This window comes from Thioalkalivibrio sp. XN8, assembly GCF_011058255.1.
GTDB lineage: Bacteria > Pseudomonadota > Gammaproteobacteria > Steroidobacterales > XN24 > XN24.
Map to the genome: position 1 here is coordinate 55,930 of NZ_JAALFH010000033.1, position 55,433 is coordinate 111,362.

Here is a 55,433-nt window from a genome sequence, read left to right on the forward strand (position 1 = left end):
CGCCGCGGTGTCGCCGGGCCGGGTGAAGGCGCAGATCTCGCGGCCCTGCCAGCGCGCGACCTGCGCGACGATGTGGGCCGCGGCGCCGAACCCGTAGATGCCGAGGCGCCGCGCCGCGCCGGCCTTGGCCAGGGTGCGGTAGCCGATCAGGCCGGCGCACAGCAGCGGCGCCGCGTGCAGGTCGTCGTAGGCCGCCGGCAGGGGGAACACGAAGCGCGCGTCCGCGATCGCCTCTTCGGCATAGCCGCCGTCGAGCTGGTAGCCGGTGAAGCGCGCCTCGGGGCATAGGTTCTCCTGGCCTGCGCGGCAGTAGTCGCAGTCGCCGCAGCTCCAGCCCAGCCAGGGGATGCCGACCCGAAGGCCGGGCTCCAGCGGTACGTCCGCTGCCGCCTCGATCACGGTGCCGACGATCTCGTGGCCGGGGACGACGGGCAGGCAAGGGTCCGGCAGCTCGCCGTCGACCAGGTGCAGGTCGGTGCGGCACACGCCGCAGGCGGCGACCTGCACCCTGACCTCGCCGGCCTGGAGCCGGCGGCGACGCCGGCGCCGCTCGACCAGCGGCCGTCCCGGCGCGTCGAGGACCATGGCTTTCATGCGCTCGTCTCCGGCCCCGTGTAGGCTGGCCCCTGCATCCCGTTCAGGGAAGGTTAACGAACCTCATGGCAGCTTGCGAGACAGGTTGGAGTGATGCACGAGACGAAAGAGTTGTCGCCATGTCACCGGATTGGCCGCTGCCTGCTGGCGGGCGTCGCGCTGCTTGCGCTCGCGGGCTGCAGCACCTCGTATGTCTACGAGCGGGCCGACCGTTTCGCGGGGCGCTGGCTCAACGGGTACGTGGAGCTGCAGCCGGCCCAGCAGGCGGTGCTCGAAGCCGAGCTGGACGCGCTGCACGACTGGCACCGGCGCGAACACCTGCCCCGTTACTCGGCCTGGCTCCGCTCGCTGGCGGGGGAGCTGGCGGTCCCGGGCGAGCTCGGCCCGGCGGAACTCAGGGCCCGGGGCGAAGAGCTGGGCGAGTTCTGGCGCGAGCTCGCGGACCGGGCGTTGCCGCCGCTGCTGGAGCTCGGGGCCGGCATGGAGGACCCGCAGGTGGAAGAGTTCCTGGCGCGACTGCGGGAGGAGCATGCGGAGGAGCTCGAGGAAAGCGCCGAGCGCGCGCCGGAGGGCCACGCGGCGCGGCGCGCCCGCTCTATGGAGCGTTTCCTGAAGCGCTGGACCGGTTCCTTGTCGGCGGCCCAGCGAGCCGAGGTCCGGGCCTGGTCGCGCCAGCTCGAGCCCTCCCGCGAAGCCTGGCTGGAGAGCCGCCTGGGCTGGATCGACGCCATGGAACGCGCGCTGGGCAACCGGCGGGACGAGGAGGCCCTGGAAATCGCCGCGCAGCGACTGATCGTCCGGCCGGAGGACCGGTGGACGCCGACCTACGCGGCGCTGGTCGAACGCAACAGCGTCCGGACCACGGACTTTCTCGCCCGCTTCCTGGCGGAGCTGGAGAGCGGCCAGCGCGCCCGCGCCGTGGGCCGGCTGGAGGAGCTGGCCGCCGAGTTCGAGGCACTGGCGGCGAACGATGGCTGAGTCGATTTGCTGCACTGCGTATAGCTGCGGCGCAGGACTGCTGATTTAATCCTCGGTCGGCCTGTTCACCGGAGAAAGGATCGTGGAGAAGCCCTGGCTCAACAGTTACCTGCCCGGCACGCCGGCCGAGATCGATCTCGGCGACGGCGCCACGCTGGTCAGCATTTTCGAGGAGAGCGCGCGGCGTTTCGCCGATCGCCCGGCCTTTTCGTGCATGGACCACGCCATCAGCTATGGCGAACTGGATCGCATGTCGGCCGCGTTCGCGGGGTGGCTGGCCAGCGCCGGGCTGCAGCCCGGTGCGCGCGTCGCCATCATGCTGCCCAACGTGCTGCAGTACCCGGTGGCGCTGTTCGGCATCCTGCGCGCCGGCATGACGGTGGTGAACGTCAACCCGCTGTACACGCCGCGCGAGCTGAAACACCAGCTGGTCGATTCGGGCGCGGAGGCGATCCTCATCCTGGAGAACTTCGCCGCGACTCTCGAGAAAGTGGTGGCGGAGACCGGCGTGAAGCACGTGGCGGTCACGGGGCTCGGCGACCTGCTCGCCTTTCCCAAGCGGCACATCGTGAATTTCGTCGTGCGCCGGGTGAAGAAGCTGGTGCCGGAGTACCAGCTGCCGGGCCATGTGGCCCTGGCCGATGCGCTGGCGCGCGGCCGGGCGCAGGGCTTCGAGCCGGTAGCGGTCAGCCAGGACGACCTGGCTTTTCTGCAGTACACGGGCGGCACTACCGGCGTGTCGAAGGGCGCCATGCTCACCCACCGGAACATGGTGGCCAACCTGCGCCAGATGCACGCCTGGATCGGCGACCTGATCGACGAAGGACGCGAGGTGGTGATCACTGCGCTGCCGCTCTACCACGTGTTCAGCCTGGTGTGTAACTGCCTGCTGTTCATGTCGGTCGGCGGCCTCAACGTGCTGATCACCAATCCGCGCGATGTCCCGGCCTTCGTCAAGGAACTGTCGAAGCTGAAGTTCTCGATCATCACCGGCGTCAACACGCTCTACAATGCGCTGCTGCAGGACCCGGGTTTCGCCAAGCTCGATTTCAGCCACCTCAAGTGGGCGGGTGCCGGCGGCATGGCGCTGCAGGCGGCGACGGCCCAGCAGTGGCACGACGTCACCGGCAAGTACGTGCAGGAAGGCTACGGCCTGACCGAGACCTCGCCGGTGGTGAGCATGCAGCCGACCACGGTGGATGCGGTCTTTACCGGCACCATCGGCCTGCCGCTGCCCTCGACCGAGGTGGTGATCCGCGACGAGGACGGCCGCGACCTCGCGCCCGGCGAGCCCGGCGAGCTGTGCGTGCGCGGTCCGCAGGTGATGAAGGGCTACTGGCAGCGGCCGGAGGCCACCGAGCAGGTGATGTATCCCGACGGCTTCCTGCGCACCGGCGACATCGCCACCATGGATGAGCAGGGCTTCTTCCGCATCGTCGACCGCAAGAAGGACATGATCCTGGTGTCGGGCTTCAACGTATTCCCCAACGAGGTGGAGAACGTGGTCACCCTGCACCCGGACGTCATCGAGGCGGCCTGCATCGGCGTGGCCGACCCGAAATCCACGGAGGCGGTAAAGATCTTCGTGGTGAAGCGCGAGGGCGCCACGCTGGATGCGAACGGCGTCATTTCCTGGTGCCGCGAGAGCCTGACGGCGTACAAGGTGCCGCGGCACGTGGAGTTTCGCGCCGAACTGCCCAAGACGAATGTCGGCAAGATTCTTCGCCGGGCGCTGCGCGACGAGGCGCAGGGAGGCTGACATCGGCATCCTGAACCAGCTGTCCCGGGTTCTCGTCCTGCTCCTGCCGGTCCTGCTGGCGGGACCGGCGGCGGCGAGCGATCCGGGTCTCGCGGTCCCCCCGCACCAGGCGCTCTACCATGCCTCGGTGCGGGGGATCCCGGTGCGGGTCGGCCTGCGCCTCGAAGCCAGGGACAACGGTTTCTACCAGTACCGCTCCTGGGCCGAGCCACGCGGGCTGCTGGGATTCATTAACCGGGAGCTGACCGAAACCAGCCTGTTCACGGTGGCCGACGGGCGCGTAATGCCCATTTCTTACCGCAAGCGCGACGAGTTCGGCGACCGGCACAGCGACATGCGCTTCGACCCGGTCGCCGGCACGGTCCAGATCAAGTACCGCGGCAGGGAGTCCACGGTCGACTGGGAGCCCGGGATCTACGACCTGCTCAGTCTGCGGGTGGCGCTGGCCCATGACCTTGCGCGCGGCGAGCTGGGCGAGGTGTACCGGGTGGTCGATGATCGCGGCCGCGTGGATGCGGTCGACGTCACCGTCGCGGCGCAGGAGCCGATCGATACGCCCCTGGGCCGCCTCGAAACCGTGCGGCTGGAGTACTACAGCGAGCGCCGCGACCGGCTTTTCCGGCTCTGGATCGCGCCGGAGATGGACACCGCGCTCGTCGCCCTCGAGCAATACGAGGGCGGCGACCTGCGGGGCCGGCTGGAGATCGTGGAGTACCAGCGGCTGGAGGCCGCCGGGGACTGATCAGCGCAGCCGGGAGCGGATGTTGCGATAGGCCTGGGCGAGCTCGTCGGTGAGCACGCCGAAGGCGGCGCCGACATCTTCCGAGGATTCCTTCGCTTCCTTCGCTGCCCCGGAGAGGCGGCTCTCGAGGCGCTCCCATTTCTTCTCGAGTTCGGACCACTCGTCCCGGAACTCGGCCTTGCCCAGCTCCATCTGCACGCGCAGTTCGTCGCGCTCACGGCGCAGCCGCTCGAGGACCTGTTCGCGTTTCGATGCTTCGGTCATGACATGCACCTCGCTTCTCCGCTGCCTGCCCAAAGCATAGATCAACGCTCAGCTTCCTCCAGTCGCCGACCGCCACCGCCGCGCCCGGCCGCCCAGCCACTGGCCGAGAAAATAGGCCCCGACGAACAGCGGCAGCGTCGCCAGCCGCCAGTCGAGCCCGAGCACGTCGCGGATCAGCCACACCAGCGGGATGGGTGCGTGAATAGCTACGACCCAGCGCCAGGAGCCCTTGGCCTCGCCGGCTCGCCAGTAGCCGAACGGCAGGTTGGCGAGCCACACCAGGGCCAGGGCGAGGGACAGGGCCAATTAGAAGCGCTCCAGATGCTGCCCGCGGCCTCAGGCCAGGAAGCCGCCGTCCACCGGCAGGCAGGCGCCGGTGATGTAGGAGGAGGCGTCCGAGGCCAGGAACAGGATGGCCGGCGCGATCTCCTCCGGTTCGGCCACGCGGTTCATGGGGATCAGCGGCAGGATCATGTTGAGGATGCGCTCGTTGCCGATCAGCGCCGAGGCGAACTTGGTGTCGGTGAGGCCCGGCAGCACCGCGTTGACCCGCACTTGCCAGGGCGCGCACTCCTTGGCGAAGGCCTGCGTCATCGAGATCACCGCGGCCTTGGTGACCGAGTAGATGCCCTGGCCGGGTCCCGGCCGCTCGCCGTTGATCGAGGAGGTGTTGACGATGGCGCCGCCACCCCCCTGCTTCATCAGCAGGGCGGCCTTCTGCGACATCACGAAATAGCCGCGCACGTTGACCGCCACGGTCTTTTCGATCATCGAGACCGGGGTCTCCGTGATATGGCCGAAGTGGGGATTGGTGGCCGCGTTGTTCACCAGGACGTCGAGCCGGCCGTGCGCGCCCTCGATCTGGGCGAAGGCAGCCTCGATCGAATCGATCTCGCCCACGTGGCAGGCCAGCGCCTCGGCCTGGCCGCCCTCGGCCCGGATCGATTCCGCCACCGCCTCGACGCTCTCGTGCTTGCGCGAGCTCACGATGACGTGCGCGCCGTGGCGCGCCAGCAGGCGGGCGGTGGCCTCGCCGATGCCCCGCGAGGCGCCGGTGACCAGGGCCACGCGGCCGTCGAGGTTGAACAGGGAATCGCTCATCAGGGTCTCCTTCAAAAAGCCGTCTTGCCCCCGGCCACCGCCTCCGCGGTGCGCGACAGCACCGTGCAGAACTGGCCGAAGGGCGCGAAACGCGGGTTCTTCGTCTGGCCCAGCACGAAGCGGTAGTAGATCTGCTGCACGATCACCGCCAGACGGAACAGGCCGTAGACATAGTAGAAATCGAAGCGGGCGGGGGCGAGGCCCGCGCGCTCGCAATAATACTCGACCACCTGCGCCCGGCTGAGCATGCCCGGCAGGTGGGTGGGCAGCATCCGGATCTGCTGCAGCGGAGCGGGATCGTCGGCCTGCACCCAGTAGGCCAGCGAGGCGCCCAGGTCCATGAAGGGATCGCCCAGGGTGGCCATCTCCCAGTCGAGCACGCCCCGGATGCGCCAGCCCACCTTGGTCGGCTGCAGCACCACGTTGTCGAACTTGTAGTCGTTGTGGATCAGGGCGGCGCGGCCGGAGTCCTTCGGCTGGTGCGCCTCGAGCCACTGCATCAGCGCCTCGTTGTCCGGCACGTCGTCGGTCCGGGCCGCGCGGTAGCGCTGCGACCAGCCGCTCACCTGGCGCGCCACGTAGCCCTCCGGATGCCCCATCTCGCCGAGCCCCGCCGCCTCGTAGTCGACGGCGTGCAGCTCCGCCTGCACATCGACCAGGTTGCGGCACAGCGCCGCGGCGTCGTCGGGCGCGAGCAGCATGTCGTCCGGCAGCTCGCGCCGCAGGATGCGGCCCTGCAGGCGCTCCATCAGGTAGAACTCGTCCCCGATCACGTCGCGGTCGGCGCAGAACAGCAGCGTGCGCGGGGCATAGGGGAAGACCGCCTGGATCCGCGACAGGATGCGGTACTCCCGGCCCATGTCATGCGCGCTGCGCGCCTTGGTGCCGAACGGCGGGCGGCGCAGCACCCACTCGCGGCCGCCCGTCCTGAGCAGGTAGGTCAGGTTGGAGGCGCCGCCAGGAAACTGGCTGATCTCTACCGGACCGCTGAAGCCCGGCAGGGCGCCGGCCAGGAAGGCCGCCACCGCGCCGGCGTCGAGCTCTTCGCCGGCCCGCGGCGGCCGGGCCTCCTCGGGCAGCTGCGCGTCGCTCATCGTTCGGCCGCGGCCTTCAGCAGCCGCCGGGCCACCGCCATCCGATGCACCTCGTCCGGGCCGTCATAGATGCGCGCGGCGCGTTCCTCGCGATAGAAAAAGGCGAGAATGCGATCGTCGGTCACGCCGAGGCCGCCATGTGCCTGCAGCGCGCGGTCGACCACCCGCTGCATCACGTTCGCCGTGTAGTACTTGATCATGGAGACACGCTCGCGGGCGGCGCGGAAACCTTCCTGCTCGATGGTCCAGGCGGTCGCCAGCACCAGCGCGCGCGCCGCCTCGATCTCGGCCGCCGATTCGGCGATCCAGTCCTGCACCGTGCCCATCTTCGCCAGCGGCAGGCCGGGCTTGATCTCGCGGCGCAGGGAATGGGCGATGAGCTCGTCCAGCGCCCGCCGGCAGATGCCCAGCCAGCGCATGCAGTGATGAATGCGTCCCGGCCCGAGACGCTCCTGCGCCATGGCGAAGCCCGCGCCGGCCTGGCCCAGCAGGTTCTCGACCGGCACCCGCACGTTCTCCAGCCGGACCTCGCCGTGGCTGAAAAAGCCGCTGCCGGGATGCCCCATGACCGGGATGTTCCGCACCAGTTCCACGCCCGGGCGGTCCATCTCCACCAGGATCATGCTGGCGCGCTGGTACTTGTCGGCGCCGGCGTCGGTCACTGCCATGCAGATGCCGAAGCGGGCGCCGTCGGCGGCGGTGGCGAACCACTTGTGGCCGTTGATGACGAACTCGTCGCCCTCGGGCGTCGCGGTGGTGCCCATCTCGGTCGGGTTCGAACCGGCGAACTCCGGTTCGGTCATCAGGAAGCAGCTCCGAATCTCGCCCGCGGCCAGCGGCTCGAGGAAACGTTCCCGCTGCGCCGGCGTGCCGTGCGCCGCCAGCAGCTCCGCGTTGCCGGCGTCCGGCGCCTGGCAACCGAAGACGAGGTGCCCCAGCGGACTGCGGCCGAGCATCTCGGACAGCAGGCCGAGCGTCACCAGGCCCTCGCCGCTGCCGCCCTCCGCCGGGGGCAGGTTGGGGGCCCACCAGCCGCGGGCCTTGACCTCCTCCCGGCAGTCCGCCACCGCCCGGTACAGGCCCTCCCAGTCGCTCGCCAGCAGCAGGCGCTCGAGCGGCTGGATGCGTTCGATGACGAAGGCGCGCACCTCGGCGAGGCGGGCGGAGAGTTCCGGCGAGATGCTGAAGTCCATGGCGGTTACCTGAAAGTGACCAGTTCGCGGCCGCCCGCGAGCTCGAGATGCGACACGTTGTTGAAGCCGAGCAGCAGCGCTTCGTCGTGGCGCTGGGAGCGCCCGTAGTAGAGCTGCGTGATGGAGGCATTGTAAATGCTCCAGTTCATCGTCAGCGTCCGCTTGTTGGAGAGGCCGAGCACGGCGCGGAGCATGGCCGAGATGGCGCCGCCGGAGGTGACGATGGCGACCTGCGCCTTGGGTCCGTGGGCCGTGATGACGTCGTTCAGGCCCTGGCTGACGCGGTGGCAGAAGTCGCGCCAGTCCTCCAGGCTCTCGTGCTCGTGCGGCTGGTTGTCCATCCACGCCTTCAGCATGAAGCGGAAGGCGAACTCGAACAGCTTGGGGTCGGTCACCACGTCGGCGCGGGTCAGGCCCCGCGGCTCGCCGACCCGCTCCATGAACAGCGGCAGGTAGGCCTGGATCACGGCCACGTGGTCGTACTCGTTGAAGGCCACGTGCTCGTCGCTGCGCGGCGCGCGCTTGCCGAGGGCGGCGAGAATCGCCGCGCTGGTGTCGCGCTGGCGTTGCAGGCTCCCGCTCAGCACCGCGTCGAGCCGCAACCGGCTGCGGTTGAGGTGCTCGCCGACCACGCCGGCCTGGCGCCGGCCCAGCTCGGAAAGCACGTCGTATTCCCTCTTGCCGAAGGAGGCCTGGCCGTGACGAATCAGGTGAATTATCGCCATAGAGAGGCTTGGAGCTCCGCGCGGATTCAACAAGGCTCGCGCTCTGGTGCATTATGTGCCATTTGGCGGGCAGCGACACGGGCCGGACGCACATGAAACGAGAACGAATCGTCATTACGGGGGGCGGCAGCGGCCTGGGACGCGCCCTGGCACTGGAATATGCGCGAGCCGGCTGGCGGGTTGCGGTCCTGGATCGCAACCGCGACGCCGCCGAGCGGGTGGCGACGGAGGTGGAGGCCGCCGGCGGGAAGTCCCTCGCGCTGGCCTGCGACGTCACCGAACCGGATTCGGTGAGCCAGGCCGCCACGGCGATCGGGCGGGGCTGGCACGGCCTCGACGTGCTGGTGAATAACGCGGGCATTGCCGGCGCCGGCATCGTCGCGGACACGCCGGAGGAGGACTGGCGCCGCATCATGGAGGTCAATTTCTTCGGCGTGGTGACCACTACCCGGGCTTTCCTGCCGGCCATGCTCCGCGCCCGTGCCGGCCACGTGGTGAACATCGCCTCGGCCGCCGGCTTCGTCTCGGCGCCGGGCATGGCGGCCTACAACGCCTCGAAGGCCGCCGTGATCTCGCTCTCGGAGTCCATGCGGGTCGAGCTTTCGCCGCACCGGATCGGGGTGACCGTGGCCTGTCCGTCCTTCTTCCGCACCAACCTGCTGGACGAGTTCAGCGGCAGCGAGGGCGCGCGCCAGTTCGCGCTGAAGCTCATGGAGAAGTCCCCGCTGACTGCCGAGGACGTGGCGCGCTTCATCCGCCGCGGCGTCAAGAAGAAGGAATTCATGCTGGTGCCCCACGCCGAGGCGCGCCGGCTCCTGCTGCTCAAGCGTTTCGCCCCCGACCTGTTCTTCACCGCGGTGAAGACCGGGGCGAAGAAGTTTCTCGAGGCCCAGCCCGGACAGGGGAAGACGTCATGAACAAGCCCTGGATGATCTATGGCGCCAACGGGTACACCGGCGAGCTCATGGCGCGCGAAGCCGTGCGCCGCGGCCATGCCCCGGTGCTGGCCGGGCGCAGCGAGGCGAAGATCGCGCCGCTGGCGCGCGAGCTCGGGCTGGACCACCGCTGTTTCAGCCTGGACGCGCCGGCGGCGGTGGACGCGGGGCTGGCCGGGATCGCGCTGGTGATCCACTGCGCGGGCCCGTTTTCCGCCACCGCGCGCCCGATGATGGAGGCCTGCATTCGCAACGGCACGCACTACCTCGACATCACCGGCGAGATCCAGGTGTTCGAGCTGGCGCACCAGCTCGACGAGCGCGCCAGGATGGCCGGCGTGCTGCTGTGCCCCGGCGTCGGCTTCGACGTCGTGCCCACGGACTGCCTGGCCGCCGCGCTGAAGGAGGCGCTGCCGGAGGCGCGCCGGCTCGCGCTCGGCTTCGACTCGCGGGGCGGGATGAGCCCGGGCACGGCGCGCACCTCGGTGGAGGGCCTCGCCAAGGGGGGCCGCATCCGGCGCGAGGGCCGGCTGGTGCCGGTGCCGCTGGCCTGGCGCACGCGGCGGGTCGATTTCGGGGACGGCGAGAAGCTCGCCATGACCATCCCCTGGGGCGACGTGGCCACCGCCTGGTATTCCACCGGCATTCCCGACATCGAGGTCTACCTGCCGGCGTCGCCGAAGCTGGTGAAGCGGCTGCGCCGGCTGAACTGGTTCCGGCTGCTGCTGGGCCTGGGCCCGGTGCAGTCCTGGCTCAAGGGCAAGGTCGACAAGAGTGTCCATGGGCCGGGCGCCGAGGAGCGCGCCCGCACGCCCACCTTCGTCTGGGGCGAGGCCAGCGACGGCCGGGGGCAGACGGTGACCGGGCGCGTGCGGGTGGCCAACGGCTACGAGGTCACCATCCATGCCGCGCTCGGCATCGCGGAGCGGGTCCTGGAGATGCGCCGGGCCGTCGGCCATCTCACCCCGTCCCAGCTGGTGGGGCGGGATTTCGTCGAGCTGTTGCCCGGCTCCTCGTCGATCCGGATCGAGGAGCAGGGTGCCGACTGACCGCGAGCCCGCCTTCTCACCGACCGGGCTGATCGCCAACCCGCACGTCCAGTCCATCCTGGTGAGCTCACCGTTGCGGCGCGTGCTGCTGCGCCGCCGTGCCGCGCCGCTGCTCGCCGCCAGCCGGACCCTGTTGCTGGACTGCGGCGAGGGCGTCCGGCTGCACGCCTGGCATGCCCCCGCTGCCGGCGCGCCCCGTGGCCTGGCGGTCCTGATCCACGGCTGGGAAGGCACGGGCGACTCGTCCTACCTGCTGTCGTCATCCATGCGACTGTACGCTGCCGGCTGGACGGTCATCCGCCTGCATCTCCGGGACCACGGTCCGAGCCATCACCTCAACGAGGAACTGTTCCACTCCAATCGCATCCGCGAGGTGGTGGCCGCAGTGGCGCGGCTCGCCGAGCTGTTCCCGGAGACGGCCATGTGCCTCGGCGGCTTCTCGCTGGGCGGCAACTTCGCGCTGCGGGTGGCGGCGCGCGCCGACGCCAACGGCATCCCGCTGGCGCGGGTGATGGCGGTCTGCCCGGTGCTGGATCCCGTCAGCACGCTCGACGCCATGGAGCGCGGCCCGCGTGTGTATGAACGCTATTTCATGATGAAGTGGCGGCGTTCGCTGCAGCTCAAGGCCCGGCTGTTCCCCGGGCGCTTCCACTTCGGCAACCTGCGGCGCTTTCGCGGCCTGCGCGACATGACCGACTTCTTCGTGCAGGACTACAGCGAGTTTCCCGACCTGGCCACCTACCTCAGCGGCTACGCCATCGTCGGCGAGGCCCTTGCCACGGTCACCGCGCCGACACTGCTGGTCGCCTCGGGGGACGACCCCGTCATTCCGGCCCGGGACCTGCCGCGCCTTGCCCGCCCCGAGCCCTTGCGCGTGCTGGCCACGGCGCGGGGCGGCCACTGCGGTTTCCTGCCCTCCGCCTTTGGCGACAGCTGGATCGACGAGTTGATGCTGGACTGGTTCGAGAACGGGGGGCGGGCATGAAACGCCTGCCGCTGCTGCAGCTCACGATCATCCTGGCAGCCTCGATCTTTGCCGCGCGCGCTGTGCTCCGCCTGGCCAGGTTCGAGTTCCATGTGTTGCATTTCGCCGTCCTCGGCTGGCCGGCGTGGGCGGTGTGGGCGATCTCGGCAGCCGAGCTGGCCGGGGCGCTGCTGCTGTTGCGGCGGGCGACGTTCCCGGTCGGCGCCGCGCTGCTCGGCCTCGTGGCGGGCGCCTTCGTGTTCGCCTACCTGCGGGCAGGCGCCCCGCTGGAGGCGCTCGGTCCCGGCGGGCTGCTCCTCGCGCTGGCGGGCCTCGCCCTGCTGCGGCGGCCGCACCGCCGCTGATTCCCTGACCGCGGCCCGCGCCATTGCAGGGTCCCCTTCACTTGAAAAAGGCAGATGCCGCTCAGGGGACCCTGCAATGCCCCGGGCCGCGGCCAGGTGTTCAGGCGGCGTCCGTGCCCTCGGCGAACTGGAGTCGCGCCAGCCGCGCATAGAGCCCGCCCTGCTGCACGAGTTCCTGGTGCGTGCCGGTCGCGACCAGCTTGCCCTGCTCGAGCACCACGATCCGGTCGGCCTTCAGCACGGTGGCGAGGCGGTGGGCGATGACGATGGTGGTGCGATGCTCCATCAGCCGGTCGAGCGCGGCCTGGACCTGGCGCTCGCTCTCCGCATCCAGGGCGCTGGTGGCTTCGTCCAACAGCAGCAGGGGCGGGTTCTTGAGGATCGCCCGGGCGATGGCGATGCGCTGGCGCTGGCCGCCGGACAGCCGCACCCCGCGTTCGCCGAGGTAGGTGTCGTAACCCTGGGGCAGGTCCGCGATGAACTCGTGCGCCAGCGCCGCGCGGGCCGCGGCCTCCACCTCGGCGTCGCCGGCCTCGGGGCGGCCGTAGCGGATGTTCTCGCGGGCGTCGGTGGAGAAGATCACCGTCTCCTGCGGCACCATGGCCATGGCGCCGCGCAGCTCGGCCAGGCTGAGACTGGCGATATCGACGCCGTCCAGGGTGATCCGGCCGGACTGCGGATCGTAGAAGCGCAGCAGCAGCTGGAAGACGGTGGTCTTGCCGGCCCCGGAGGGGCCGACCAGCGCCACGGTGCGGCCGGCCGGCACGGCGAACGATACGTCGTCCAGCGCCCTGCGGTCGGGACGCGCCGGATAGCAGAAGCTGAGCCCCTCGACGCGCACTTCGCCGCGGGCGGGCCGGGCCGGCGGCAGCGGCGCCACGGGATCGCGGATCTCGGGCGTGGTCTGGAGCAGCTCCATGATGCGCTCCATGGCGCCGGCGGCGCGCTGCACTTCGCCCCAGACCTCGGCCAGCGCCGCGAAGGAGCCGGCCACCAGCACGGCGTAGAGCACGAACTGGCCGAGCTGGCCGGCGGTCATGTTGCCGGCGAGCACGGCCTTGGCGCCGAACCACAGCACCAGCACGATGGCGCCGAATACGAACAGGATCACCACCGCCGTCAGCAATGCCCGCGCGCGGGTGCGCGCCAGGGCGGCGACGAAGGATTCCTCGACGGCGCTGCGGAAACGGGCCGCCTCCCAGGTCTCGCGCACGTAGGCCTGCACGATACGCATGGCGGTCAGGATCTCCTCCGCCAGCGCGCTGGTGTCGGCGACGCGGTCCTGGTTGCGCCGCGACAGGACGCGGACCTTGCGGCCGAACAGGATCATCGGCAGCAGCATGACGGGGACCAGCACCACGATCAGGCCGGTGAGCTTGGGGCTGGTGACGGCCAGCATCACCAGGCCGCCGGCCAGCAGCAGCACGTTGCGCAGGGCGATGGAGGCGCTGGAGCCGACCACGGTCTGCAGGATGGTGGTGTCGGTGGTGAGGCGCGAGAGCACTTCGCCGGCGCGCGTGGTCTCGTAGAAGGACTGGCTCAGGCGCAGGATGTGGCTGAACACCGCCTCGCGCACGTCTGCGACGACGCGCTCGCCGAGCCAGCTGACGAAGTAGTAGCGCAGCGAAGTCGCGGTCGCCAGCAGCGCGGCGATGGCGAACAGCGCCAGGAAATACTGGTCCACCTGGGCGGCGTTCTCGGCCGAGAAGCCCTGGTCGATCATGAAGCGCACCGCCACCGGGAGGCTGAGCGTGGCGCCCGCGGCCAGCAGCAGCGCGAACAGCGCGGCCAGCAGCATCCCGCGATAGGGCCGCAGGAACGGGGCGAGCGCCCGCAGCGGCCGCAGCTTGCGGCTCCGCGCTCGCTCGCCGCCGTCGGTGACAGTCTCGCTGCCGTCGGGATTGCGTCGGGTGGCCATGATGGGCGGCGGATTATACGGCTTCGCGCGCCAGCGCGGCGGCCAGCGCCGTATAGCGCATGGTCTCGAGCCAGCGCGCGCCGCGCCCGATCAGCCGGCGCGCGGTGATTTCATCGGCCACCTCGTACAGCACCCAGTCCCAAGGCCCCCGGGGTAACGGCCCCGGCGGCAGCCGCTCGTGGTTGCAGAACAGCCAGCGCGCGGGCAGGCCGCGCGCCTGGGCGGCGATCGCCTCGTCGAAGCCTCGCACTACCCAGCCGAGCGGCTCGTTGCCAGTGCGGGCCGCCAGCTCCAGGACACCGTAATCGTAGGAGATCAGGGCCCATTGCCCGGGCGCTCCCGCGAGGGCCTTGCGGCAGGCCGCCAGCACCGGCTCGCGCCCGAAGTGGGCAAGGCTCTCGTGCTTGAGCTCGACAAAGGCGCGCAGCGCCGGCCGCTCGCGCAGCCAGGCGGCGAAGGCGGCGAGGGTCGGAATGCGCGCCGCGGGAAACCGGTCCCCGAGGCGCGCCGGCTCGCCCACGGCGATCCCGCCGAGCGCCGCGGCCTCGAGCTCGAAAATGCCGTCGGCCCGGCCGGCGACCCGCTCCAGGTCGGCATCGTGCAGCAGCACCGGGACCCCGTCGGCGGTCAGCTGCACGTCGATCTCGACCCATGGGGCGCCGGCGGACGCCGCGGAATCCAGTGCCGGCAGGGTGTTCTCCGGCCACTCGGCGGCATGGCCGCGGTGGGCCACCAGGACGACGGGTCCCGTCACCATGCCGAGTCCGGGCCTGGGCGCGCGGCGGCGGTCACCAGGGCAGTTCCTGCCCCTTGGCGTGCCAGAAGCTGCCCGTGTTCTCCAGGTTCAGCTCGTCCATGCGCGCGATCAGCCCGGCCGCGGCATCCATCGGCTCGACATCGCCGCCGCCATCGGTCATCCCGGTGCGGACGTAGCCGGGATGCAGCAGCGCTACGGCGATGCCGCGCTCCTTGAGGTCCATGGCCAGCGAACGGCCGGCGGCATTCACGGCCGCCTTGCTCATGCGATAGCCGTAGTAGCCGCCGGAGTCGTTGTCGCCCATCGAGCCCATCCGGCTGGTGACAATGCCGACTCGCGAGCCCGACTGCAGGTTGCCCAGCAGCGCCTGGGTCACGAGCAGGGGGCCGACCGAGTTGACGCGGAACTGCAGGTAGACGTCGTCGAGCGCCTCGTCCTGCAGGCCACCGAGCGTGTCACGCCGGAGCACGCCGGCGTTATTGATGATCCAGTCGAGCGGCTGGCCCTCGAGCTCCTCCGCCAGGCGCCGGATCGAGGCGGGGTCGCCCACGTCGACGCCGGTGACGACGCGCGCGCCCAGTGCCTCGAGCTCGTCCGAGTCATGACGGCAGGCGGCGATGACCTGGTCCCCGCGCTCCACCAGCTGCCGGCACAGGGCCAGGCCGATGCCGCGGTTGGCGCCGGTGACGAGACATACAGACATGGGATTCTCCTCGCGATGCATTGAACGGGCTCCAAGTATAGGCAGCCGGCGGCCGGGCCGATAAAGTAAGACCATGCCGGCGTTCCGTGTCCTGTTGCTTCTCGCGTGCTGCGGCCTGGCCGCCTGCGCCGCGCCGCGCGCGCCCCAGGGCCTCGTCATGCCGGCGCCGCAGGAAGCGCAAGCCGCGAACCTGCTGGCCGGCTACCTGCTCGGCCGGGGCTGGCAGGTGCATGTCACCGACGAGACGCTGGTAACGGCAGAACGCGGTCCGGAGCGCCTGCAGCTCGAGCCCTTGCTGGATCCGGCCGGGCTGGACCGGGTCATGGTCTGGCGCAGCTGGCCCGCAGCGCCCGGCGCCGACGCGGCGGCGCTCGAGGACTTCGCGCTGGAACTCAACCAGGTGCTCAATGTCGGCCAGTTCCAGGCCGGCTCCGGCGACCTGCGCCTGCTGTCTTCGCTGGCGTTCCTCGACGCGCTCGACCCGCAATTGCTGGAGGCTTTCCTGGAGTTCACGGCCCAGGTGCGGCTGGCGGTCGAGCAGGTGGAGGGGGAACGCAACCTGCTCGCGCCCGTTGAGGGTGGCGGCTCGAGCCGCTAATCTGGCCACCCTCATCACCACGGAGCGGCTCCCATGAGCGTCACCGTCCGCGCCCGCCACCAGTACGACCACCCGCTGGCCACGGTCTGGGCCGCCTTCAGCGACCCCGGGTTCTACCAGGCCAAGTTCGAGGGCATTGGTCACCGCGCGGTGGAAGTCGTCTCGGCCGAGCAGCAGGGCGAGGACTTCCGTATCGAGATCAGCCGGGAGGTCCCGATCGAGGTGCCGCGGGTGTTGCGCGGGCTGCTCGGCGAGTGGAACACGCTGCTCCAGTCGGAGCACTGGCAGCCGGCCGGCAAGAACGCCTACCGCAACGAGCTCACCATCGAGGCGCGCGGCGTGCCGGCCGTGATGACCGGGACCATGAAGCTCGCGGCCGCCGGCAAGGGCTGCGTGAACGAGGTAGCGATTACGGTGAAAGCTTCCGTGCCGCTGGTCGGCGGCAAGCTCGAGGCGCTGGTGTCCCGCGACACCGAGGCGACCCTCGCCGCCGAGTACGAATTCATCCGGGCCTACCTGGCCGGGGACTGAGCCTCAGCCGCCGGCGAGCAGCTCCCGCAGGTTGGTGATCGCCTGCGTGGCGCGCGACAGGTACGACGCCATCACCAGCGAGTGGTTGGCGAACATCCCGAAACCGCCGCCGTTCAGCACGATCGGGCTGCGCATCGGCGCCAGGCTGGCCTCGAGCTCGCGAATCACCTGGCGCAGGCTGACGGTCGCGTTCTTGTCCTCCAGCACGTGCCGGAAGTCGTACTCCACCGCGCGCAGGAAATGCAGCAGCGCCCAGGCCGTGCCGCGTGCCTCGAAGAACACGTCGTCGATCTCCAGCCAGGGCGTCTTCACCACCACGTTGTCGCCCTGGGGCCGGGCCGCGTCCGCGGACGGGTCGAGCGCCAGGTCGGTGTTGACACGCACCTGGCCGACGCTGGCGGACAGCCGCTGCGACAGGTTGCCGAGCCGCTTCTCGACCACCGCCAGCCACTCGCGCAGGTTGTCGGCGCGGGCATAGAAATTCGCCGCCGGCTCTCCGGCGCCGGTCAGTCGCGCCTCGAAATCCTCGAGGTAACTGATCGCTTCGCGGTAGCGCGACTCGGTCGAGGGCAGGATCCAGCTGTCGTTGTCGAAGTTGAAGTTGGGCTCCACTTCGGCCAGGGCCGGGTCTTCCACCGATTGTGTCTGGGAGCGCGTGAAATCGTTGCGCATGACCCGTGCCAGGTCGCGGACCTGCACCAGCACGCCAAACTCCCAGTTGGGGATGTTGTCCAGCCACAGGCCGGGCAGGGTGACGTCATTGGTCAGGTAGCCGCCCGGTTTCTCGAGCAGCGTGCTGGAGACCCGCAGCAGCGTGTGCGTGGTGGCGTAGCCCGTCATCGCCGGCTGGCCGCCCTGTTCCCAGTTCACCCAGAAAGTGTCGGGCTCGCGCGACCAGTACCAGCTGAGAATCAGCAGGAACACCAGCAGGATCCCCAGGGCCGCGCCCACGGCCCGGGCGACACCGCGCCGCGGCGCCGCCGGGCTGCGTACTCGGGACCACCATGACTTGATACTCATCAACTTTGCTCCAGTGCCTGCTTGGGCGTTCAGGGCGCCGCCGGCCCGCGGTCGTGCGGCGCGTCGAGATCGAGTTCCGGGCCGAGCGGCACGACGCCGGTCGGGTTGATCATGCGATGGCTGTAATAGTAGTGCCGCTTGATGTGACCGAGATGAACCGTCGGCGCCACACCCGGCACCTGGTACAACTGGCGGGTGTAGTGCGACAGCCGGGGATAGTCGCGGATGCGCCGCAGGTTGGCCTTGAAGTGGCCGACGTAGACCGGGTCGAAGCGGACCAGGGTCGTGAACAGGCGCCAGTCCGCCTCGGTCAGGCGGTCGCCGGCAAGGAAGCGTCGCTCGGCCAGCAGCCCGTCGAGCCAGTCGAGAGCCTCGAACAGCGCGCCGAAGGCTTCCTCGTAGGCGGCCTGGGTGGTGGCGAAGCCGCAGCGGTACACCCCGTTGTTGACGTTGGCGTAGACGTGCTCGTTGACCGCGTCGATCTCCTTGCGGAGCCCGGCCGGGTAGTAGTCGGCCGCCGCCGAGGTCCAGGCGTCGAAGGCGCTGTTCAGCATGCGGATGATGTCCGCCGACTCGTTGCTGACGATGGTGTTGCGCTCGCGGTCCCACAGCACCGGTACCGTCACGCGCCCCGTGTAGTCGGGCTTGGCGCGGGTGTAGACCTGGTGCAGGTAGTCGCTGCCGAACAGGGGGTCGCCGACGGTGAAGTCACCGGCCTCGCAGGCGCGGAACTCCCAGCCGTGCTCCAGCATGTCGGGATGCACGACCGAAACGCTGATTGCGTCCTGCAGGTTCTTGAGCGCCCGGAAGATCAGCGTCCGGTGGGCCCAGGGGCAGGCCAGCGAGACATAGAGGTGATAGCGGCCGGGCTCGGCCTTGAACCCGTCGCCGCCGCTCGGGCCGGCGCGCCCGTCCGCCGTGACCCAGTTGCGGAACACTGCCTCCGAGCGCACGAACTTGCCGCCCGTGGACTCGGTGTCGTACCACTCGTCCCGCCACTTGCCTTCGATCAGCCGACCCATGTCAATGCTTGCTCCCGGCGCAACCTTTAAGATGCGCCCATAGTCTTCACCAGGACCCCTATTATGACCGATGACACCTATGCCTCGATGCGCAAGCGCATCAACAAGGCCAACGCCGGCTTCCGCAAGGGCCAGCCGGACACCTTCAAGGGCTTCAACCTGATGCATGAGCAGGCCATGGCCGCGGGCGCGCTGGACCACAAGACCAAGGAGCTGGTCGCCGTGGCCCTGTCGGTCGCCTCGCGCTGTGATCCCTGCATCGCCTTCCACGTGCCCGCGGCCATGCGGCTCGGCGCCACCCGCGAGGAGATCATGGAAGTGCTGTCGGTGGCGGTGATGATGGGCGGCGGCCCGTCGCTGATGTACGCCGCGCACACCATGGAAGTGGTGGAGGAGGAGCTGGCGAAGGACCAGTCCTGAGCAGGCGGTCAGCCCGTGCCGCGGGTCGTGTTCCAGCGGCGGACCCAGTCGAGCACCTTGTCGCCCTCCATGGCGCGGGCGACGAAGTAGCCCTGGCCCTCGTCGCAGCCGAGGTCGGAGACCAGGTTCCACACCCGCAGGTTGTCGATGCCCTCGGCGACCACGCGCATCTGCAGCTCGTGGCCGAGGCGGATGTTCGACTGCAGGATGGCGGCGGCCTCGTCGTCCACCAGGGCGTTGCGCACGAAGCAGCGATCCAGCTTCAGCTCGCTGTAGGGCAGCTCGTTGAGCTGCGCCATGTTGGAGCGCCCGGTGCCGAAGTCGTCGATGGACAGCTCGAAGCCTTGCAGGCGCAGCCGGGTCAGGGTCTCGAGGGTGTCCACGCTGCTGTTGCCGTCCCAGTTCTCGGTGACCTCGAGGGTGATCTGGGACGGCTTCAGGCGGAAGGTATCGGCCCAGTGGACGAGCGTCTGCGGCAGCCGCTCGTCGCTCAGCAGCGAGGGCGAAATATTGACGGCGAGCTGCAGCGGCGCGCCGTTGGCGCGCCACCGGGCGGCCGCGGAGAACGCATGACAGACCAGCGCCTCGGTCAGGGCGAAGATGAGGCCCGATTCCTCCGCCACCCGGATGAATGTCGCCGGCGGCAGGGTGCCGCGCTCGGGATCATCGAGCCTGGCCAGCGCTTCCATGCCGACGGGCCGCAGCGTTTCGAGGTCGATCTTGGGCTGGAACCAGGGCTGGATCCGGCCGCGGTCCAGGCGGTCGGAAATCATCTCATGGCTCAGCTGCAGCCGCAGTGCCCTGGTGCCTTCGTCCTCGTCCGTGACCGGCAGCATCAGCAGGGCGCCGAAATCGGCCTCGCTGAAGGGATGTTGCAGTTGCCCCACCAGCCGCAGGCCGCGGGCGCGGGCCAGCCTGGACGCCGAGTTCAGCACCCGCACCGGGGCCAGCCCGGTCATGATCAGCCCCGCCTGGCAGGCGCGCTCGCTCAGGAACCGCACGCTGTCGACGCCGTCGCCCCGGTTGCCGGACAGGGACAAGGTGACGAAGCGCAGTTCCGGGTGCCACTGCTCGGCCAACGACGCGAAATCCGCGGCTGCCGCCGTGCGGTACCCGCGCCGACTGCAATAGTCGGCCAGGCGGCCGCACAGCTCGGCATCCGGCTCCATGATCAGGATTTCGGGCGTCATAGCGGATGGATATCAGGCGCCGGGCGTCCGGCCCATGACGCGGGTCACGCTTTGCCTCGAAAGCGCCTGACGATGCGTATAATCGCCAGTCCCACGGACCCGCGGCCCGGCTGCCGGGAGATTGAGACGCATGTTCGACCTCGCTGAGCGCCGGCTGTCGCGCCTCGCCCGCCTCGACGCCGACTGCCTGCGCGGCGGCGGTCGCGGCGTGGAAAAGGAGTCCCTGCGGGTTACGCCCGAGGGGCGCATCGCCCGGACGCCCCATCCCGCCGCGCTCGGCGCCGCCGTGGCGCATCCGTGGATCACCACCGACTATTCGGAAGCGCTGCTCGAGTTCGTCACGCCGCCGCTGGACACCAACTGGGCGACCCTGCAGTTCCTCTGTGACATCCACCAGTTCGTGTACCCGCGCCTGCCCGATAACGAGGCGCTCTGGCCCACCAGCATGCCCTGCGCGGTCGGGGGGGACGAAAGCGTGCCCGTGGCCGAGTACGGCAGCTCCAATGTCGGGCGGATGAAACACATTTACCGGCTCGGCCTCGGTTACCGCTATGGCCGCGTGATGCAGACCATTGCCGGCGTGCACTTCAATTACTCGTTGCCGGAGGCGTTCTGGTCCGCCCTGGGCGAGAGCGAGGGGCGCGACAGCGCCGACCGCAACTTCCGCGACGAGATGTACTTCGGCCTGCTGCGCAACTTCCGCCGCTACGGCTGGATCGTCATGTACCTGTTCGGCGCCTCGCCGGCCGTGTGCAAGTCCTTTCTCGGCGGGCGCGACCCCGGCCTGCCGTCCTTCGACCGCGCCACCTGGTACGGGCCGTACGCCACCTCGCTGCGCATGAGCGACCTCGGCTATCGCAACACCAACCAGGCCGGCATCCAGTTGTCGATGAACTCCCTGGAGGAATACATCGATGGCCTGGAGCACGCGATCCGCTCGCCCTGGCCGCCCTACGAGAAAATCGGCGTGGCGCCGGGCGGCCAGTGGCGCCAGCTGTCGACCAGCGCGCTGCAGATCGAGAACGAGTACTACGGCTACATCCGGCCCAAGCAGCCGATTCGCCCCGGTGAGCGGCCGACCCTGGCGCTGCGCCGTGCCGGCGTGGCGTACGCGGAGGTGCGGGCGCTGGACGTCAGTCCCTATGATCCCGCCGGCGTCAGCCAGAACGAGCTGCGCTTTCTCGAGGCCCTGCTGGTGTTCTGCATGCTGCACGACAGCCCGCCGCTCGGCGCGGAGGAGGTGGCGCAACTCGACGCCAACCACGCCCGGGTGGCGGTGAGCGGCCGGGACCCGGCCCTGGTGCTGGATATCGCCGGGCAGCACCGGCCGCTGGCGGCGTGGGGCCGGGAGCTGTGCCGGCAGCTGGCCCCGGTCTGCGAACTGCTGGACCGCGGCGACCCGGCCCGCTCCTACAGCGCCGCCCTCGAGCTGCAGGCGGACAAGGTGAAAGATCCGGGCCTGACGCCCTCGGCCAGGATCCTGGCGGAGATGCGGGAGGAGGGCGAGTCCTTCTTCGGCTTTGCCATGCGCATGTCCCGCCAGCACGCCGACTACTTCGCCGCCCTGCCGCCGATGTCAGCGGGGCGGCTGGCCGAGTTCGAGGCGGAGGCGGCACAGTCCCACGAGGCGCAGCGCGAGCTCGAGGATGCCCCGCCCGAACCGTTCGAGGACTACCTGGCCCGCTACTTCGCCGCCCCCGGATCCTAGATGTTCGTGAGTATCGGCTTCCTGCTGCTCGGCTTCCTGCTGCTTTACGGCGGCGGGGAGTGGCTGGTGCGCGGCGCGAGCAACCTGGCGCTGCGTTTCGGCATGAGTCCCTTCATGGTCGGCATGACCATCGTGGCTTTCGCCACCAGCGCGCCCGAGCTGGCAGTGAGCCTGCAGGCGGCGCTGGCCGGGGTGGACGACATCGCCGTCGGCAACGTGGTCGGGTCCAACATCGCCAATATCGGCCTGATTCTCGGAATCTGCGCCCTGTTGACGCCGACCGTGGTGCGCATGCGCCTGATCCGCATCGACCTGCCGTGGCTGATCGTCGTCTCGGGCCTGCTGACGGCCTTTCTCTACGACGGCGGGCTGACGCGCCTGGGCGGCGTGATCCTGCTTGCGGGGCTTGCGGCCTTCCTGTTCTGGAACGTCCGGGTCGGGCGCCCGGAGCAGGAAGAAGACGAGGTGAAGCGGGAGTTCGAGGGGATCGTCCGGCCGCGGGTGGGCGCCAGCGTCGACGTGCTGCTGATCCTGGCGGGGCTCATCGCCCTGGTGGGGGGCGGCGCCGCCTTCGTGCGCGGCGGGGTGGATCTCGCCGAGATTCTCGGGGTGCCTTCGGCCGTGATCGGCCTCACCGTCGTGGCCGTCGGCACCAGCCTGCCGGAACTCGCCACCAGCATCGTCGCCGCGCGCCGCGGTGACGCTGACATTGCCGTCGGCAATGTCGTCGGATCGAACTTCTTCAACATCCTCGCCATCCTCGGCATCACCGCGACCATCCAGCCGCTGGAACGCGGCGGCATCACCATGATCGATATGGGCGTAATGATGGCCTTCACCGTGGTCCTGCTGCCGCTGATCCTGGTGCGCAGGTGCATCGGCCGGCCGGAGGGCGCCGTGCTGCTGGCGGGCTATCTCGCCTATGTCACCTGGCTGGTGAGCAACGCGCTCTAGGGCCCTTCGCCGCCGAAGATCGCCACTTCGCGGCCGGCGGCATCGGCCCGGCCGCGGTACATGCCCTCGGTGCTGAACGACAGGCTGGCGCGCCCGGCGCGGTCGAGCACGATCACGCCGCCGAGCCCGCCCAGCGCCCGGATTTCCGCCAGCACGCCGGCCGCCGCCTCGTCGGGGGACTGGCCGGCCAGGGCGATGCGGGTACAGATGGCGTGGGCGGCCGCCGCGCGGATGAAGTACTCGCCGTCGCCGGTGGCGGAGACTGCGCAGCCCTCGTCGGCCCAGGTGCCGGCGCCGATTACCGGGACGTCACCCAGCCGGCCCCAGCGCTTCGCCGTGGTGCCGCCGGTCGAGGTCGCGGCCGCCAGCCCACCGGCGGCGTCCAGCGCCACCGCGCCTACGGTCCCGAAGCGGCCCTGGTCGGCCGCCGTCGGCAGTGCGCCCGTGAGCAGCGAGCGCTGCAGCTGTTCCCAGCGTTGCTCGGTCCGGAACCAGCTGGCGGGCTTCAGCTCCAGCCCCTGGTCGATGGCGAACTCGACGGCGCCGTCGCCGGCCAGGAACACGTGCGGGGAGTCCTCCATCACGCGCCGCGCCAGCAGCACCGGGTTGCGTACCCAGCGCACCCCGCCGACCGCCCCGGCCGCACGGCTTGCGCCATCCATGATCGAGGCGTCGAGTTCGTTGCGCCCCTCGGCGGTGAACACGGCGCCGCGGCCGGCGTTGAACAGCGGCGAGTCTTCCAGCGGCACGATGGCCGCAGTGACGGCGTCGAGCGCGCTGCCGCCTGCCGCCAGGACCTGCCAGCCGGCCACCAGGGCCTCGTCCAGCGCCGCCTCGTACTCGGCTCGCGCCGCGGCGGTCATGTCGGCCGCCCGCAGCGTGCCCGCGCCGCCGTGGATCAGCAGCAGGGGCTCCCGGGCGGGCAGCGGGAGGGCCAGGGCCAGCAACAGCAGGGCGGCGAGGACGAGGACGAGTCTGCTCATGTGTTCTCCGGTTCCAGCGTCAGCTGGCGGGGCGGCGGCAGGCGCCCTTCCACCGCCTTGCCGGGGCGGCGCCTGAAGGCCACCAGCGTGAGATCATCGGGTTTGCTCGGGTGCGCGCCGGGCGCCTCCTCGGGCGCGCCCTCCATGCGCGCCACGGCCGACTGTGCCAGCCTGCGCACCTGCCGGTCCAGCGGGCCGCAGCGCAGGAGGGCGGTGATCTCCTCCAGGCGCAAGTTGTCGACCAGGCCGTCGCTGCAGGCCAGCACCGTGTCCTGCGGCGCGAGGCGCACGGCGGAGCTGACTTCGATGCGCATGTCATGGCTGCCGAGGAAGTTCGACACCAGGTGGCGGTCCTCGTGGTGCAACGCTTCCTCCTGGTTCACCAGTCCGGCCTGCACGGCGAAGCCGACCGGGGAATGCGACAGGGTCCGCAGCTTGAGCCGCCCGCGCTGTCCCAGGACGATCACTTCCGAGTCGCCGACGTTGTAGGCGCGGATCCGCCCCGCGCACAGCTCGGCCACGACCAGGGTGGTGGCGCTGCCGTTGGCCTGCGCCAGGACCGCCGCGTTGGCCTGGGCGATGCCGTCGAGGATCGCGGCCTGCAGTGCCTGGCCGGCGGCGTACTCCCGTTCCACCACGGCGGCGAGGGTGTCGATCGCTCCGGCCGCGGCGGCCCCGCCGCCGGGCAGCCCGCCCATGCCGTCCGCGACGGCCAGCACGGCATGCTGTGCGTCGAGCGACAACACGAGCAACGCGTCCTCGCCGCGCTCCTTGCCGGCGCAGGGCCGCGCCCAGGCGACGGCGGCGCCGTCGGCGGCCCGCAACAGCTGCTCCACGGTGTCTTCCGCCTCGGCGAGGCGGAAGGAGGTTTCCGCGATGGCTGCCGTCACCGCCGCGCCGCGGGTTGGCGGATCCGTTCGAAGGCCGCCAGCAGCCGCATGCCGTCCCGGAACCGCCGGGACGGCTTGACCTCGATGGCGCGCCGGATCAGCGCGACCATGTCGGGGTGGAGTTTCTGGCGCAGGCGGGCGGCCCCGGGCGGGGGCCAGTCATAGGGCCAGCGGGGCAGGGTGCCGGCGAACATGCGATACAGCACCAGGCCGACCGAGAACACGTCCGAGGCGAGCACCGGGCGCCCCATGGCCTGCTCCGGCGCGACGTAGCCCACCGTGCCCGAGCCGGAAGCTTCCAGGACCCGGCCGCGGGCGAGCTTGGAAAAGCCGAAGTCGGCGAGCCGCAGCTGGTTGTCGGGAAAGATGATGAAATTGTCGGGCTTGATGTCGCAGTGGATGATTCGGTGCTCGTGGGCGTGGGCGACCCCGGCCAGGATCTGGCGGGTGAAATCCAGCGCCCTGGCCGTCGAGATGCGTTTCTGCAGGCGGGTGCCGAGGGTCTCCAGGCCAAGCGGCATCGAGATCACGAAGTAGCCGTCGATGAAGCAGGCGTTCTGGATTGGCAGGATGTTGGGATGGTCGAGCTTCGCCAGCAGCCGGACCTCCTTGCGGAAGTCCGCGAGAAAATAGTCGTCCATCATGCGGCGGTGCGGGATCTTCAGGGCGACCCGCAGGCCGTGGATGGTGTCGTAGGCCTGGTACACGGCCGCCAGCGGGCCGTCGGCCAGCCGTTTCTCGATCCGGTATTTGCCCAGTTTCTGCCGGGCCCTGAGCATCATCCTGCGACTCCCGCCGGGCGCGCTGCAAGCCCCGGAATATAGGGCAAAGACGCGCCTGGCGCGAGCGATTGAATTTTCGCCGCGAGGCGCCATCTAAGGGCATAGGGGCCGCCGGTGGAACCGTTGGCAGGGCGGGCACGAACAAGGCAATGACAACCCGAAAGGCGGAGTAGGGCCAAAAATGAGTGGATACGCACGCAAGGATTTCCCCGCGGATGCGGATTTCGAATTCACGGGCGAGGGCGAGCCGGTCGAACTCCTGCCGGACCTCGGCCGGCGCGAAGCCCAGCGCAGCGGGCCCGGCACCGCCGCCCGGCGCACGCTTGAGGCCCTGGCGGAAAGCCGGCGCCTGAGCCGGGAACTGGCGGACCTCGAGAACTACGAAGACCTGTGACCCGGATGCGGACGAGGGTCGGACCCATGGAGGCAGCGATGAGCAAGAAAACCGCGCGGGCTGTGGCGCTGGCCGCCATGCTGGCGTTCCTGGCCGGCTGCGCCGCCATGGCGCCGAGGGTCACGACCGACTACGACCGCAGCGTGGATTTCAGCCAGTACCGGACCTTTGCCTTCATGGACCGCGAGGAACGCGGCGTGGCCCGCAGCTACGACAGCATCGCCGACCGGCGGCTGATGGCCGCGGTGAGCCGCGAACTGGAAGCCCGCGGCTACCGGCAGGTGGAGGCCGACCCCGACCTGCTGGTGAACTTCGCCGTCGCCACCGAGACCGTCGAGGAAATCGTGTCGGTGCCGAGCCCGGGTTGGCCGGCCCCGTGGGGCTGGCGCTACTACTATTATCCGTGGCCGGCGTACAACTACGACACCTACGTCGATCGCTACGAGCAGGGCACGATCTTCATCGACCTGGTCGATGCCGAGCGCCGGCAGCTCGTCTGGGAAGGCAGGGCGGTGCAGCGCGTCAACAGCGCTACCCGGGAAGACCCGGCGGGCACGCTGGACGCGACGGTGAGCGAGATTTTTGCCGCCTATCCCTTCCGGGCCGGCCCGGCGCCGCGGTAGCCGCGAGCAGTCAGCGCCGGCCGGAGGCGGGGTCGCTGCGCCGGCGCTCGGGCTCTCTTGGCACGATGTCGCAGGCTGCCCCCTCGTGCCGGGTCGCCACCACCCGGTCCGCCTCTACTTCGAAGAACAGCAGGCAGTCGCTGCGGCCTGCCGGCACGAAGCCGGCCGGCCTGCGCGCCGGATCGAGGCGGGCGCCGGGCTCGGCCAGCCGCTCGATCCGGTGGTCCAGTTCGCGTGTGCGCTCGTACACCAGCACGACGCGGCCCGGCTCGGCGGGCAGCGTCCGGAGCGGCGTGCCCCAGGCGTCGAGCAATTCCTCGACCGGCGCGCCCTCCCAGGCCGAGAGATCCCGGACCCACCAGGACTGGGTAGCGCAGCCTGCCAGCAGCGCGAGGATGACGGCGGGCGCGAGGCGGCGCGCGGTGCGGGACGGGCTCATGTCCCGATCATATCAGGCCGGCCCGGCGGCTGATGAGATGGATCACCCAGGTCAGCGCCACGGCGCCGAGCAGCAGCAGGATCGCGATGCCGGCGTTGTTCAGCGCCGTCGGGGCGACCAGCATCAGCGCGCCCAGTCCGAGCATCATCATGCCGGACATCAGCTTCAACAGCCGGCCTTCCGCCTCGCCCAGCTTGCGTGAGCCGAACTTCATCACGAACAGCAGCACGATGATGAGCAGCGGGATGACGTAGATGATGTTGTACAGCACCAGGTACATGTAATAGACGAAGGTATCGGCCTCGCGCAGCGTCAGGATGCGCGTGTAGACCATCGGCAGCCCGGCGGTGCACAGCAGCTCGTAGGAATTGACCACGATCGCCAGCACGGCGGTGCCGGCCAGCATCGCCAGGGTGCTCTTGGCGCCGACCAGGTTGCGCATGCGCTGGTACATGCCCGGTTTTTTCGACTCCGGGATGGACAGCGAGGGCCCGCCCGACTGGAACCAGAAATAGTCCTTGATGTTGATGGCGGCGAGCCCCACCGCGATCACGCCGGCGATGATGGTCACTACCCGCAGCTCGCCGAGCAGCAGGAACACGTTGAGCCACGCGGCCATGAACACGAAATAGATCAGCCCCGAGATCAGGACGAAGGTCCCGCCCACCAGCAGCATGCGGGCGCGGCTGCGCGCGTGCACCATCAGGCTGAGCAGGAACAGCAGCACGAAGAAGGCGCAGGGGTTGAAGGCGTCCAGCCCGGCGATCACCACCGTGAGGATGGGCAGGCCCCATGCCGAGGGGTCGATCATGCCGAGCAGCGGCACCCGCACGCCCATTACTTCGCCGGCCTTCGGCCCGGCGTCGCCGGCGCCCGTGAACATGGCGATGGCGTCCTCCGGGTTGGCGCGGCAGTGCTCCAGGCGCGCCAGCAGCACGGCGCCGGTCGTCTCGGCGTTGTCGAAGCCGGTATGCATGGTGCCGCAGAAGAGGAAGGCGGGCACGCTGCGGGCCTGTTCGCCGATGGCGCGCGCAGTGTCGCGATACAGGATGCCGTGGTCGCGGGTCTTGGTGATCTCGAAGGCGCGCAGGTCGATCCAGTCCCGCGCGTCGAGGCTGGCGACGAAGGGCTTGGCTTCGATGCAGTGCGGGCAGGTGTCGGAGTAGAAGTACCAGACGACGATCTTCGTTTCGCCGTCGGGGCCCGTGCTCAGCCACTCGACTTCAGCACGCGCCGCCGACGCGCAAAGGAGCAGCGCCAGCGCTGCGAGGAACAGGGGCAGGATATTCTTGTACATGCGTGGTCCACTCCGCCGGAGCGCTGCACTTTACTCAGCGCTCCGGCGGCGGGCAATTGTGGCAAGTCCTTGGGAACTTTTCCCCGGCAGCCTGCTACGGGTTGAGCTTCTGCAGGATCTCGGGGTTTTCTTCCCGCGTCGCCAGCACGGTGTGGCAGAGCGAGCAGTTGCGCGAGATGCCCTCGCCCTCGGCTGTCTTGTGCTCGCGGTTGTGGCAGCGGAAGCAGCCCGGCGCATCTTCGCGGCTGCGGATCGGCGGGTGGCCGCTGTGGTCCGGATAGGTGTCCCAGCGCACCCGCATGTGGGGGAACACGTTCCAGCTGAAGATGTCGCCCAGGGCGTCACCGGCCTCGGTGATGGCGGCGGCTTTCTCCACCGCCAGCTCCGGGTAGTTCTCGCGGTAGAAGGTCTCCAGCGATGCGGCCAGCCCGACCCGCGCGTCGTCGTGGGTCTGGTAGTCGGCTTCCTCGATCAGGCGCACGCCCTCGCGCTTGATGAACGGCAGCGTCCGGTCGACCTTGTCGCTCGACAGCATCATGTCGAGCTCCTCGGCCGGCGTGCGGTAAATGTGGGTTGGCCGGTTATGGCAGTCGACGCAGTCCATGGTGCGCCACTCGCCCGGATCCTCGGGCATATTGTCGGCCAGGTAGACCTTGGTGGTCCCGTCGGCCAGCGTCAGCTCGATGTCGTAAACCTCCATCCGGCTCTCGTCGGAGCGATAGCGGATCTGGATGTTGGGATCCACGTGCCAGTGAATACCGGAGGACTCGCGGCCCGCCAGGCCGCCGACCCTGAGCAGGATGGCGCTCTTCAGCTCGGTGTTGACCTCGTCCTCGTCGTAGACTGTCTCGATCTTCAGCTTGTCGCCGACGAATACATAGGGCCAGTGGCACTGCTCGCAGGTGTCGCGCGCCGGGCGCAAATCGTGCAGCGGCGTCTCGATCGGGCGCGGGTAGATATCCAGCGCCACGGCGACCATCTGCCACGCGCCGTCCAGCTTCGACTTCACGAACCAGTCGGCGCCCGGGCCGATGTGGCAGTCGACGCAGCGCACGCGGGAGTGGGGCGAGCGCTGGTGCGCAGTCCACTCCGGCTGCATCACCGAGTGGCAGGCCAGGCCGCAGAAAGCGTTCGAATCCATCACCTCGACGCCCTTGTAGGTGGCGCCCGCGATAACCACGATGTTGACCAGCGTAAGGACCAGGAAGACCACCACCGCCTTGCGGGTGGTCTCCTGGTTGAGGTCGATGACCGGGAACAGCGGCGGCGCCTTGCCCTCCGCCGCCAATTTTGCGGCGCGCTTGCGCTGGCGGTAAATGCCGACCGGGATCAGCAGCAGGCCCAGCACGAAAAACATCGGCAAGATCAGGAAGGTCACGATGCCGAGGTACGGCCCGCCCGAGAAACCGACGGCATGCACGATGAACAGCGCCACGATCAGCGTCAACGAGGCGACGGCGAGTGCCGTGCCGGCCAGGCTGATGGGGTTCCGGGTCAGGGCGGCGAAGAAGTGTCGAGCCATGTTTTTTTCCTCTTGGAGACGAGCGGGGCCCCGCCGACTACTCGGCAGGGCCCCGCGTCCGTCCCTGGGTACAGGCCCGGGCAACCGTCCTGGTCGCCCGGGCGTTTCTTGTCATCAATAGATCAGCAGGGCCGTGAAGATGCCCACCGCCAGCGCCAGGCCGATGGCCACGGCCACGAAGCCCCAGAAGTGGATGCTGCGCATCTGCTCCTTGGTCGGGGCCGGCACGATGTGGTCTTCCAGCGTGCCTTCTTCCACCATCCGCTGGTACTCCAGCGGCCGCTCGTCCTTGAAGCGCTCGATCGGCTGGCTGCCGGTGAAGACCACCGGGTCGAGCGGGAAGCTCTCCGGGCGCAGGTGCGTGTGGAAGAAGTGGAACAGGAAGATGAAGCCGGTGGCCAGCAGGGCTTCCTCGCTGTGCACCACGTACGCGGCGTTCAGCGCCCAGCCCGGCAGCGGCAGGATCTCGGTGAAGAAGTTCGGGAACCAGAGCATCAGGCCGGAGCCGCCGATGATCATCATGCCCCAGAACACCGCCAGGTAGTCGAACTTCTCCCAGTAGGTCCAGCGGTCGCCCGCAGGTCTCGGACCCATGTAGAGGAAGTACTTGAACATGGCGACGATGTCCTTGCCGTCCTTGAGCTGCGGGGTCATGGAGTTCGGCCCCCAGAACAGGCCCTTCTCCCCGGCCGCCAAGCGGCGGATGAGGACGACCAGGTGCCAGACGAAGTAGCCGAAGGTGCCGATCGCCGCCACGCGGTGCAGGAACATCGTGTTCTCGACGCCGCCAAACCAGGCCATCAGCGTGTGGGCCCACGGCGCGTGCGCGAACTTCAGCGGCAGGCCGGTGGCCGCCAGTAGCAGGAAGGTCACGATGATCAGCTTGTGCATGCTGATGTCGCGCTTCTTGAAGCGGCGTACGTAGGTGTTGCTCGGGCTGTGGTGGCCGAGGAACTCGCCCCGCATGTGGCCGACGATCCCGCGCTGCAGCCACAGGATGGCGTGGATGCCGAAGAAGCCGAACACGCCGATCACCAGCGCATGCATCGCCATGGCGATGATGAAGACGTAGAAGTTGTCGTCCGGGCTGTTCGGATTGATATGCGGATTGAAGGAAGCGAAGGCCATGGTGACGTCGCCGTGGCATTCGCCGCACATCGCCTGCAGGTTGTCCGGATGAATGCTCGAGCGCGGATCATCCTGGCCCAGCGTGCTGTGCGGGGTATGGCAGTCCGAGCAGGTTGCGGAGGTGACCAGGCCGAGGTCGGTGGCCTTGCCGTGGAAACCGCCGCGATAGGTGTTGTAAAGGTCGCCGTGGCAGTCGCCGCACTCGTCGGCCATGTGCAGGCGGTCGAGCCCGACCGTCGGGTCCTTGATGGAATGCGACTCATGGCAGTCGATGCAGGTGGCGGTGCTGGTGTCACCGGCCTGCCAGGCGGCGCCGTGGGCGCTGACGTTCAGCCATTCGTCGTAGATATACTGGTGGCAGTCGCCGCACATCTCGGGCGAGTTCTTGAATGAGGTCGGGGACCGCTCGTGCTCGACCGGGAACACCATGTGCCCGCCGTGGCAGGTGCTGCAGGTCGGCGAGGCCGTCAGGCCGGAGCGCAGCAGGCCGCGGCCGTGCACGCTCTCGACGAAGGCGTTGATCAGGTCGCCGCCGCCTTCCTGTCCCCGGTGGCAGTCGCCGCAGACCTGCACCTGCCCGACGGGCGACATCGGCGAGGTCAGGTCGTCATTCTTGAGCATGCTGTGGGCGTCGCCGTGGCAGTCCATGCAGCCCACCTGGTCGGCGTGCACGCTGCGGCCGACGGCCCGCGGCGCCATGGTGTGACACTGGGCGCACATGGCGTCGCCGCTCAGGTCGGCCAGGTCCTCGGCCTTGTGCCGCGGGCTGGTGACGTTGGTATGGCAGTCCTTGCAGGCGACGTCCGCGTGCGCGGTCGAGTCGAACTGCACGTCCTTATGGCACATCCCGCAGCGGATTTCGCGCTCCTGGGCGTCGGCCGTTGCGGCGCCGAAAGACAGCACGGCCGCGAGCACCAGGCCGCACAGCAGGGCAGGAAGGGAAAGTTGTCTGGCCATTGTTCAAACCCCGATGGCGCGGTCGGCTGACCGCGGGGCGTCCTCGCGGGACGCATCCTGTTGATGTTCGGCCGCCCCAAATTCGGCCGAGCCTTCAAGCGGCAGCGTCCGCAAATGTCGGATTTGCAGACGTTTACCTCAGGCGGGGTCAATTTTGCGCGGTGCGGGGGACGCCGCAATCAGGGTCAATGCGTACCCGGGGGGCGCAGTTCCGGCGTCGGGAGGCGGGTCTCCAGGGGGCCCGGGGCATCCAGCTCTTCCCGGATGGTGTGGCGCATCAGGTCGCGGAAATCCGACACGGCCATGAAGAACTCGCGCATGATCAGGATCCAGACGCGCATGCCGTAAGGTGTCAGGACCAGTCGGTCGCCCTCGTCCCGTACCGCGCCCATCAGCTTCAGGCCGAGAATCTCCGGCGCCAGCTTCCAGAAAAAGCCGGGGTAGCGCTTCTCCGCCACGGCCTTGTCCAGCGTCAGGCCGAAGAGGTTCATGAGCATGAAGTAGCGGAGCCGGTCCCGGCTGGTCAGCGGCTGGCGGCGGCTGATGCCGAAGCGGCCGCTCTCGACCTGGCGGTTGTAATGGTTCAGCGAGAAGGTGCTGGAGTAGAGGATGCCCTCGAGATAGCTCATGGCGCCGCTGCCGAGGCCCAGGTACTCCTCGTTCTCGATGATGTACTCGTCCACCGTGCCGCGCTTGCGGTTGAAGCACCAGGCCGAGGAGGGCTGGTAAGCGTCCGGCAGCGCGTCGAGGATCAGCCGGTACATGTGGCCCTCGCGGTCGAAGTCCACTTCGCCCATGGTCTTGCGCATCTTGCGGATGGTGCTCTCGGCGCTCATCAGCGGGTAGAAGGTGGCCTGGCTGACCCCGAGCTCCCGCGTCAGGCGGTCGATGTCCCGGAGCAGCGAGGCCTCGTCCTGGTAGGGCAGGTTGAAGATCATGTCGGCGTTGAGCGTCTCGAAGAAGCCGTCGGCCTGCTCCAGGCGCTTCATCACCTCGGCCGCCGAGCCGTACTTCTCGTACCGGTCCATCTGCTTCAGCAGCTCGTCGTCGAGGCTCTGGATGCCGACCGAGACCCGGGTCACGCCGGCATCCCGCATCCGGGACATGACCTCGGGGCGGAGGTCGTCCGGGTTGGTCTCGATGGAAATGCTCTCGATCGGGCTGAGCCGGCGCAGCAGCTCCAGGGTCTCGGCCAGCTCGGCGGGCATCACCGTCGGGGTGCCGCCGCCGACGTAGACGTCCTTGAAGCGGTAGCCCGCCTCGTGCGCCATGCGGATCTCCTGGCGCAGGGTGCGGAAATAGCGCAGCGTCTTCTGCTCTTCGAAGCAGACCCGGTGAAAAGAGCAGAAAGGGCAGAGCACGGTGCAGAAGGGCACATGCAGGTACAGCATGTACTTGCGCGAGGTGTCCGGCGGCGGCAGCGACTCGCTGGGCTGTGGCCGCGCAAAGCGCGTCAGCCTCCGGCTGTTGTGCCGGAAGCCCGCGGTCAGCAGGCGATCCATGATGCTCAAGGCGACGGCGCTCCCGGGCGTCGGGGTCGGACACGAAAGGGGGCAATGTTAGCGCAGTTGGGTCTCATTTCGGGTGCGTATTCGTCGGCGCCCCTGTACCCGGAGCCAGTGCGCCATGGCGCCGCCGCCAGCCGCCGGGCGTTTCTCCCGTCCAGCGCCGGAACGCGTGCGACAGGTTGGCGGCGTCGCTGAAGCCCGTGCGGGCGGCGATCTCCTCCAGCGGCAGGCCGGTGTTTTCCAGGTAGCCCGCCACCAGCCCGAAGCGCATCTCGTCCGCCAGCGCCCGGAAGCTGGTCCCTTCCTCCGCCAGCTTGCGGCGCAGGCTGCGCCGGGACAGACCGAGCTGCCGGGCGGACTCGTCCTGGCTCGGCAGCCGGCCCGGGTGGGCCAGCAGCAGCCGGCGCAGCCGCGTGGACAGCCCGCCGGCCGGGGACAGTCCCTCCAGCAGGCGCTGGCACTGCGCTTCGGCCGCGGCGGCCGTGACCGGATCGCCCCCGGGCAGCGGCTGGTCGAGGGCACCGGCGTGCACCCGGAGGGCGTGCCGGGCCGCCCCGAACACGGGCTGGCAGCCGAAGACGCTGGTGTACTCGGCGGCCCAGGGCGGGGCGGGGTAGGCGAACTCGACCCCCGCCAGGCCCTCGCGCCGGCCCGTGAGGTCCTCGAACAGCGTGGCGGCCGCGGCCGCATCCCGTTCCACCAGGAAAGTCTCCAGCTCCCCCAGCGGGAACGCCGGCTGCATCACCAGGGCGGCCTCCGCTCCGGCGCGCTCGAAATGCCAGCGGAGGAAGGTATGGGTCAGGTCGATGTACTGCAGGCCGAGGCGGATGGCGCTCGCCAGCGTCGGGCTGGCGGCCAGCGCCAGGCCCCAGAAGCCGAACACCGGGAAGCGATGGCCGCGGCCTGCCAGCAGGCCGAGACCGGGGCGCCCCGAGGCCGAGACGGCCCGGCGAATGAAGGCGATCTCTCGCTCGACGGGAATGGGCTGGCTGCCGGCGGTCGCCTGCTCCGCCAGCCCGCAGTCACGCAGCAGCGGGGCCGGGTCCACGCCGAGGTCCTGCAGGGTGCGCGTCAGCACGACCACGCCCGCGGCCGGGTGGCGCAGGCCGGCGGGCAAGGGCGGGGCGGCCAGAGGCAACATGGGGCTCCCGGATGACATCTTGGCCGAAATTAACAAAATACTTGCCGGTGCGGAACAATGCGCACCCGCCGGAGACGACGGCAACATGAGGCCATGGCGACCAATTCCGCTGCAATCTGTTCCTGGACCGACCGCCGCCGCTACTGGTGGCTGGTTTCCCTGGCGATGCCCATGCTGCCGCTGGCCGGGCTGGCCGCCTGGCTCGCGGGCGGCGGCGAGGCCTGGCTCTGGCTCACCGGCGTGGTGCTCTACGGCGTCGTGCCGCTGGCCGACCACCTGCTCGGCGAAGACGCGAGCAACCCCCCCGAGGCGCTCGTGCCCGAGTTGGAGCAGGACCGCTGGTACCGCTGGCTGACCTGGGCCACCGTGCCCGTCGTCTGGCTGACCGTGGCGGTCGCCGCCTGGGCGGCCGTCGAGGGCGGGCTGAGCCTGTTCGGCTGGCTCGGGCTCGCCCTGTCTGCCGGCTGGGCCAGCGGCGCCGGGATCAACGTCGGCCATGAGCTGGGCCACAAGAAAGGCGCTCTCGAGGTCTGGCTGGGCCGGCTGGCGCTGGCCCCGTCCTGCTACGGCCACTTCATCGTCGAGCACGTGCGCGGCCACCACCGCGACGTCGCGACGCCCGAGGACCCGGCTTCGTCGCGGCTCGGTGAGAACTACTACTGCTTCATGACCCGCGAGATCCCCGGCGCCTTCCGCCGCGCCTGGGAACTCGAGCGCGAGCGGCTGGCCGCGCAGGGACGCAGCCCCTGGCATCCCGCCAACCACAACCTGCAGGCCTGGGCGCTCAGCGTGGTGTTCTGGGGGCCGCTGCTCGCCTGGCTCGGGCCGGCGCTGTTGCCGTTTCTCCTGGTCCAGGCCGCGTTCGCCTACAGCCTGCTGTCGGCCGCCAACTATGTCGAGCACTACGGGCTGAAGCGGCTGCGGCGCGCCGACGGCCGCTACGAGCGCTGTGCCCCGCGCCACAGCTGGAACTCCAACCACGTCGTTTCCAACCTGCTGCTCTACCAGCTGCAGCGCCATTCCGACCACCACGCCTGGCCGGCGCGGCGCTACCAGAGCCTGCGGCACTTCGACGAGGCGCCGCAGCTGCCGACCGGCTACTACGGCATGTTCCTGCTGGCCATGGTCCCGCCGCTGTGGCGCCGGGTGATGGACGCGAAGGTGCTGGCGCACGCCGAGGGTTGCGAGGCGCGGATCAACCGCGGCTGAGGCGTGACCTCGGCCCGGGAAGGATCTCCGCGCCGTATCAGACCTAAGCTGCTGTTTAGTTTGATGCTGTCGGCGGGGTAGCGCGTCGTTGCCGAGCCTTGCGTCAATCCGCAGTTTCCGCCATGGCCGCACGATGCCGGCGCACTAGGTTTTGGAGGTCGGGGAGACATCTGTTGGCACGAACTCCAAATGGAGGTGATGAACATGTCGACGGTACGTGAAACGACCCCGAAGGTATCGGGGAAGGGCTCGAGGAGCGTCGCGCGGATGAGCAAGCCGCTGCTCAGCATGGAAGACTTCATCGAGAACCTGTTCTCCAGGTCGCTGATGGAGCCCATGGGCTGGAGGCGTCCGCTGCTGGCCGAACTGGAGGACTTCGAAATGAAGTTCCCGCGGATCGACATGGTGGATCGCGACAGCGAGCTGCTGGTCAGGGCCGAACTCCCCGGGGTGAAGAAGGACGAGCTGGAGATCACCGTGGCCGATGATTTCCTGACCATTGCGGTCAATCGCGAAGTGTCGGAGAAGGAATCCTCCGAGCACTTCTTCCGGGCCGAGATGTCCCGCGGTGCCATGGAGCGGACGATTCCGCTGCCGGTGGATGTCGTGGGCGACAAGGCCAAGGCTGAACTGAAGGACGGCGTCCTCGAACTGGTCATTCCGAAGGCCACCAAGGTCAGCCGCCACAAGGTGGACGTGCGCTAGCTATCCCCCGCCGGCGCACGGGGGTCGCCGCCCGGGCGGCCCCGCGGCCGGGACGGCGCAAGGCCGTCCCGGCCGTTTTCCGTGCGGGGGGATCTTGGTCAGTCGCCGCGCGACCGGGCCGGTGCGCGCTTGCGGTCCTGGCGCTGCAGGGTTTCGAGCAGGGCCTTGGAGCCTAATGATTGCAGCCGCTTTTCGGCTTCGGCCAGCGGCAGCAGCACGCCGTCCTCAGCCATGCGCTTGAACAGGTGGGCCACCGCCGCGGCGTTGCGCGCCAGCTGCGCCATCAGCGGGTCGCCCAGCTGCGGCACGGCGAAGCGGAACAGCAGCGTGTCGCCGTCGCGGTGGAAACCGCCGGCCGGCACGTACGGCTCGAGCAGTCGCCGCATGCGCGTGTTGTCCGCCTGCAGGCGTCCCTCGGCCCACGGAATGCGGCGCTCGCCCATCATGGCCAGCAGCCGGTGCAGCAGGATGCGGCCGAGGCCCATGCCCTGCCAGCCATCGACGATGGTGATGGCGATCTCCGCCGCGGCCGGGTCCTGGGGGTTGCGCACGAAGCGCGCCATGCCGATGCCGGCCTCTTCCTCGCCCATGGCGTCGAGCTGCACGGCGAGGATACCCCCATGGTGCTCGTCGGCCGGTGACAGGATGGCGTCGATCTCGGCCTCGGTCAGCCGCATCTTGGGGTAGAACCAGCGCTGGATGCGGCTTTCCATGGAAAGCCGTTCGAAAGCCTGGACCAGCCCGTCGCGATCGCCGGGCCCGACCAGGCGCAGGCGCATCTGGGTCCCGTCGGGCAGGACCAGCTGTTCCTGGTAAGCCTCGCTGAAGAGGCGGTCGGGCTGCATGGCGGCCCCCTCGGTTGAATTATTGGGTCTGCTGCAATGCAGCATAGCACAGGTGGGCCGGGAATGCGGCCAGGTAGGTATTTACCGAGAGCGCAGGGATTCCGGCAGGGGGACGGGCGGGCCGATCCGGCCGAAGATCGCCACCGCCATGGCGGAAAACAGCACGCCGGGGACGATTTCGTAGAGATCGAAAATCCCGCCGGAGAGAGACTTCCAGGTCACCACCGTAATGCCCCCGGCCAGGATGCCGGCATAGGCGCCGGCCAGGCTCATGCGCCGCCAGTAGAGCGAGGCCAGCAGCGTGGGGCCGAAGGAGGCGCCGAAGCCGGCCCAGGCGTAGGCGACGAGATCCAGCACCTTGCTCTCGGGGTCCAGCGCCAGCACGAACGCGCCGATGGCGATCACGATGACGGCGAGGCGGCCGATCCAGAGCAGCTCGCCGGGCGCGGCGGTCGGCCGGAGGAGGTCGCGGTACAGGTCCTCGGACACCGCGGAGGAGGCGACCAGCAGCTGCGAGTCCGCGGTCGACATGACGGCCGCCAGGATGCCGGCCAGGCAGATGCCGGCCACCACCGGGTGGAGCAGGGCCGCGGCCATGGCCATGAACACCTTCTCGGTGTCGGCGCCCTCCAGGGCGGGCGACAGCCAGGCGGCGCCGGTGAGCCCGACGACCAAGGCGGCGCCGAGGGCGATGATCACCCAGCCGACCGCGATGCGCCGGGAAGCCACCAGTTCGTCGGCCGAGCGCACGGCCATGAAGCGCGCGAGGATGTGGGGCTGGCCGAAATAGCCCAGGCCCCAGCCGAGCAGCGACACCACGGCGATGAGGGTGAGCGGGGCCCCGGCGGTGTCCGTGAAGGCGCTGAGCAGGGCCGGGTTGCGCTCGGCCAGCCCGGCAGCCAGGCCCTCGAAGCCGCCCGCTGCCGCCACGCCGAAGCAGGCCACCAGCACCAGCGCGACCAGCATCAGCATGCCCTGCAGGGCGTCCGTCCAGCTGACGGCCAGGAAGCCGCCGATGAAGGTATAGGTGAGCACGGCGCCGGCGCCGGCAGCCACGGCCCAGGTGTAAGGCAGGCCGAACACCGCCTCGAACAGCTTGCCGCCGGCTACCAGCCCGGAGGCCGTGTAGAAAGTGAAGAACAACAGGACCACGGCGGCGCCGAGCAGCCGCAGCAGGCCGTGCGGGTCGGCGAAGCGCCGTTGCAGGTATTCCGGCACGGTGAGTGCGTCCCCGTAGGCTTCAGTCGCCTGCCGGAGGCGGCGGGCCGTGAACCGCCAGTTGAGCCAGGTGCCGGCCAGGAGGCCCAGTACCAGCCACATCGACTCGAGCCCTGCGACGTAGGCGTAGCCGGGGAGCCCCAGCAGCAGCCAGCCGCTCATGTCGGAGGCCTGGGCGGACAGCGCAGTGGTCCAGCGGCCGAGCCGGCGGCCGCCGAGGATGTAGTCGCGGAGGTTGGCAGTGCTGCGCCAGGCGACGATGCCGATCGCCAGGACCACCAGCAGGTAGACGATGAAGGTGAGGTTGACGGCGGGGCCGGTCTCGATCATCCGGCGCATGTTAGCAGGGGACAGTCCCCAGGACATGTCCTGGGGACTGTCCCCAGACGCGTGCGGGCCTTATCCTTCGCTGCATGGCAGCAACGGCACTCCGCATCCTGGCCGGCCCGACCGCGCTGCAGAGCCTGCGCGAGGAGGGGTACCAGCCCGATGGTTTTTCGGTCATGGCCGGGGCCTCAGGCAGCGCGAAATGGTTCGCCATCGGCGGGCTGGACCGGGCCCTGGTCACCTATTTCACGGCCCGCCGCCGCTCGCCGCTGTTCCTGATCGGGTCATCCATCGGCGCCTGGCGGTCCTGCTGCCACGCGCTGCCGGACCCGCTCGGAGCGCTGGACCGGCTCGAGGAGGCCTACCTGGAACAGAGCTACAGCGCCGACCCGACTGCGGCCGAGGTCACGGCCACCAGCCGCGGCATCCTGGAGCAGGTGCTCGGGCCCGAGGGGCCCCGCCAGATCCTGGCGCATCCGCTGTTGCGCCTGAACATCGTGGCGGTGCGGGCGCGCCATCTCGCCGCCTCGGAAAGGCCCCGGGTACAGCAGCTGGGCCTGGGGGTCGCGGCGCTGGGCAACCTCGTCTCGCGGGGAACGCTGGGCCTGACCTTCGAGCGGGTCCTGTTCCACGACCCGCGCGGCCTGGCCCCATTCGCCGATCCCGGCATCCTCCCCGCCGCACTGGTGCCCCTCACGCCGGACAACCTCCAGCCGGCCGTGCTCGCTTCCGGGGCGGTGCCGCTGGTGCTCGAGGGCGTAGCGGACATCCCGGGGGCCGCGCCAGGCATCTACCGGGACGGGGGCATCGTCGACTACCACTTCGACAGCCCGCTGTCGGGGGACGATGGCCTGGTGCTGTATCCTCATTTCTACCCGCACCTGGTCCCGGGCTGGTTCGACAAGCTGCTGCCGTGGCGCCGGGCCGGGGGCGAGTCACTGGACCGCACGGTGCTGCTGTGCCCGACGGAGGCCTTCGTGGCCGGCCTGCCGGGCGGCAAGATCCCGGATCGCAAGGATTTTGCCGCTTTCGACACCGCGGAGCGGCAGCGGCGGTGGCGGCTCGCCATTGCCGCCGCCCGGCGCCTCGGCGACGAGTTCGCGGAGCTGGTGGAAACGGGCCGGCTGCCGGACCGGGCGGAGCCGCTATAATCGGACGACATCGATCCGACGGAGCATCGATATGAGCCTTGCCAAGACGGTCAACTACGCCCTCGCCCTGACCAAGGTGGATTTCCAGATCCTCCGTCACCACCACTCCAGCACCAGCCTCGCCGCCGCGCGCACGGCGCACATCGACCCGAGCTCACTGGCGAAAGCGGTGGTGCTGAAGGACGGCATCGGCCCGCTGCTGGCCGTGGTGCCCGCCAGCGAGCAGCTCGACCTGGAGCGCCTGCGCCAGCAGCTGCGCCGGCCGGGCCTGGATTTCATTCCCGAGGAGCAGCTGGACCAGCTCTTCTATGACTGCGACAAGGGCGCGATCCCGCCGCTCGGCCCCGATTACCGCGTCCCGACCGTGGTGGACAAGCGCCTGCGCGCCGTGGACGAGGTGTATTTCGAGGCCGGCGACCACGAGGACCTGGTGCACGTGAACCAGACCAGCTTCCGCACGCTGATGCGGGGCGCCGAGTACCTCGACATCGTCGCTCACTGAGGACTGCGGCCTTCATCCTTCGCCGCCGCCGGCCGAGCCGAGCCTGATGCCCGCCCCGCCGGACCTGCATGGCATCGCCGTCATGGTGCTGGCCGTGGTCGCGCTGTTCCTGTTCAGCCGCGACCGGATCCCGATGGAGAACTCGGCCCTGGTGGTGCTGGCGCTCCTGGTGGTCGGATTCGAGGTCTTTCCCTACGTCTCGTCCACGGGCGCCACCATCGGCGCGGCGGATTTCCTGGCGGGCTTCGGCAACAGCGCGCTGATCACCATCATGGCGCTTTTGATGTGCACCCGGGGCCTGGAGGTGACGGGGGCGCTGCAGCCGGTGGCCGATCGCCTGGCGCAGCTCTGGCTGAAGCGCCCGAGCCTCGCCCTGCTCGCCGCGCTGCTGCTGGCCGCGACCCTGAGCATGTTCCTGAACAATACGCCGGTGGTGGCGATGCTGTTGCCGATTCTCATCAGCGTGGGACTGCGCACCGGCACGCCGGCCTCATCCATGCTGATGCCGGTCGGCTACGCCACCATCGTGGGCGGCGTCTGCACCACCATCGGCACCTCGACCAACCTGCTGGTGGTGCAGGTATCGGCGGAAATGGGCCTGGCGCCGATGGGCATGTTCCATTTCACGCCGATCGCGGTCGTGGCGGCGGGGCTGGCCATTCTCTACCTGTGGCTGGTCGCGCCACGCCTGGTGCCGGAGCGGACGGCTCCCATGCCGGACACGTCGCCGCGCGTGTTCGAGGCGGTGCTGCACGTCGGCGAGGACAGCGCCAGCATCGGCCAGACCATCGCCGGACTCATCGGCCGCACCGAGGGCGCGATGAAGCTCACGGCGATCGAGCGCGGCCCCGGGCTGTTCGTCGCCCGCCTGCCCTCGGTGACCATCCGCGCCGGGGACCGCCTCCACGTGCGCGACACGCCCGACCGGCTGAAGCGCTTCGAGAAGCAGCTCGACGCCGCGCTCTACGACGCCCTCGAGCCGAGCCAGGTGCTGGCGGCCGGCGAGGCGCCGAAGGCGGGCGACCAGCGGCTGGCGGAGATCGTGGTCACGCGCGGCTCGCCGCTCCACCGGCGGACCCTCAAGACGGTGCCGTTCTTCGCCCACCACGGCCTCCTGCCGGTGGCGGTGCACCGGCCGCGCTCGCCCGGCGCCGAGGTGACGGACATCGGCGAGGTGTTCCTGCGCGCCGGCGACATCGTGCTGGTGCAAGGCGCCGCCGCGGCCCTCGAGGGCATCAAGCGGCTCGGCAATGTGCTGGTGGTCGACGGCTCGATGGACCTGCCGCACACCAGCAAGGCGCCGCTGGCGGGCGCCATCATGGTGGGCGTGGTCGCCCTGGCGGCGACGGGCGTACTGTCGATCACCGTGGCGGCGCTGCTCGGCGTGCTGGCGATGGTGACCACGAACTGCCTGAACTGGCGCGCCGCGCTGGGGGCGCTGGACCGCCGGCTGATCATCGTGATCGTGGCCAGCCTCGCGCTCGGCCGGGCGTTGACCGTCACCGGCGGGATGGACTTCGTCGCCTCGCTATACGTGATGGTCGCCGAGCCCTGGCCGACGTTCGTAGCGCTGGCCGGGCTGCTGATCCTGATAGCGGTCCTGACCGAGGTGGTGACCAACAATGCCGCTGCCGTACTGGGCACCCCGGTGGCGATGTTCGTGGCGCAGCGACTCGGGGTACCGCCGGAGCCCTTCGTGCTGGCGGTGCTGTTTGGCGCCAACATGAGCTACCTGACGCCCATCGGCTACCAGACCAACCTGATGGTGCTCTCGGCCGGCGGCTACCGCTTCACCGACTTCTTCCGCGTCGGCCTGCCGCTGCAGCAGATCATGTGGTGGTCGCTGTCGTTCCTGCTCGCCTGGCGCTACGACCTGTTCTAGAGCAGCTCCATCCACTTCCTCCTCTGCCGCCATAGCGGTAGCATCGAGCGACCGCGCCGGCGCCACACCAGAGCACAATGCCGGCCGGATGGGGAGGAGTTACATGCTCGGTACCTGGGTTCCCCCGGTCGTCGCACTGGCCTATGTCGTGCTGCTGTTCCTGGTCGCCTGGAGCGGCGACCGGCTGCACCGGCGCGGCGTGTACGTGCCGACGCCGGTGGTCTACAGCCTGGCGCTGGGCGTGTATTGCACTTCCTGGACCTTCTTCGGGGCCGTGGGGCGCGCCGCTTCGCAGGGCTGGGACTACCTCTCCATCTATCTCGGGCCGATCATCGTTTTCCTGATGATGACGCGGCTCCCCGCACGCATCGTCAAGGTCAGCAAGCAGCAGAGCATCACTTCCGTGGCGGATTTCATCGCCACGCGCTACGGCAAGGTGCAGGGCATCGCTGCGCTGGCGTCGATCATGGCCCTGGTCACGGTGCTGCCCTACATCGCCCTGCAACTCAAGGCCATCGCTGGCAGCTACAGCCTCATCATGGGCGGCGAGGGCATGGGCGTGATGCCGGCAGTGAGTCGCGACACGGGCCTGGTGGCGGCGGCGCTGCTGGCCGTGTTCACCATCCTCTTCGGCACGCGCCAGGTGGATTCGACGGAGAGCCACCGCGGCATGGTGCTGGCGGTGGCCTTCGAGTCGGCGGTCAAGCTGGTGGCATTCACCGCCGTCGGCTTGTGGGTGATGTACGGGCTGTTCGACAGCCCGGGCGCGTTGATCACGGCTTCGCAGGCGAACGCGGTAGTCACCAGCCTGTACTCGACCGCGACGATCGACCACTCCTTCCTGGTACTCACCGTCATCTCCATGCTGGCGATCCTGTGCCTGCCGCGGCAGTTTCACGTCGCGGTGGTGGAGAACAGCAGCCCGCGCGACCTGCGCCTGGCGCGTTGGCTGTTTCCTGCTTATCTCGCGGTGTTCACGGTCTTCGTGGTGCCGATCGCCGCTGCCGGCCTGGTCACGCAGGGTGGCGGCAACGCGGACGGTTTTCTCATCAGCCTGCCGCTGGCACAAGGCCAGGACGGCCTTGCGCTGCTCGCGTTCCTGGGCGGATTCTCGGCCGCCACCGGCATGGTCATCGTAGGCACCATCGCCTGCAGCACCATGCTGTGCAACGAGGTCGTGATGCCGGCCCTGGTGAAGCTGCGCGGCGAAGAGGTGTCCAGCCGGACAGATCTCGCGAGCCTGTTGATCCTTATCCGGCGCGTGTTGATCGTCGCCATCCTGGCGCTGGGCTGGCTGGCCTACCGCGTCATCGGCACGTACGGGACGCTGGCCTCCATTGGCTTGTTGTCCTTTGCCCTGGCGGCGCAGTTCGGTCCGGCCATGATCGGTGGGCTGTATTGGCGGCGCGCCACGCGTGCCGGCGCCATGACGGGCATGGTGGTCGGCTTCGCATTGTGGACCTGGACGCTGCTTGTGCCGGCCTTCGCCCAGACCGGCTGGCTCCCGATGTCGCTGGTCGAGGCCGGCCCGTGGGGTGTCGGCTGGTTACGTCCCTATGCCATGTTCGGCATGGACGGCTTCGACCCGGTGACCCACGGCGTGCTGTGGAGCCTGGGCGCCAACCTGGCCTGCTTCATCGCTGTGTCCTGGCTCAGCGCGCCGCGCATGCTGGAACGGCGCCAGGCCGCCGCTTTTGTCGGTGACGAGGGCGAGCGGCTCGAGGGCGGGATGCTGCCGTCCTTCACGCAGCGCATGCGCGGTGCCGCGAACGTCGGCGACCTGCGCATCCTGGCGGAGCGTTTCATCGGGCGGGAAAAGGCGGCGGCGGCTTTCGCGGGGCACTTCAAGGCGCGCGGCCTCTATTACGCCGATGGCGCGCGCGCCGACGTGCAACTGCTGGAGCTCACCGAGCGGCTGCTGTCGGGTGCCATGGGGGCCTCGGCCGCGCGCATGGTGCTGGTGTCGGCGCTGCGGGGCGTCGAGCTCCAGATCGAGGACGTGGCCAGCATCGTCGGCGAAGCCTCACAGGTGTCGCGCTTCAACCGCGACCTGCTCGAGAGCACGCTGGAAAACGTGGCCGAGGGCATCAGCGTGCTCGACGCCGACAACCGGCTCGTGGTCTGGAACCGGCGCTACGCGGAGCTCTTCCGCTATCCGGACCGGCTGCTGCGCATCGGCACGCCGGTGGAGGACCTGATCCGCTACAACGCCGAGCTTGGCCGTTGCGGGCCGGGTGACGCAGAGGAGCACGTCGCCAAGCGTCTCGCGCACCTGCAGCAGGGCAAGCCGCACATTTACCAGCGCGTGCGCGACGACGGCCTGGTGCTCGAGATGCGCGTCAACCCGCTGCCCGGCGGCGGTTACGTGGCCAGCTTCAGCGACATCACCGAGCACAAGCGCACCGAGCGCGCGCTGCGCGAGAGCGAACGCAACATCCGCGTCTACACCGACAACGTCCCGGTGCTGATCGCCTACGTCGACCGCAACCTGGTCTATCGTTTCGTCAACAAGGCCTACGAGCAGGCCGTCGGGCTGCACCGCGACGCCATCTGCGGGCGGCGGGTGAACGAGGTGCTGGGCCGCGAGAGCTTCCTGCAGCGCGAGGCGCACATGGAAGGCGCGCTGGCAGGCATCCGCCAGAATTTCGAAGTGGCGATCCGGGACGAGCAGGGCCGCACGCGCTATGCAGAGGCCACCTATATCCCGGAGTTCGACACTGTGGGCGCGATACAGGGCTTCTACGCGATGTTCCACGACATCACGGAGCGTCGCCGCGCCCAACAGGACCTGCGCGAGGCCTACGGGACGCTCGAGCAGCGCGTGGAAGAGCGTACCCGCGAGCTTTCCGACCTGAACCAGCGGTTGCGTAACGAGATCGAGCTGCGCAATCGCATCGAGCGCGCCTTGCGCGAGGCCAAGGGCGATGCCGAGACGGCGAACCTGTCGAAGACGCGCTTCCTGGCGGCGGCCAGCCACGACCTTCTGCAGCCGCTGAACGCCGCCCGGCTGTTCACCTCGGCGCTGGCCCAGGGGGAGCATGACGGCAAGACGATGAGCGCGGTTGAGCGCATCGACAGCTCGTTGCGGGCGGCCGAGGAACTGCTCGGGGCGCTGCTCGATATCTCCAAGCTGGACGCCGGCGCGCTGGAGCCGCAGCTGTCGCATTTCCGGGTCGATGATGTCCTGGCCACGCTCAGCGTCGAGTTCGGCATCATCGCCCGCGAGCGCAACATCGCTTTCCGCACCGCTCCGAGCAGCGTCATAGTGCACACCGATCGTCAGTTCCTGCGCCGCATCCTGCAGAACTTCCTTTCCAACGCGCTGCGCTACACCCGCCAGGGCAAGGTGCTGCTGGGTTGCCGCTGGCGCGGAGACATGCTGTCCATACAGGTGCTGGATACCGGCCCGGGCATCGCCGCCGAGCATCTCGAGAGCGATATCTTCGAGGAGTTCCGCCGTTTCCAGCCGCGCGACGAGCTCGGCGCCAAGGGCATGGGGCTGGGCCTGGCCATTGTGCAGCGCATGGCCCGCGCCCTGGGGCACCAGGTGCGCGTGCGCTCCGAGCTGGGCCGCGGCTCGGTGTTCTCGGTCGACGTGCCGATCTCGACGGCGCCGGTACTGCCGGCGCGCAAGCCGGCGGAGCCCCTGCCGGCGGCCCGGCTCGACGAAGCGGTGGTGCTCTGCATCGACAACGAGCAGAGCATCCTCGAGGGCATGACCCACCTGCTCGAGGGTTGGTCTTGCAGTGTGCTGACGGCGACCAACACTGGCGCCGCGCTGGCGGCGCTCGAGCAGGACGGCCGTGTGCCGGACCTGTTGCTGGTGGACTTTCACCTCGACGGCGACGACACCGGCCTGCGCAGCATTGCCGAGGTCCGGGCGCGCTGGGGAAACATTCCCAGCGTCGTAATCACGGCCGACTACGGCGAAGACATGCGCGAACGGGTGCGGGCGGCCGGCTTCGCCATCATGCGCAAGCCGGTTAAACCGGCGGCCCTGCGCGCCATGATGAGCCAGCTGCTGCTGGCGCGGCGTCGCCTGGCGGCGGCCGGCTGACACAGGCGGATTTCCACCCGACTGCTAAGCTCAGGATGAACACGAGCTACAGGCCCCGGCCGATGCCCGGGCACCGTATCGATGGCCGTCGCAAGAAAGAATATTTTCGTCGTTGGCCTCGAGCCCTTCAATCTCAGGCTGCTGCAGGCGGTCCGACACGCGGAGCAATATGCCTTTCACCGCCTGCTGAGCTACGAGGAAGTAGCCGCCGCGGAGAGATTCGACCTCGAGAGCCTGCTGGACGAGGCAAGGCGGATTCTCAGGGAATTCGAGGGCCGGATCGACGCTATCGTCGGGTACTGGGATTTCCCCACCGTGCTGATGATGCCGATCCTGCGGCGGGAGCTCGGCCTGCGTGGACCTACGCTGGAGAGCGTGCTCCGCTGCGAGCACAAGTACTGGGCACGGCAGCTGCAGGCGGAGGTCGTGCCGGACGAGGTCCCCGAGTTCCGCCTGGTCGATCCTTTCGATCCGCGGGCGGCCGACCGGATCGATCTCGCCTTTCCTTTCTGGCTCAAGCCGGTCAAGGCGCATTCCTCGATTCTCGGCTTCCGGGTGGTGAGCCGTGCGGACCTCGAGCAAGCGCTCGAGGCAACGCGCCGCGGGATCCGGCGTTTCGCCGAGCCAATGGACGTCATCATGCGCTACGCCGACTTGCCGGACGACATCCGCCTTGTGAGCGGCGCCCACTGCATCGCCGAAGCGATCATTTCCGGCGGGCAGCAATGCACGCTGGAAGGTTTCGCGCTGGGCGGCGACGTCGAGGTCTACGGCATCGTCGATTCGATCCGCGGGCGCAATCGCTCGAGCCTCGAGCGTTACGAGTATCCCTCGTCGCTGCCCGCCGCGGTCAAGCAGCGAATGATCTCGTCGGCGCGCCGGGTGATCGGCCGGGCGCAGCTGGACGACACGCCGTTCAACATGGAGTTCTTCTTCGACGCCGGGCGGGGCACGATCGCGTTGCTGGAGGTGAACGCGCGCATCTCCAAGTCCCACAGCCCCCTGTTCGACAAGGTCGAGGGCGTGCCCCACAAGGAAGTGATGCTGGACGTCGCGCTCGGCAGGAAGCCGGATTATCCGGCGCGGCAGGGCCGCTTCCGCTATGCCGCCAAGTTCATGCCGCGGGTATACGGGCAACACGACGACTGGCGAGTTCGGGGCGTGCCCGGCCGGGCACAGCTGCGCGAGATCGAGGCGGCCTTCCCGGGCAGCGAGGTGCAGTTGCATGTCAGGGAGGGCATGCGCCTTGGGGACTGTCCCCAGGGCGATGCCTACAGTTACGAGCTCGCCGCAGTCTTCATGGGCGCGCAGTCGCGCCGGGCCCTGCGCCGGGACTTCGACCGCCTCTGGCAGGCGGTCGGGCTCGGGTTCGAGAGGGCGGCATGACGGGGGGGTTGCAGGAGATCGGGTCCCTGCCGCGCGCTGTGCGCAGCGAGGAGAATGTCTGGATCCCCATGCGCGACGGCGCGCGGCTCGCCGGGCGGTTGTGGCTGCCCGAGGATGCCGGGCGGCACCCCGTGCCGGCCGTGCTGGAATACATTCCGTACCGCAAGCGCGACTTCACCCGCTATCGCGATTCGCTGATGCATCCCTACATGGCCGGGCACGGCTATGCCTGCCTCCGCGTCGACCTGCGGGGCAGCGGCGACTCGGACGGCGTGCTGACGGACGAGTACCTGGAGCAGGAGCTGCTCGACGGCTGCGACGTGGTCGCGTGGCTCGCGGCGCAGCCCTGGTGCACCGGGTCCGTGGGGATGATCGGAATTTCCTGGGGCGGCTTCAACGGCCTGCAGATCGCCGCGCTGCAGCCGCCTGAACTCAAGGCGGTCATCAGCCTCTGCTCCACCGACGATCGCTACGTGGACGACATCCATCACATGGGCGGCTGCCTGCTGGGCGACAACCTTTCCTGGGCTGCCGTGATGTTCGCCTACAATTCGCTGCCGCCCGATCCCGCCGTCGTCGGAGAGCGGTGGCGCGAGATGTGGCTGCAACGGCTGGAGGGCAGCGGCCTGTGGCTCGAGACCTGGCTGCGCCACCAGCGACGCGATGCCTACTGGCGGCACGGCTCCATCGCGGAGGACTATGCCGCGGTCCGCTGCCCGGTCATGGCCGTGAGCGGCTGGGCCGACGGCTATTCCAACGCGGTCTTCCGGCTGCTCGCCCACCTCGAGGTGCCGCGCCGCGGGCTGGTGGGCCCGTGGGGTCACAAGTACCCGCATCTCGGCAAGCCGGGCCCTGCTATCGGCTTCCTGCAGGAGTGCGTCCGGTGGTGGGACCACTGGCTCAAGGGCGAGGAGACGGGCGTCATGGCGGAGCCGATGCTGCGGGTCTGGATGCAGGACAGCGTCCCGCCCAGTGCCCATTACGACGAACGGCCCGGGCGCTGGGTCGCCGAGCCCTCGTGGCCCTCCGACAACGTGGTCCGGCGGCGACGGGCGCTGGCTCCCGGGCGCATCATGCCCGCGGGCGTGCCCGGCGAGGGTGAGGCGCTGCAACTCCAGTCACCACTGACCGTCGGACTGTTCGCCGGCAAGTGGTGTTCCTATGCCGCGGGCCCGGACCTGGCGCACGACCAGCGCCAGGAGGACGGTGGCGCGCTCGTGTTCGACAGCGAGCCCCTCGATTCGGCGGTCGAGATCCTGGGCACGGCCACCGTGGAACTCGATGTTGCGGCCGACCAGCCGCTCGCCATGGTCGCCGTGCGCCTGTCCGACGTCGCGCCCGACGGTAAGGCCACGCGGGTGACCTTCGGCATGCTCAACCTCACCCACCGGGACTCGGCCGAGCATCCCGAGGTCCTGGAGCCCGGCCGGCGCTATTGCGTGCGGGTGCGCATGAACGACATCGCCCAGTCCTTTCCCCCTGGCCATCGCATCCGCCTGTCGGTGTCGAGTTCCTACTGGCCGCTCGCCTGGCCGCCGCCGCGGCCGGTGCAGCTCACCATCCACCCGGCGACCAGCGCCATCGAGCTCCCCGTGCGGGCAGCGCGCCGCGACGACGCTGCGCTGTCGCCCTTCGGGCCGCCCCAGGCGTCACCGGGAACCCCGCGGCGCGTGCTCGAGGCCAGCCACCACAACTGGCTGGTGCATCGTGACCTGGCCGCCGATGCCTCGACGCTGGAGGTGATCAACAACCACGGCGTCGTGCTGCTGGAAGAAACGGGGACGGAGATCGTGAACAGGAACCTGGAGTGGTACAGCTCCCATGGCGACGACTTCCTTTCGCCGCGTGGTGAAACCCGCCTGGTCCGCGGGCTGGCGCGCGGCCCGTGGCGCATCCGCACCGAGACCCGGACCGTGCTGACCTGCAGCGCCAATGCGTTTCACATCGCCGCCGACCTCGACGCCTACGAAGGCGACCAGCGAGTCTTCTGCAAGAGCTGGGACGTCGCCGTCCCGCGGGACTTCAACTGACGCGGGGCAGCGGCGCGGCCCGCCTCACGGCGGCGGTCGCGTGGTCGACTCGATGCGGCGCGCGGCGACGGCCGCCTGGGTGCGGCTGCGCACGCCGAGCTTGCGGAAGATGGCCGTGACGTGCGCCTTGACGGTGGCCTCGGAGACCTCGAGCTCGGCGGCGATCTGCTTGTTGAGCAGCCCGTCCGCCAGCATGTCGAGCACGCGGAACTGCTGCGGTGTCAGGCTGGCGACGCGCCGGGCGAGTTCGTTGTCGGCCGAGAACTGCGACTCGTCGAGCGCCAGCGCGGCCTCGGGGAGCCAGATCTCGCCCTCCAGCACCGTGCCGATGGCTTCCGAGATGGTATCGACGGGCGAGGACTTGGGAATGAAGCCTGCCGCGCCGAGGTCGACGGCGCGCCGCATCACCGCGGCGTCGTTGGTGGCCGACACCAGCACCACGGGCAGCGCCGGGTGCTCGGTCCGCAGCCAGGTCAACACGGAGAAGCCCTGCGCGCCCGGCATCTCGAGGTCGAGCAGTACCAGGTCGGCGTCGTCGCAGGCCGCGACGGTCGCCTGCAGCGAGTCGAAGGAGTCGGCCTCCAGGAAAGCCACGCCGGGCATCGCCGGGGCCAGCGCCTGTTGCAGGGCCTCCCGGAACAGCGGGTGGTCGTCCGCCACGATGATGCGCGCGTTCTCGCCCATGGTCCCTTCCGGCGCCGCGCGAGCCGCGCTCAGCCGATTTTCTTGCGGTTCTCGATCAGTTCGTCCACCACGCCCGGATCCGCCAGCGTCGAAGTGTCGCCGAGGTTGCCGTACTCGTGGGCGGCCACCTTGCGCAGGATGCGGCGCATGATCTTGCCGGAGCGCGTCTTCGGCAGCCCCGGCGCGAACTGGATGACGTCGGGCGAGGCGATGGGTCCGATCTCCTGTCGCACCCACGCCCGCAGCTCCTTGCTCAACTCGTCGCTGGGGTCTTCGCCGACCTGCAGGGTCACGTAGCAGTACACCCCCTGGCCCTTGATGTCGTGCGGGAAGCCGACCACCGCGGCCTCGGCGACCTTCGGGTGCGCCACCAGGGCGCTCTCGATCTCGGCGGTGCCCATGCGGTGGCCGGAGACGTTGAGCACGTCGTCGACGCGGCCGGTAATCCAGTAGTAACCATCCTCGTCGCGGCGCGCGCCGTCGCCGGTGAAATAGCGGCCCTCGAAAGTGGAAAAGTAGGTCTGGATGAAGCGTTCGTGATCGCCGTAGACCGTGCGCATCTGACCCGGCCAGCTGTCGAGCAGCACCAGGTTGCCTTCGGTCGCGCCCTCGAGGGCGTTGCCCTCGTTGTCGACGATCGCCGGCTGCACGCCGAAGAACGGCAGGGTGGCGGAGCCCGGCTTGAGGTCGGTGGCGCCGGGGAGCGGGGTGATGAGGATGCCGCCGGTTTCGGTCTGCCACCAGGTGTCCACGATCGGGCAGCGGCCGTCGCCGACCACGCGGTGGTACCACTCCCAGGCCTCAGGGTTGATCGGCTCGCCCACCGAGCCCAGCAGCCGCAGGCTCGCGCGGCTCGTCTTCTTCACCGGTTCTTCGCCCTCGCGCATCAGGGCGCGGATGGCCGTGGGCGCCGTATAGAAGATGTTCACCTGGTGCTTGTCCACCACGTCCCAGAAGCGGGACGTGTCGGGATAGTTGGGCACGCCCTCGAACATCAGCGTGGTGGCGCCGTTGGCCAGCGGGCCGTAGACGATGTAGCTGTGGCCGGTCACCCAGCCGACATCGGCGGTGCACCAGTAGATGTCGCCCTCGTGGTAATCGAAGACGTACTCGTGCGTCATCGACGCGTAGACCATGTATCCGCCGGTGGTGTGGAGCACGCCCTTGGGCTGCCCGGTCGAGCCGGAGGTGTAGAGGATGAACAGCGTATCCTCGGCGCCCATCTCCTCTGCCGGGCATTCCGGCGGCTGGTCGGCAACCAGCTCCTCGTACCAGACGTCCCGGCCGTCCTGCCAGCCGACCTTGCCGCCGGTGCGCTTGACCACGACGACATTGGCGACCGCGTCCAGCTTGTGCTGCTCCAGCGCCCGGTCGACGTTCGCCTTGAGCGGGACCTTGCGGCCGCCGCGGACGCCTTCGTCAGCCGTGATGATGAGCCTGGAGTCGCAGTCCTCGACCCGGCCGGCCAGCGAGTCGGGCGAGAAGCCGCCGAAGACCACCGAGTGCGGGGCGCCGATGCGGGCGCAGGCGAGCATCGCGATGGCGGCTTCCGGGATCATGGGCATGTAGATGGTGACCATGTCGCCCTTGCCGATGCCGAGCGACTTGAGGCCGTTGGCGAAGCGGCATACCTGCTGGTAGAGCTCGCGGTAGGTGATGCTCTTTGAATCGGCCGGGTCGTCGCCTTCCCAGATGATCGCGGTCTGTTCGCCGCGCTGCTCCAGGTGCCGGTCGAGGCAGTTGGCGGCGGCGTTGAGGGTACCGTCGTAGAACCACTTGATGTGCAGGTGATGGCGGTCGAAAGACACGTCCTTCACTTTCGTGTAGGGGCGGATCCAGTCGATGCGCTTGCCATGCTCGGCCCAGAACTGTTCCGGGTCGGCCACCGAGGCGGCGTACATTTCCTCGTACTTCTGCCGGTCGCAGTGCGCCTGCTGCGCGAGGCCCTCGGGTACCGGGTAGACCTTGGTTTCGGTCATCGAATAATCCTCCCTGCCGGGGCGGAGTCGGCCGGCGACGCCCCCGGACTGCTTGAGCTGTGGTTCGTCAGAGTCTTGGGACGGCCATAAGTAGCGTAAATAAGACCTTGGTCGCAACCGGGATGCTGCAGACCCGCGCGCCGGACGGCGCGGACGCGCCGTCGCGGGGTAGCGGCCGGGCGGGCGATCGTCGCATTTTTGCCACGCAGCATTTTTTGCGGTCTTTCGGTTTTCCCGTACGCGTTATCCTTAAAAGTGGCAGAAACTTAGACTTTCAGCTAATACTAACCCTGCGCCGCGTTGGAGCATCATGCGGCTCGGGGAGTTGCCTCCAGACAACAACTATTCCAGGCGAGACAGTCTGTCATCAGGAGAAAAACCATGCGATTGAAGAAACTTGCAACCAGCGGGCTGCTGGCGGCGGCCGCCATGGCGCTCGTGCCGGTAACGGCCAGCGCCTGGAGCCCGAAGCTCGAGGTCAACGAGAATGCGTGGGTGCAGCTGGGGTACCTGCACCAGTTCTGGTACGAGTCGGTGGACGAGGGCACGGCTGACGGCAGCCGCAGCAGCGACTTTTTCACCCGCCGTAACCGCGTCATGCTGCTCGGCCAGGCAGCCGAGAAGGTGTTCTTCTTCGTCAACTACGACGCGGCTGCGGGCGGCGCGAGCGGCGGGCGCCAGGACCCCGTCCTGACGGATGCCTTCATCGACTACCGCATTTCCCCGGCCTTCAACCTCATGGTCGGCCGCCAGCTGGTGCCGTTTTCCATCGACAACCAGGCTTCGGCCGTCAGCCTGACCGCGATCGATTACCCGACGCGGGCCCTGGCGCCGCTGCCGACCAACCCGAGCGGCGCCTTCTGGCGTGACGACGGCATCCAGGCGCGCGGCCTGCTGGCCAACGACCGCATCGCCTATCGCGCCGGCTACTTCCGCGGCGCCATCGACGGCGCGAACACCGGCGAAGACGGCCGCATGACCGGCATGATCATGTACAACTTCGCTTCGCCCCAGGGCGGCTGGTTCTTCAATACCAACAGCCTGGGCGCGCTGGACGTGCTCAGCGTCGGTATCGGCTACGACCAGATGGGTCGCAGCGACCAGGACGACCACCAGGCGATGAGCATCTTCGGCGTCGCCGAGAAGACCCTGGGCGCCGGTCACCTGTCCGTCACCGCCGCCTGGTTCGACTGGGAAGGCGTCGGCGGCCCCGGTGGCGCGTTCTACAACGGCGGCACCACGGCGCACATCACGGCGGCCTTCCTGCCCACGGGCAGCAAGTGGCAGCCGGTGATCCGCTGGCAGCAGCAGGACCCGGACGACGGCGAGGGCCTCGACACCATCGGCCTGGGCCTGGCGTACTACATCAGCGGTCATCGCGCCAACATCAAGGCCGAATACTCGATCGACGACCAGTTCATCGGCGGCGAAGAGGTGGATGCCTTCCGCATCGGCGCGCAGGTGTTCTTCTAAGCGTCTGATCGCAACCACGCCTGTGGTGAGCAAGGGGCGGCCTGCGGGCCGCCCCTTTCTTTTTTGCATTGCAAAAATCAACGCGCTATGCTGCCGGCGGGCTGCACGAAGGCCCTGACCCACCTGCACAACTGGAGAACTCTATGAGCGGTAGGACGGCGCTGGTGACCGGAGGCACGGGCTGCATCGGCAGGAAGATCTGCGAGGCGCTCGCCGGGGCGGGCTACCGGGTCGCGGCCAATGGCCATCCGGCGGACGCTGCCCAGGCGGAGGCCTGGCAGGCGGAGGCGGCGGCCCGCGGCATCGAAATCCATCTCCAGGCCTTCGACGCGGGCGAATACGACGCCACCCGGGAAGGCATCGCCGCCGTCGAGGCGGCGCTCGGTCCGGTGGACGTGCTGGTGAATGCCGCCGGCATCACCCGCGACGGGCGGCTGGTGAACCTCGACCCGGAGGACTGGAAGGCGGTGGTGCGCACCAACCTGGACAGCGTCTACAACGCCACCAAGGCCGTGATCGGCGGCATGTCGAGCCGGAATTTCGGCCGCGTGGTGAACATCTCCTCGGTCAACGGGCAGCGGGGGCAGTTCGGCCAGGCCAATTACTCGGCGGCCAAGGCCGGTGTCCACGGCTTCACCATGGCCGTGGCCCGCGAGGTGGCCCGCAAGGGCGTCACCGTGAACACCGTCTCGCCGGGCTACATCGAGTCACCGCTGATCATGAACGTGCCCGAGCCGATTCGCGAGGGCATCCGGGAGTCGATCCCCGCAGGGCGCTTCGGCAAGCCCGAGGAGATCGCCCGCGCCGTGCTGTTCCTGGTTTCCGACGATGCTGCCTATATCACCGGCGCCGACCTGTCGGTGAACGGCGGCTACCACATGGACTGAGCCTGCCGTGAACGAACGCGTCATCCGCAAGTACGCCAACCGGCGCCTGTACGACCCTTCCGAGAGTCGCCACCTCACGCTGGACGAGGTGCGCCAGCTGATCGTGGGCGGGGAACGCGTCCGGGTGGAGGACGCCAAGACGGGCGAGGACCTGACCCGCAGTATCCTGCTGCAGATCATCGTCGAGCGGGAGGAGGCCGGCCGGCCGCTGCTGTCGGCCGAGTTGCTGGAGCAGCTGATCCGCTTCTACGGCGGCGCCATGCAGGACTTCCTCGCCACCTATCTCGAGCGGAGCGTGGGGACTTTCGTGGAACAGCAGTCCCGCTTCCAGGACCAGGTGCTGAAGATGGTGCGGGACACGCCGCTGGCCACCATGGGCCAGCTGGCGGAGACCAACCTGGCGGCCTGGCAGGAGTTCCAGCGGGGCCTGTTCGGCGCCGGCAATGCGCGGCCGCAAAAAGATGACCCTTCCGAAGGCCCGGAAAAAAAGAAATAAATAATTGATTTTATTTGGTAAATACCTCCACCCGGGCGGGGCCGGAAATATTTTTTGCATTGCAAAAACTTTCCTGCTAGGCTTGCTCCGACAGTGGCGCCACCCGGCGCCGGGCCACGAACCAAGCCGAGGAACACATCATGGAATACGGATTCGACACGATCTTCGCCAGGGCGCAGGACGCCATGGCTCCCCTGTCCGAGCTCAGCGAGTTCGGTTTCGACGCCTTCGAGAAGGGCCTGCAGTTCCAGGCCGAGCTGCTGGGCGACGGCATCGAGCTGGTGACCGAGGAGCTGAAGCTGCTCTCCAGCGCCACCAGCCCGACCGAGTACTTCCAGGGCCAGGTCGAGGTCG

General features: G+C 69.2%; 52 protein-coding genes (2 of these 52 only partly in view). 26 read left to right on the plus strand and 26 right to left on the minus strand.

Features of this window, described 5'->3' with window-relative positions; all coding sequences use genetic code 11:
• A protein-coding gene (locus G6N75_RS03640) for a zinc-dependent alcohol dehydrogenase family protein (RefSeq protein WP_165346711.1) crosses the window boundary here: on the minus strand, positions 1-594 show its 5' portion. 396 nt of this gene lie to the left of the window's left edge; only the first 594 of its 990 coding nucleotides appear in the window; its start codon is at positions 592-594; its stop codon lies beyond the left edge, outside the window.
• 93 nt (positions 595-687) lie between these two features.
• On the opposite strand from G6N75_RS03640, the gene G6N75_RS03645 reads away from it, so the two are divergent.
• The 3 genes from G6N75_RS03645 to G6N75_RS03655 all read left to right on the plus strand — a co-directional run bounded on the left by G6N75_RS03645 (position 688) and on the right by G6N75_RS03655 (position 4,073).
• Positions 688-1,572: a DUF6279 family lipoprotein gene (locus tag G6N75_RS03645; protein ID WP_165346712.1), complete on the plus strand. Its 885-nt coding sequence runs from the start codon at positions 688-690 to the stop codon at positions 1,570-1,572.
• Positions 1,573-1,654: 82 nt separating this feature from the next.
• On the plus strand, positions 1,655-3,331 hold the full coding sequence (locus G6N75_RS03650; protein WP_165346713.1) for an AMP-binding protein: 1,677 nt from the start codon (positions 1,655-1,657) through the stop codon (positions 3,329-3,331).
• On the plus strand, positions 3,279-4,073 hold the full coding sequence (locus tag G6N75_RS03655) for a DUF3108 domain-containing protein (protein ID WP_165346714.1): 795 nt from the start codon (positions 3,279-3,281) through the stop codon (positions 4,071-4,073). The genes G6N75_RS03650 and G6N75_RS03655 overlap by 53 nt, the downstream gene beginning before the upstream one ends.
• Here G6N75_RS03655 and G6N75_RS03660 read toward each other — a convergent pair whose 3' ends face one another.
• Genes G6N75_RS03660 through G6N75_RS03685 form a run of 6 tightly spaced genes read right to left on the minus strand, consistent with a single transcriptional unit; the run spans position 4,074 to position 8,450 of the window.
• The gene (locus G6N75_RS03660; protein WP_165346715.1) at positions 4,074-4,337 is read right to left on the minus strand and encodes a hypothetical protein; all 264 of its coding nucleotides are present in this window, start codon (positions 4,335-4,337) and stop codon (positions 4,074-4,076) included.
• Between the two features lie 48 nt (positions 4,338-4,385).
• Entirely contained in the window at positions 4,386-4,643 is a 258-nt protein-coding gene (locus G6N75_RS03665; protein ID WP_165346716.1) for a hypothetical protein, read from the minus strand.
• A 30-nt stretch (positions 4,644-4,673) separates the two neighbouring features.
• Positions 4,674-5,438, minus strand: a complete 765-nt coding sequence (locus tag G6N75_RS03670; RefSeq protein WP_165346717.1) for an SDR family oxidoreductase — start codon at positions 5,436-5,438, stop codon at positions 4,674-4,676.
• Positions 5,439-5,449: 11 nt separating this feature from the next.
• Positions 5,450-6,532 (minus strand): phosphotransferase family protein, encoded by a 1,083-nt coding sequence (locus G6N75_RS03675; protein ID WP_165346718.1) that lies wholly within the window; start codon positions 6,530-6,532, stop codon positions 5,450-5,452.
• Positions 6,529-7,725 carry an acyl-CoA dehydrogenase family protein gene (locus G6N75_RS03680; RefSeq protein ID WP_165346719.1) on the minus strand — a complete coding sequence of 399 codons (1,197 nt, stop codon included), beginning with the start codon at positions 7,723-7,725 and terminating at the stop codon, positions 6,529-6,531. The genes G6N75_RS03675 and G6N75_RS03680 overlap by 4 nt, the downstream gene beginning before the upstream one ends.
• Before the next feature lie 5 nt (positions 7,726-7,730).
• Positions 7,731-8,450, minus strand: coding sequence for a histidine phosphatase family protein (locus G6N75_RS03685; RefSeq protein ID WP_165346720.1), 720 nt, complete (start codon positions 8,448-8,450; stop codon positions 7,731-7,733).
• Between the two features lie 92 nt (positions 8,451-8,542).
• Between G6N75_RS03685 and G6N75_RS03690 the strand changes: the two genes are divergently transcribed.
• Genes G6N75_RS03690 through G6N75_RS03705 form a run of 4 tightly spaced genes read left to right on the plus strand, consistent with a single transcriptional unit; the run spans position 8,543 to position 11,763 of the window.
• Positions 8,543-9,367 carry an SDR family oxidoreductase gene (locus G6N75_RS03690; RefSeq protein WP_165346721.1) on the plus strand — a complete coding sequence of 275 codons (825 nt, stop codon included), beginning with the start codon at positions 8,543-8,545 and terminating at the stop codon, positions 9,365-9,367.
• Positions 9,364-10,434: a saccharopine dehydrogenase NADP-binding domain-containing protein gene (locus G6N75_RS03695; RefSeq protein WP_165346722.1), complete on the plus strand. Its 1,071-nt coding sequence runs from the start codon at positions 9,364-9,366 to the stop codon at positions 10,432-10,434. Before G6N75_RS03690 ends, G6N75_RS03695 begins: the two co-directional genes overlap by 4 nt.
• The gene (locus G6N75_RS03700; RefSeq protein ID WP_165346723.1) at positions 10,424-11,419 is read left to right on the plus strand and encodes an alpha/beta fold hydrolase; all 996 of its coding nucleotides are present in this window, start codon (positions 10,424-10,426) and stop codon (positions 11,417-11,419) included. Before G6N75_RS03695 ends, G6N75_RS03700 begins: the two co-directional genes overlap by 11 nt.
• Complete coding sequence (locus G6N75_RS03705) at positions 11,416-11,763, plus strand: DoxX family protein (protein WP_165346724.1); 348 nt, start codon at positions 11,416-11,418, stop codon at positions 11,761-11,763. The genes G6N75_RS03700 and G6N75_RS03705 overlap by 4 nt, the downstream gene beginning before the upstream one ends.
• Positions 11,764-11,863: 100 nt before the next feature.
• Here G6N75_RS03705 and G6N75_RS03710 read toward each other — a convergent pair whose 3' ends face one another.
• From G6N75_RS03710 to G6N75_RS03720, 3 genes are read right to left on the minus strand one after another with little or no spacing between them, the layout of a single operon-like run.
• Positions 11,864-13,681: an ABC transporter transmembrane domain-containing protein gene (locus G6N75_RS03710; RefSeq protein ID WP_165346725.1), complete on the minus strand. Its 1,818-nt coding sequence runs from the start codon at positions 13,679-13,681 to the stop codon at positions 11,864-11,866.
• 13 nt (positions 13,682-13,694) lie between these two features.
• Complete coding sequence (locus G6N75_RS03715) at positions 13,695-14,438, minus strand: glycerophosphodiester phosphodiesterase family protein (RefSeq protein ID WP_165346726.1); 744 nt, start codon at positions 14,436-14,438, stop codon at positions 13,695-13,697.
• Between the two features lie 31 nt (positions 14,439-14,469).
• Positions 14,470-15,141 carry an SDR family oxidoreductase gene (locus G6N75_RS03720; protein WP_165346727.1) on the minus strand — a complete coding sequence of 224 codons (672 nt, stop codon included), beginning with the start codon at positions 15,139-15,141 and terminating at the stop codon, positions 14,470-14,472.
• Positions 15,142-15,214: 73 nt separating this feature from the next.
• On the opposite strand from G6N75_RS03720, the gene G6N75_RS03725 reads away from it, so the two are divergent.
• Together G6N75_RS03725 and G6N75_RS03730 are read left to right on the plus strand one after the other, a co-directional pair.
• Entirely contained in the window at positions 15,215-15,739 is a 525-nt protein-coding gene (locus G6N75_RS03725) for a hypothetical protein (protein WP_165346728.1), read from the plus strand.
• Between the two features lie 33 nt (positions 15,740-15,772).
• Complete coding sequence (locus G6N75_RS03730) at positions 15,773-16,270, plus strand: DUF2505 domain-containing protein (RefSeq protein WP_165346729.1); 498 nt, start codon at positions 15,773-15,775, stop codon at positions 16,268-16,270.
• Positions 16,271-16,273: 3 nt separating this feature from the next.
• On the opposite strand, the gene G6N75_RS03735 is transcribed toward G6N75_RS03730, so the two are convergent.
• Together G6N75_RS03735 and G6N75_RS03740 are read right to left on the minus strand one after the other, a co-directional pair.
• Positions 16,274-17,290: a DUF2333 family protein gene (locus tag G6N75_RS03735; protein ID WP_165346730.1), complete on the minus strand. Its 1,017-nt coding sequence runs from the start codon at positions 17,288-17,290 to the stop codon at positions 16,274-16,276.
• Between the two features lie 29 nt (positions 17,291-17,319).
• The gene (locus G6N75_RS03740) at positions 17,320-18,312 is read right to left on the minus strand and encodes a glutathione S-transferase family protein (RefSeq protein ID WP_165346731.1); all 993 of its coding nucleotides are present in this window, start codon (positions 18,310-18,312) and stop codon (positions 17,320-17,322) included.
• 63 nt (positions 18,313-18,375) lie between these two features.
• Here G6N75_RS03740 and G6N75_RS03745 point away from each other — a divergent pair, with 63 nt between their 5' ends.
• Positions 18,376-18,732, plus strand: a complete 357-nt coding sequence (locus tag G6N75_RS03745) for a carboxymuconolactone decarboxylase family protein (RefSeq protein ID WP_165346732.1) — start codon at positions 18,376-18,378, stop codon at positions 18,730-18,732.
• 8 nt (positions 18,733-18,740) lie between these two features.
• Here the strand turns inward: G6N75_RS03745 and G6N75_RS03750 are convergent, their stop codons facing one another.
• The gene (locus G6N75_RS03750; RefSeq protein ID WP_165346733.1) at positions 18,741-19,922 is read right to left on the minus strand and encodes an EAL domain-containing response regulator; all 1,182 of its coding nucleotides are present in this window, start codon (positions 19,920-19,922) and stop codon (positions 18,741-18,743) included.
• Positions 19,923-20,052: 130 nt separating this feature from the next.
• Here G6N75_RS03750 and gshA point away from each other — a divergent pair, with 130 nt between their 5' ends.
• Together gshA and G6N75_RS03760 are read left to right on the plus strand one after the other, a co-directional pair.
• Positions 20,053-21,630: a glutamate--cysteine ligase gene (gene gshA, locus G6N75_RS03755; RefSeq protein WP_165346734.1), complete on the plus strand. Its 1,578-nt coding sequence runs from the start codon at positions 20,053-20,055 to the stop codon at positions 21,628-21,630.
• Positions 21,631-22,584, plus strand: a complete 954-nt coding sequence (locus tag G6N75_RS03760) for a calcium/sodium antiporter (RefSeq protein WP_165346735.1) — start codon at positions 21,631-21,633, stop codon at positions 22,582-22,584.
• Here G6N75_RS03760 and G6N75_RS03765 read toward each other — a convergent pair.
• The 3 genes from G6N75_RS03765 to G6N75_RS03775 are packed head-to-tail and all read right to left on the minus strand — an operon-like array spanning position 22,581 to position 25,239.
• On the minus strand, positions 22,581-23,567 hold the full coding sequence (locus G6N75_RS03765; protein ID WP_165346736.1) for an isoaspartyl peptidase/L-asparaginase: 987 nt from the start codon (positions 23,565-23,567) through the stop codon (positions 22,581-22,583). The two genes, G6N75_RS03760 and G6N75_RS03765, sit on opposite strands and share 4 nt — an antisense overlap.
• Positions 23,564-24,457 carry a protein phosphatase 2C domain-containing protein gene (locus G6N75_RS03770; protein ID WP_165346737.1) on the minus strand — a complete coding sequence of 298 codons (894 nt, stop codon included), beginning with the start codon at positions 24,455-24,457 and terminating at the stop codon, positions 23,564-23,566. The genes G6N75_RS03765 and G6N75_RS03770 overlap by 4 nt, the downstream gene beginning before the upstream one ends.
• Entirely contained in the window at positions 24,454-25,239 is a 786-nt protein-coding gene (locus G6N75_RS03775; protein WP_165346739.1) for a serine/threonine-protein kinase, read from the minus strand. The genes G6N75_RS03770 and G6N75_RS03775 overlap by 4 nt, the downstream gene beginning before the upstream one ends.
• Before the next feature lie 181 nt (positions 25,240-25,420).
• Between G6N75_RS03775 and G6N75_RS03780 the strand changes: the two genes are divergently transcribed.
• Together G6N75_RS03780 and G6N75_RS03785 are read left to right on the plus strand one after the other, a co-directional pair.
• Positions 25,421-25,633: a hypothetical protein gene (locus G6N75_RS03780; RefSeq protein ID WP_165346741.1), complete on the plus strand. Its 213-nt coding sequence runs from the start codon at positions 25,421-25,423 to the stop codon at positions 25,631-25,633.
• Between the two features lie 38 nt (positions 25,634-25,671).
• Positions 25,672-26,256: a DUF4136 domain-containing protein gene (locus tag G6N75_RS03785; RefSeq protein WP_165346743.1), complete on the plus strand. Its 585-nt coding sequence runs from the start codon at positions 25,672-25,674 to the stop codon at positions 26,254-26,256.
• A 10-nt stretch (positions 26,257-26,266) separates the two neighbouring features.
• Here G6N75_RS03785 and G6N75_RS03790 read toward each other — a convergent pair whose 3' ends face one another.
• The 6 genes from G6N75_RS03790 to G6N75_RS03815 all read right to left on the minus strand — a co-directional run bounded on the left by G6N75_RS03790 (position 26,267) and on the right by G6N75_RS03815 (position 34,248).
• Entirely contained in the window at positions 26,267-26,695 is a 429-nt protein-coding gene (locus G6N75_RS03790; protein ID WP_165346745.1) for a hypothetical protein, read from the minus strand.
• Positions 26,696-26,702: 7 nt separating this feature from the next.
• The gene (locus G6N75_RS03795) at positions 26,703-27,992 is read right to left on the minus strand and encodes a thioredoxin family protein (protein ID WP_165346747.1); all 1,290 of its coding nucleotides are present in this window, start codon (positions 27,990-27,992) and stop codon (positions 26,703-26,705) included.
• 94 nt (positions 27,993-28,086) lie between these two features.
• Complete coding sequence (locus G6N75_RS03800) at positions 28,087-29,514, minus strand: NapC/NirT family cytochrome c (protein ID WP_165346749.1); 1,428 nt, start codon at positions 29,512-29,514, stop codon at positions 28,087-28,089.
• A 114-nt stretch (positions 29,515-29,628) separates the two neighbouring features.
• On the minus strand, positions 29,629-31,599 hold the full coding sequence (locus G6N75_RS03805) for a cytochrome c3 family protein (protein WP_165346751.1): 1,971 nt from the start codon (positions 31,597-31,599) through the stop codon (positions 29,629-29,631).
• 185 nt (positions 31,600-31,784) lie between these two features.
• Positions 31,785-33,101 carry a coproporphyrinogen III oxidase family protein gene (locus G6N75_RS03810; RefSeq protein WP_240900920.1) on the minus strand — a complete coding sequence of 439 codons (1,317 nt, stop codon included), beginning with the start codon at positions 33,099-33,101 and terminating at the stop codon, positions 31,785-31,787.
• A gap of 73 nt (positions 33,102-33,174) precedes the next feature.
• Positions 33,175-34,248 carry an AraC family transcriptional regulator gene (locus tag G6N75_RS03815; RefSeq protein WP_165346755.1) on the minus strand — a complete coding sequence of 358 codons (1,074 nt, stop codon included), beginning with the start codon at positions 34,246-34,248 and terminating at the stop codon, positions 33,175-33,177.
• 93 nt (positions 34,249-34,341) lie between these two features.
• On the opposite strand from G6N75_RS03815, the gene G6N75_RS03820 reads away from it, so the two are divergent.
• Entirely contained in the window at positions 34,342-35,457 is a 1,116-nt protein-coding gene (locus G6N75_RS03820; protein WP_165346757.1) for an alkane 1-monooxygenase, read from the plus strand.
• A 267-nt stretch (positions 35,458-35,724) separates the two neighbouring features.
• Positions 35,725-36,162: an Hsp20/alpha crystallin family protein gene (locus tag G6N75_RS03825; RefSeq protein ID WP_165346759.1), complete on the plus strand. Its 438-nt coding sequence runs from the start codon at positions 35,725-35,727 to the stop codon at positions 36,160-36,162.
• A gap of 98 nt (positions 36,163-36,260) precedes the next feature.
• On the opposite strand, the gene G6N75_RS03830 is transcribed toward G6N75_RS03825, so the two are convergent.
• Together G6N75_RS03830 and putP are read right to left on the minus strand one after the other, a co-directional pair.
• Complete coding sequence (locus tag G6N75_RS03830; protein ID WP_165346761.1) at positions 36,261-37,007, minus strand: GNAT family N-acetyltransferase; 747 nt, start codon at positions 37,005-37,007, stop codon at positions 36,261-36,263.
• Between the two features lie 81 nt (positions 37,008-37,088).
• Positions 37,089-38,564, minus strand: coding sequence for a sodium/proline symporter PutP (gene putP / locus G6N75_RS03835; protein WP_240900911.1), 1,476 nt, complete (start codon positions 38,562-38,564; stop codon positions 37,089-37,091).
• Between the two features lie 74 nt (positions 38,565-38,638).
• On the opposite strand from putP, the gene G6N75_RS03840 reads away from it, so the two are divergent.
• From G6N75_RS03840 to G6N75_RS03865, 6 genes are all read left to right on the plus strand, one after another.
• Entirely contained in the window at positions 38,639-39,703 is a 1,065-nt protein-coding gene (locus G6N75_RS03840; RefSeq protein ID WP_165346763.1) for a patatin-like phospholipase family protein, read from the plus strand.
• Positions 39,704-39,734: 31 nt separating this feature from the next.
• Positions 39,735-40,205, plus strand: a complete 471-nt coding sequence (locus G6N75_RS03845; RefSeq protein WP_165346765.1) for a YbaK/EbsC family protein — start codon at positions 39,735-39,737, stop codon at positions 40,203-40,205.
• Positions 40,206-40,251: 46 nt separating this feature from the next.
• Positions 40,252-42,087 carry an SLC13 family permease gene (locus tag G6N75_RS03850; protein WP_165346767.1) on the plus strand — a complete coding sequence of 612 codons (1,836 nt, stop codon included), beginning with the start codon at positions 40,252-40,254 and terminating at the stop codon, positions 42,085-42,087.
• Between the two features lie 103 nt (positions 42,088-42,190).
• Entirely contained in the window at positions 42,191-46,144 is a 3,954-nt protein-coding gene (locus G6N75_RS03855) for a hybrid sensor histidine kinase/response regulator (protein WP_165346769.1), read from the plus strand.
• Positions 46,145-46,225: 81 nt separating this feature from the next.
• Positions 46,226-47,530: a D-alanine--D-alanine ligase gene (locus G6N75_RS03860; RefSeq protein ID WP_165346771.1), complete on the plus strand. Its 1,305-nt coding sequence runs from the start codon at positions 46,226-46,228 to the stop codon at positions 47,528-47,530.
• Entirely contained in the window at positions 47,527-49,560 is a 2,034-nt protein-coding gene (locus tag G6N75_RS03865) for a CocE/NonD family hydrolase (RefSeq protein WP_165346773.1), read from the plus strand. The genes G6N75_RS03860 and G6N75_RS03865 overlap by 4 nt, the downstream gene beginning before the upstream one ends.
• A gap of 24 nt (positions 49,561-49,584) precedes the next feature.
• On the opposite strand, the gene G6N75_RS03870 is transcribed toward G6N75_RS03865, so the two are convergent.
• Positions 49,585-50,244: a response regulator transcription factor gene (locus tag G6N75_RS03870; RefSeq protein WP_165346775.1), complete on the minus strand. Its 660-nt coding sequence runs from the start codon at positions 50,242-50,244 to the stop codon at positions 49,585-49,587.
• Between the two features lie 29 nt (positions 50,245-50,273).
• Positions 50,274-52,223, minus strand: a complete 1,950-nt coding sequence (gene acs / locus G6N75_RS03875) for an acetate--CoA ligase (RefSeq protein ID WP_165346777.1) — start codon at positions 52,221-52,223, stop codon at positions 50,274-50,276.
• Between the two features lie 381 nt (positions 52,224-52,604).
• Between acs and G6N75_RS03880 the strand changes: the two genes are divergently transcribed.
• The 4 genes from G6N75_RS03880 to G6N75_RS03895 form a co-directional block, all read left to right on the plus strand.
• Complete coding sequence (locus G6N75_RS03880) at positions 52,605-53,696, plus strand: porin (protein WP_165346779.1); 1,092 nt, start codon at positions 52,605-52,607, stop codon at positions 53,694-53,696.
• Positions 53,697-53,839: 143 nt separating this feature from the next.
• Positions 53,840-54,583: an acetoacetyl-CoA reductase gene (phbB, locus tag G6N75_RS03885; RefSeq protein WP_165346781.1), complete on the plus strand. Its 744-nt coding sequence runs from the start codon at positions 53,840-53,842 to the stop codon at positions 54,581-54,583.
• A 7-nt stretch (positions 54,584-54,590) separates the two neighbouring features.
• Complete coding sequence (phaR, locus tag G6N75_RS03890; protein WP_165346783.1) at positions 54,591-55,079, plus strand: polyhydroxyalkanoate synthesis repressor PhaR; 489 nt, start codon at positions 54,591-54,593, stop codon at positions 55,077-55,079.
• A gap of 140 nt (positions 55,080-55,219) precedes the next feature.
• A protein-coding gene (locus G6N75_RS03895; RefSeq protein WP_165346785.1) for a phasin family protein crosses the window boundary here: on the plus strand, positions 55,220-55,433 show its 5' portion. It continues 164 nt past the right edge of the window; only the first 214 of its 378 coding nucleotides appear in the window; it begins with the start codon at positions 55,220-55,222; its stop codon lies off the right edge, out of view.

Coding starts and splice junctions, on each gene's coding strand:
- G6N75_RS03645 (WP_165346712.1), top strand. CDS start 688: ATGCACGAGACGAAAGAGTTGTCGCCATGTCACCGGATTGGCCGCTGC.
- G6N75_RS03655 (WP_165346714.1), top strand. CDS start 3,279: ATGTCGGCAAGATTCTTCGCCGGGCGCTGCGCGACGAGGCGCAGGGAG.
- G6N75_RS03660 (WP_165346715.1), bottom strand. CDS start 4,337: ATGACCGAAGCATCGAAACGCGAACAGGTCCTCGAGCGGCTGCGCCGT.
- G6N75_RS03670 (WP_165346717.1), bottom strand. CDS start 5,438: ATGAGCGATTCCCTGTTCAACCTCGACGGCCGCGTGGCCCTGGTCACC.
- G6N75_RS03675 (WP_165346718.1), bottom strand. CDS start 6,532: ATGAGCGACGCGCAGCTGCCCGAGGAGGCCCGGCCGCCGCGGGCCGGC.
- G6N75_RS03680 (WP_165346719.1), bottom strand. CDS start 7,725: ATGGACTTCAGCATCTCGCCGGAACTCTCCGCCCGCCTCGCCGAGGTG.
- G6N75_RS03685 (WP_165346720.1), bottom strand. CDS start 8,450: ATGGCGATAATTCACCTGATTCGTCACGGCCAGGCCTCCTTCGGCAAG.
- G6N75_RS03690 (WP_165346721.1), top strand. CDS start 8,543: ATGAAACGAGAACGAATCGTCATTACGGGGGGCGGCAGCGGCCTGGGA.
- G6N75_RS03695 (WP_165346722.1), top strand. CDS start 9,364: ATGAACAAGCCCTGGATGATCTATGGCGCCAACGGGTACACCGGCGAG.
- G6N75_RS03705 (WP_165346724.1), top strand. CDS start 11,416: ATGAAACGCCTGCCGCTGCTGCAGCTCACGATCATCCTGGCAGCCTCG.
- G6N75_RS03710 (WP_165346725.1), bottom strand. CDS start 13,681: ATGGCCACCCGACGCAATCCCGACGGCAGCGAGACTGTCACCGACGGC.
- G6N75_RS03715 (WP_165346726.1), bottom strand. CDS start 14,438: ATGGTGACGGGACCCGTCGTCCTGGTGGCCCACCGCGGCCATGCCGCC.
- G6N75_RS03720 (WP_165346727.1), bottom strand. CDS start 15,141: ATGTCTGTATGTCTCGTCACCGGCGCCAACCGCGGCATCGGCCTGGCC.
- G6N75_RS03725 (WP_165346728.1), top strand. CDS start 15,215: ATGCCGGCGTTCCGTGTCCTGTTGCTTCTCGCGTGCTGCGGCCTGGCC.
- G6N75_RS03730 (WP_165346729.1), top strand. CDS start 15,773: ATGAGCGTCACCGTCCGCGCCCGCCACCAGTACGACCACCCGCTGGCC.
- G6N75_RS03735 (WP_165346730.1), bottom strand. CDS start 17,290: ATGAGTATCAAGTCATGGTGGTCCCGAGTACGCAGCCCGGCGGCGCCG.
- G6N75_RS03740 (WP_165346731.1), bottom strand. CDS start 18,312: ATGGGTCGGCTGATCGAAGGCAAGTGGCGGGACGAGTGGTACGACACC.
- G6N75_RS03745 (WP_165346732.1), top strand. CDS start 18,376: ATGACCGATGACACCTATGCCTCGATGCGCAAGCGCATCAACAAGGCC.
- G6N75_RS03750 (WP_165346733.1), bottom strand. CDS start 19,922: ATGACGCCCGAAATCCTGATCATGGAGCCGGATGCCGAGCTGTGCGGC.
- gshA (WP_165346734.1), top strand. CDS start 20,053: ATGTTCGACCTCGCTGAGCGCCGGCTGTCGCGCCTCGCCCGCCTCGAC.
- G6N75_RS03760 (WP_165346735.1), top strand. CDS start 21,631: ATGTTCGTGAGTATCGGCTTCCTGCTGCTCGGCTTCCTGCTGCTTTAC.
- G6N75_RS03765 (WP_165346736.1), bottom strand. CDS start 23,567: ATGAGCAGACTCGTCCTCGTCCTCGCCGCCCTGCTGTTGCTGGCCCTG.
- G6N75_RS03775 (WP_165346739.1), bottom strand. CDS start 25,239: ATGATGCTCAGGGCCCGGCAGAAACTGGGCAAATACCGGATCGAGAAA.
- G6N75_RS03780 (WP_165346741.1), top strand. CDS start 25,421: ATGAGTGGATACGCACGCAAGGATTTCCCCGCGGATGCGGATTTCGAA.
- G6N75_RS03785 (WP_165346743.1), top strand. CDS start 25,672: ATGAGCAAGAAAACCGCGCGGGCTGTGGCGCTGGCCGCCATGCTGGCG.
- G6N75_RS03790 (WP_165346745.1), bottom strand. CDS start 26,695: ATGAGCCCGTCCCGCACCGCGCGCCGCCTCGCGCCCGCCGTCATCCTC.
- G6N75_RS03795 (WP_165346747.1), bottom strand. CDS start 27,992: ATGTACAAGAATATCCTGCCCCTGTTCCTCGCAGCGCTGGCGCTGCTC.
- G6N75_RS03800 (WP_165346749.1), bottom strand. CDS start 29,514: ATGGCTCGACACTTCTTCGCCGCCCTGACCCGGAACCCCATCAGCCTG.
- G6N75_RS03805 (WP_165346751.1), bottom strand. CDS start 31,599: ATGGCCAGACAACTTTCCCTTCCTGCCCTGCTGTGCGGCCTGGTGCTC.
- G6N75_RS03810 (WP_240900920.1), bottom strand. CDS start 33,101: ATGGATCGCCTGCTGACCGCGGGCTTCCGGCACAACAGCCGGAGGCTG.
- G6N75_RS03815 (WP_165346755.1), bottom strand. CDS start 34,248: ATGTTGCCTCTGGCCGCCCCGCCCTTGCCCGCCGGCCTGCGCCACCCG.
- G6N75_RS03820 (WP_165346757.1), top strand. CDS start 34,342: ATGGCGACCAATTCCGCTGCAATCTGTTCCTGGACCGACCGCCGCCGC.
- G6N75_RS03825 (WP_165346759.1), top strand. CDS start 35,725: ATGAGCAAGCCGCTGCTCAGCATGGAAGACTTCATCGAGAACCTGTTC.
- G6N75_RS03830 (WP_165346761.1), bottom strand. CDS start 37,007: ATGCAGCCCGACCGCCTCTTCAGCGAGGCTTACCAGGAACAGCTGGTC.
- putP (WP_240900911.1), bottom strand. CDS start 38,564: ATGCGCCGGATGATCGAGACCGGCCCCGCCGTCAACCTCACCTTCATC.
- G6N75_RS03840 (WP_165346763.1), top strand. CDS start 38,639: ATGGCAGCAACGGCACTCCGCATCCTGGCCGGCCCGACCGCGCTGCAG.
- G6N75_RS03845 (WP_165346765.1), top strand. CDS start 39,735: ATGAGCCTTGCCAAGACGGTCAACTACGCCCTCGCCCTGACCAAGGTG.
- G6N75_RS03850 (WP_165346767.1), top strand. CDS start 40,252: ATGCCCGCCCCGCCGGACCTGCATGGCATCGCCGTCATGGTGCTGGCC.
- G6N75_RS03855 (WP_165346769.1), top strand. CDS start 42,191: ATGCTCGGTACCTGGGTTCCCCCGGTCGTCGCACTGGCCTATGTCGTG.
- G6N75_RS03860 (WP_165346771.1), top strand. CDS start 46,226: ATGGCCGTCGCAAGAAAGAATATTTTCGTCGTTGGCCTCGAGCCCTTC.
- G6N75_RS03865 (WP_165346773.1), top strand. CDS start 47,527: ATGACGGGGGGGTTGCAGGAGATCGGGTCCCTGCCGCGCGCTGTGCGC.
- G6N75_RS03870 (WP_165346775.1), bottom strand. CDS start 50,244: ATGGGCGAGAACGCGCGCATCATCGTGGCGGACGACCACCCGCTGTTC.
- acs (WP_165346777.1), bottom strand. CDS start 52,223: ATGACCGAAACCAAGGTCTACCCGGTACCCGAGGGCCTCGCGCAGCAG.
- G6N75_RS03880 (WP_165346779.1), top strand. CDS start 52,605: ATGCGATTGAAGAAACTTGCAACCAGCGGGCTGCTGGCGGCGGCCGCC.
- phbB (WP_165346781.1), top strand. CDS start 53,840: ATGAGCGGTAGGACGGCGCTGGTGACCGGAGGCACGGGCTGCATCGGC.